Origin of the sequence: Aquimarina callyspongiae (assembly GCF_034322225.1) — a bacterium.
Lineage (GTDB): Bacteria > Bacteroidota > Bacteroidia > Flavobacteriales > Flavobacteriaceae > Aquimarina.
The window spans coordinates 230,687-288,357 of record NZ_JAXLPA010000001.1 but is presented as its reverse complement, the minus strand read 5'-3'; the positions used below and the strand labels follow the sequence as shown (position 1 = coordinate 288,357).

Here is a 57,671-nt window from a genome sequence, read left to right as displayed (position 1 = left end):
GGAGTAATTCAAGTAAAGTTTACACCTGATCAAACCAAAAGACTGGATAAGATGCTTCAAAAAACATCTGTAGAATCCGGAAAACTTAAACCTTTTAAAAAAAATGAATATATCAAAACCGGATTTAGAAAGATTGATGAAAATAACAGGCAATTTGGAGTAAAATCAATGAAAAGAGTGTTTAGGCCAGCAGGCAGATTTGAAGAAAAACATATTGCTTATGGATTGCACCTATGGTATGAGCTCGAATTTGATGAAAACAAAGACCTTGAGCTGGTACTTCGACAATATAAAACATTAGATGAAATTGATATAGTAAGTGCTGTTTATGAAATAAAGCTTCAAGATGATTATGATAATTTGGTTTTGGATGGACTACTATCAAAAGAAATGATAAAAAAGACTGTTTCTACAAATAATAATTTTAATGGAGCTCCTGATGACCCAAATTATCCTGAACAATGGCATTATAATAATACAGGGCAGGAAGAAGGAATTCCTGGAAGCGATATTAAATTAGAGCAAGCTTGGGCTATAGAGAAAGGAGATTCTAGAGTAATTGTCGCTGTAGGAGATGAGAATATTGATGTTTCTCATCCCGATTTAATTGGAAATATGTGGGTCAACCCTGGAGAAATACCAGGTAACGGTATTGACGATGATAATAATGGCTATATCGATGATATTCACGGATATGATTTTATTAACGATACAGGTACAATTGTACCCAAAGTAAGTCATGGTACTCATGTAGCAGGTACTATAGCTGCCGAAACTAACAATGGGATCGGTGTGGCTGGTATTGCAGGAGGAACAGGAAATGACGATGGAGTTCGATTAATGTCTTGTGGGATTATTGGTCCAAAATCTAATGCAGAATATTTTATATATGCTGCAGATAATGGAGCAGTAATCTCCCAAAATAGCTGGGGTACATCTCCTTCGGTATATATTCCTTCTCAATTAGAAGCAATAGATTATTTTATAAATACTGCGGGAGGCACAGGCAAAGCTATGAATGGGGGCGTTGTTGTATTTGCTATGGGTAATGATGATTCAGAAACCATGGATCCACATCCAGAACAAGAAAAAGTACTTGGAGTAGTAGCTACAAATAACAGGGACGAAAGAGCGTCATATTCAAATTATAATGTTAAAGCAAGCCTTTCTGCACCAGGAGGAGAACAGAGAGGCGTTCAAGGAGAACCAGGAGTTATAAGTACTATAAATAATGATAAATATGGAGCTTCTGGAGGAACATCGATGGCTTGTCCACACGTTTCTGGAGTTGCTGCGCTAATTATATCCAAAGCTTATGGAAATATTAGTGAAGATCAGGTACGGGCAATTATAGAAGGAACCACAGATTTTATAGATTACCAAAATCCTGCATATGCCGGTAAATTAGGAACAGGTAGACTCAATGCTTTCCAGGCACTACGAGTTGCAGAAAACATGAATATCCCTATAGCAGTAAGAGCGATTAATACTACTGAGAATACGGCATCAATACATTGGAAATCTCTTACAGCAGCAACTAATTTTGAGATTCGATATAAAAAATCTGAAACAACTTCCTGGAATTCAATAAATGTATCTGGAACTTCTAAAGATTTAACTAGCTTAGAAGATGGACAATGGTACGATATAGAAGTGCGAGCAATCAATTCTTCTGGAACTTCTCCTTATTCTGGTACTACTACATTTATTACCAAACCATCTTTATTGGTAGCTCCCGATATAATTGCCTCTACCATTGCCGAGACTAAAGTAGACCTGCAATGGAACGACGTGAAGGGGGCTTTGAATTATGAAGTGAGGTATAAACCTAAAAGTAGTAGTACATGGTTAACTCGAGCTATCAATATAGGCACGACCGCACAACTGGTAGATTTATTTCCTAATACAGAATATGAACTTCAAGCCAGATCAATTAATCAAGAAGTAATTTCATCATATTCATCATTGATATCATTGCATACGACTTTTACTCCTTGTGGAGAAATTCAACCGTGGGAACCAAAAGATTATGGAGGTAGTGGCACTAAGGTTTCTTATGAAGGATATATTTATAGTAATAGCTGGTTTGCTCAAAGCTATCATGTACCTGGGAAAAATTCAGTTTGGAGAAAAGAAGGTCCGTGTGATTCTGACACGAATCAATTGCCTACAGTTTCTATAACACAACCAACAAATGGGCAGGTATTTAACCAAGAAGTGTTAACAGCCATCATTTTATCGGCCGATGCCACAGATACCGATGGTACAATAACTTCTGTTCAATTTAAGGCAAATGATGTTTCATTATCAGAAGGCAATAATATCAATTGGTTACCTACTGCTTTTGGAACACATACAATTTCTGTAACTGTAACAGATGATAAAGGAGGGACAGCTACAGATCAGGTAACAATTACTGTCAATGAGATTACAGATAATCAATTACCCACAGTATCCATAACGGAACCCGCCGATGGACAGGTATTTAACCAAGAAGTGTTAACAGCCATCATTTTATCGGCTGATGCCACAGATACAGATGGTATAATAGCTTCGGTTCAATTTAAGGTAAATGATATTTCATTATCAGAAGGCAATAATATCAATTGGTTGCCTCCTGCTTTTGGATCATATACAATTTCTGTAATTGTAACAGATGATAAAGGAGGGACAGCTACAGATCAGGTAACGATTACTATCAATGAGATCACGGATAATCAATTACCAACGGTTTCTATAACCCAACCCGCCGATGGACAGGTGTTTAATCAAGAGGTATTAACAACCATCATTTTATCAGCTGATGCCTCAGATTCTGATGGAACGATAACTTCTATTCAATTTAAAGTAAATGACGATTTATTATCAGAAGGCAATAATATTAACTGGTTGCCTCCTGTTTTTGGATTACATGCAATCTCGGTAACGGTAACAGATGATAAAGGAGGAACGGCTACAGATGAGGTAACTATTATGATAGAAGAAGTTATTAATGGGGGTTGCAATGATATTGCGCCTTGGGATCCAGCTAGAATTTATCCCTCTCAAGGTGGAGTAAAGGTATCTCATAAAGAATTTGTATATCAAAACAAATGGTGGACACAAAATAATGAGCCTGGTACGGGTGGTCCTTGGGGACCTTGGGAGTTAATAGGTCCTTGCAATTCTAGTCAAACACTAGTATCAAATATTGAAGAATTTAAATCTCTAAATTCTGAAATTCTACAAGTTGTTATGGATCAGAAAACATCTACAATGCAGGTGCTAATAAATAAACAATCCAATGGTAACATAGAACTGTCTTTACATAGTTTGGATGGACAAAGGCAGAGTTTTTTAACCAATAAAAATTTAACCTCAGGAAATCATTGGTTAGTTTCAGATGTGTTATCTATAAAATCAGGAGTATATATTTTAGTAGCAAAAATTGAAAATGAAAAGAGGTTGGTGAGAAAGGTGATGATTATAAAATAGATAATCATGGTTTACAAACTGTGAGCGTTATAAGGTAGCACTCACAGTTTGTATATTTTATTTCAATTAATATATTGTGAAGTAGGTTTTAATTACGCTGATTCTTCTTCTTTAGCAGTTGATTTAGCTTTGGTAGTTGTTTTTGCCTTAGCTTTTGGTTTTGAAGCTAATGATATAGTAGTTTCTTTACGAGGCCTTAATCTGCCATAGGATCCTCTGTAAATTTTACCGCGTCGTGTTTTTTTATCTCCTTTGCCCATAATTTTTAAATTAAATGTGAGTTACTAATTTAGTAATTAGTTAGTTAAGGAGAAAATGTACTGACCCGGAATTAAGTTTTATTTAGATAGCTCTTCTAATCGATCTTTCTCTTCTTTAGATAATTTGTCAATACCTTTTTTGTTGATTTTATCCAAAAGTTTGTTCAATTCCTGTTCTTTTGCAACTTTCTTACTATTGTATTTATCATCTGGATCTAATAATCCTTCAGGTTTTTGTTGAAGCTCTTTTTTGAATTGCAAAAAGTCAGGTTTTATCCACTTAATAAATAGAAAAATAATCAGTATAGCAACAATCAGGGAGATTGAAATATTGCCTATGAATAAGATTAATATCATCATTGTATCATTGTAATTATGAACTTGAGTTCGACTTAAGGAAATTTACGTCAGGTCGAGTGATTTTCTTCATTTCACTTCAAAAAATCACTCAATTTGACGGTTTTTTCAAACTAATCCTTGTAGTTCATACTCTTAATTAGTTATAGTTAAATATATAAATACTAATAACTTTTAGATTAGAATTTTCTAATATTATCTATCGAATACTTTTTATAAAATCATCAATATCATCCACTCCGTTATTGGTAAGATGTTTAATAAATGCAGACCCAATAATTGCTCCTTTAGTTGTTTTTGTTGCTTGTCTAAAGGTTTCGTTGTTACTGATACCAAATCCTACAATTTGAGGATTTTTTAGATTAAGATTAGCAATACGATCAAAATAATGTTGTTGCACATCTCCAAAAGAGCTTTTAGCTCCTGTAGTACTTGCCGAACTTACCATATAGATAAAACCGTTAGATACATCATCTATAAACCGGATGCGTTCATCAGATGTCTGTGGAGTAATCAGGAATACATTGATCAATCCATATTTTTCAAAGGTTTTTTGATAATGTTCGTGATATTCTGCTACGGGTAAATCTGGTATGATTAATCCATCAATACCAATCTCTTGACATTCTGCACAAAATGCTTCTACACCATATTGCATCATTGGATTGAAATATCCCATTATAATAAGTGGAATATTGACAGTTTCACGAATGTCCTTAAGTTGCTCAAATAACAATTTTGTAGTCATTCCATTTTTTAAGGCAACTGTAGAGCTTTCTTGGATGGTAGGTCCATCTGCCAGAGGATCACTAAATGGCAATCCAATCTCTATCATATCTACGCCGCTTTTCTCAAGATCTTGTATGATTTTTTTAGTATCATGTAATGATGGGTATCCAGCGGTAAAATATATAGATAGTAATTTTTTATCTTCCGAAAGTTTTTGATTTATTCTATTCATTGAAAATGACATTTTATCATTTTTGATATTAGTTTATAAATTTTATTGACTCTGTTTTTAACAAAAAAGCAGATTTACTATAGTTCGAAATGATCAATATAAGTGTTAAGATCTTTGTCTCCACGTCCCGAAAGACTAATCACTACAATATCATCAGGTTTAAATTTTTTATCGTTGAAAACAGCCAAGGCATGAGAAGATTCTATGGCAGGGATTATACCTTCTAATTGGGATAACTCTAATCCTGCAGCCATCGCATCATCATCAGTTACTGAGAAAAACTCTCCTCGTCCAGTTTTATATAAATGCGAATGTAAAGGTCCAACTCCTGGATAATCTAGTCCTGCGGATATAGAATAAGGTTCTGTAATTTGTCCATCTGGAGTTTGCATTAATAATGTTTTACATCCGTGGATAATACCTTCTTTTCCTAATTGAGATGTAGCAGCACTCTCGCCACTATTGACTCCTTTTCCAGCTGCTTCTACAGCAATAATTCCTACATCGGGTTCATCTAGAAAATGATAATAAGTACCCGCAGCATTACTACCACCTCCAATACAGGCTACTACATAATCTGGGTTTTCTCTTCCTTCTTTTTCTTTTAATTGCCATTTGATTTCTTCTGAAATAATAGACTGAAACCTTGTTACCATATCCGGATAGGGATGTGGCCCGATAGCAGAGCCAATTATATAATGGGTGTCTATAGGATTATTAATCCAATCTCGAATAGCTTCATTGGTAGCATCTTTTAGGGTTTTGCTTCCGGATTTTGCAGGTATTACTTCTGCACCTAGCATTTTCATACGGGCAACATTAGGAGCTTGTCTTTTGATATCAATCTCACCCATATATACAATACATTGGATACCCATAAGGGCACAAACTGTAGCTGTAGCTACTCCGTGCTGTCCTGCTCCAGTTTCAGCAATAATCCTGTTTTTGCCTAATTTTTTAGCTACCAGAATTTGCCCAATCGTATTATTGACTTTGTGGGCTCCGGTATGATTGAGATCTTCTCGTTTAAGGTATACTCGTGTATTGTGCTTTTCTGAAAGACGCTTTGCAAAGTATAGGGGAGAAGGACGACCCACATAATCTTTTAAAAGTTGATTAAATTCTTCTTTAAAAGAAGGAGTCTGCATAATCTCCAGGTATGTTGTTCGAAGTTCTTCTACATTGGGGTAAAGCATTTCTGGAATATAAGCTCCTCCAAAATCTCCGTAATATCCTTTTTCGTTTACTTGATAACTCATAGTATAGTTTTTAAATTCCGGTCTAGCCAGGAATGACAAGTTTTTTAAATTTTTCTATCTCGGTTATATTTTTTAATCCGGGTTTGATCTCAAATTTGCTATTTACATCGATAGCATAAATTGGTAAATCAGTTTCGAATATATCTTTTAGTTTATCAATTTCGTCAAGCCCTATTCCTCCACTTAATATAAAAGGAGTATTAGATGAATAATTGTTTAGTAAGCTCCAATCAAATGTATATCCGTTTCCTCCTTTTTCTTTTCCTTTAGTATCAAAAAGAAAGTAATCGACAATACCTTCATATGGTTTTAATTTGTCAAAGTCGAATTCTTCTTTTACAGAGAATACTTTCCAGATTTCTATTTGGTTATCATCTCCTGAATTGGGATCCGATGGATAAAGTTCTTTTAACTTTTTGCAGAAATCAGCTGACTCATTTCCGTGTAATTGAATGGCTCTAAAATTGTATTGTTTTACTTTTTCAGAAATAAACTCAAGAGAAGCGTCTACAAATACTCCAACCTTTTTAATGGTTGATGGTATTGATGGGATATGACTTTCAAAGTTTCTAGAGGATTTTTCGTAAAAAATAAATCCTAAATAATCAGGTGATAATGCAGAAACTGCTTCTATATTATCCTGATATTTCATTCCACAAACTTTGAGTTTCATGACTGTAACGTTTTTATGAAATCTATGGCACTTGCACCAGGGTTTTCAGTTTTCATAAAGTTCTCACCTATTAAAAAACCTTTATAATCATATTGTTGCAAGTCCTGTATAGCTTTGATACTACTGATACCGCTTTCTGATACTTTTACAAAATCATCAGGAATGTGTTTGCTTAACTCTTTACTAATATCGGTACTGACTTCAAAAGTTTTAAGGTTGCGATTATTTACTCCTAACATATCTATAGAAGGCATAATGGATTTTTTAAGTTCTTCGAGGTTATGAACTTCTAATAACACGTCCAGAGATAGACTCTTTGCAAATTCTGATAATGATTTGATCTCATCCTGGCTCAATACTGCTGCAATAAGAAGAATAACATCAGCTCCATAAGCTTTGGCTTCTAATAATTGATATTCATCTATGATAAACTCTTTTCTGAGTAAAGGAATTTGTACAGATGCTCTTGCTAATAACAGATCATCGAGAGAACCTCCAAAATATTTACCATCAGTCAATACAGACATACCACAAACTCCAGCATCTTCATATCCTTTTGCTACATCCTGAACACTTACCTTTTGATTAATCACTGCCTTAGACGGAGATCTTCGTTTATGCTCTGCAATAATCCCTGTATTACTATTACGCAAAGCTTCTGCCAAAGAATTATTTTTTCGATCAAATAATACAGATTTTTCTAATTGTTGAATAGGAATTAGATTCTTTTTGAGATCAACTTCAATTCTTTTATCGGCTACTATTTTATCTAGTATATTCATTATTCTAGTTCTGAACTTTTTTCAGAATCTCTTTAATTATGATTTATGTAAAATTTTATTTTCAGATTTCCTTAAGACACTTTACTTAATTCCTGAACTTTCTTTAATGCTGTTAATCCTTTACCTGATAGTAAAGATTCTTTTGCGCGCTCGAACCCTTCTTTAGGTTGTAATCCTTCAACTGTTGCAATTGCCATTCCGGCATTGGCGCAAACTACATTGTTTTGAGCATCAGTTCCTTTTCCGTTAAGGATATTCATAAAAATCTCTGCCGATTCTGAAATAGAATCACCACCTGTGATATCTTCTTGCTTTAATGCAGAAACTCCAAAATCTTGTGGAGTTAGCATTCCTTCTGTTGTATGCGAAATTGTTTTGGTACTTCCGGTAAGCGAGATTTCGTCATAACCATCTAATGCGTGAATAATCGTGAAGTTTTTATCTGTATTTTGATATAAATAGCCATACATTCTTGCAAGCTCAAGGTTAAAAACTCCAACAATTTGATTTTTAGGAAAAGCTGGATTTACCATTGGCCCAAGCATATTGAAAAAAGTTTTAACGCCTAATTCTCTACGTATAGGAGCAACATTTTTCATTGCAGGGTGAAATAAAGGGGCATGAAGCACACAAATTCCTGCCTCATCAATACTTCGTTTTAAAAAGTCTTTGTCATTACTAAATTTAATACCCAAATATTCCATCACATTAGAACTACCACATTTTGAAGATACTCCATAATTACCATGCTTTGTTACTTTGATTCCTGCTCCTGCAGAAACAAAAGAAGAAAGAGTAGAAATGTTGAACGTATCTTTTCCGTCACCACCCGTTCCGCAGAGATCGATAGGATTATATTCGCTAAGATCTATAGCTACACAAAGCTCGAGTAATGCATCTCTAAATCCTTCCAGCTCTTCTATAGTAATACTACGCATCATATATACTGTGAGAAATGATGCGATTTGGCTTTGATTATAATCTCCTTTAGAAATATTGACTAGAACACGTTTTGCCTCCTCTTTAGAGATGGTCTCGTGATTGATTAAACGGTTGAGTAATTTTTTCATTTTAGTATTCTTCTTGCCATTTCCGTTAAAATCGGAAACCTATTATGATTTTACTTGATTGAATTTTAGAGTTTTGCTGATTACCTTAACTATAAATCAGGATTTAATCCAATTCTCTAACATCTTTTTACCATCAGGTGTTAAAACAGATTCTGGATGAAATTGCACTCCGCGTATATCTAATTCTCTATGTCGTAGAGACATAATTTGTCCGTTCTCATCAAAAGAAGTGGCTTCCAGACAGGATGGTAAATCTTTGTCAGCTACCACCCAGGAATGATATCGACCAACATCAAAACTATTATTGAGACCATCAAAAATGGTTTCATCTGTTACTGATAATTTCACTTGAGTAGCAACACCGTGGTAAACTTCGTCCAGATTGATAAGGTTTCCTCCAAAAACTTCGCCTATAGCCTGTTGTCCCAGGCATACTCCCAAAATACTTTTGGTATCGGCATAAGTTTTTATAATATCCTTGAGCAATCCTGCTTCTTCGGGAACTCCTGGTCCAGGAGAAAGTAATATTTTATCAAATGGAGCTACTTCTTCCAGTGTTAATTGATCATTACGCTTTACAGTAACTTCACAGCCTAAATCTTCAAGATAATGAACCAGATTATATACGAACGAATCGTAGTTGTCTATTACTAATATTTTTTTCATTGTATTCAGTAAGAGTTTTTTAGCTCTTTATATTTCTTCAGCTAGTTTTAGCGCTTTGGTTAGCGCTCCTAACTTGTTATACACTTCTTGTAATTCGTTTTCTTCATTAGATTCATTAACTAATCCAGCTCCGGCTTGCCAATGTAATTCGTGATTTTTACTTAAAAAAGTTCTAATCATAATGGCATGATTAAAATTGCCAGAAAAATCCATAAAACCGATTGCGCCACCGTAGAAATCACGATTTACAGTTTCATACTTTTCAATAAGTTGCATAGCCATATGTTTTGGTGCACCACTTAAAGTTCCTGCCGGAAAAGTATCTGCTACTACTTGCATTGTAGAAGTGTCTTTATGTTTTTTTCCTGTTACTTTACTTACTAAGTGAATAACATGTGAGTAAAATTGAACTTCTCGATAGGTATCTACCGTTACATTATTTCCGTTACGGCTAAGATCATTCCTGGCAAGATCAACAAGCATTACATGTTCTGCATTTTCTTTTTCATCTGCTGATAATTTTTTGGCAAGTTCTGCATCTTGTTCATCGTTTCCGGTACGTTTAAAAGTTCCTGCAATAGGATGGATTTCGGCGATATCATCTTTAACCACTAGTTGTGCTTCTGGAGAGCTTCCGAATATTTTAAAATCTCCATAGTCAAAGTAGAATAAATACGGTGAAGGATTTACACTACGCAGAGCTCTATATACGTTAAACTCATCTCCTTTAAATTTTTGAGAAAATCTTTTTGATAATACGAGTTGAAAAACATCTCCTCGATGGCAATGTTTTTTTGCCAGGGTTACGTGTTCTTTATATTGCTCATCGTTTAGATTAGAAGTGGTTTCTCCTGTAATGTTAAAGTTATAAGAGGCAAAATTCTTGACTTTTAATAAGGATTCGATTTCATCTATATTACTTTCGGTTTGATAGCAATGTGCAAAGATGCAAGCTTCATTGGTGAAATTACTGATAGCAATAATATTTTGATATACGGTATATTGCATATCAGGAATATTTAATGCTCCTTCTTTTTTAGTAACATCAATATCTTCAAAATAACGCACTGCATCATAAGATATATATCCAAAAAGCCCTGTGTTTATAAACTTGAAATTACTTTTTGATGTTTCAAATTGTTGAGCAAACTGTTCTATAACTTTAGGAATATTAGTATCCTCTGTTATAGGAGTCTCTGTAACACTTTTATCAGGAAAAGATTGATAAATAATTTCATTTTCGATTTTGATATTGGCAATTGGATTACAGCAGATATACGAGAAACTGTTTTCACTTCCTCGATAATCATTATTTTCCAGAAGTAAACTATTAGGAAACCTGTCTCGAATTTTTAAATAAACGCTCACAGGAGTAATAGTGTCTGCCAGGATTTTTTTGAAATGTGTGGTTAATTGGTAACTCATTTTACACTTTAATAATTTAATTTATAACCCCTTTTAATGACCAACAAAAAAAAGGCTTGTCGTGATTTGACAAGCCTTTGATATGTTTACTTAACATAATAATAGGAGCTATCTCACGACACTTTCGTTTCGAGAAGACCACCACCAATTATTTGTTAAGATTAATTTCATTTGTTTCTTTTAATGAGCCAAATATATAAATTAATTATAATTCTGAATAATAAAAAATTACATTTTTAAATTTACGGCTAATTCAAATTCATCGTTGATAGTTTTATCACCTAAATTATCAAAGAAACTACCCGAACCATATTTGATACCATATTTTGTTCTGTCTACATTTAGAGTAGCTTTTGCAGAACCTCTGTTTACTTGAAGATCAAAAGTGATAGGGTTAGTTTTACCTTTGATAGTAAGATCTCCTGTAACTTTATAACCACCTTTGATTTTTTCGGATTTTTTGATAACTAACTTAGCTGTCTTATGGTTAGCAATACCAAAGAAGTCATCTGAACTAAGATGCCCTTCAAGCTTAGTTTTGTATTCTCCCTGAAGATCAGTTACTGCAAGTGAAGTCATATCAACGGTAAATTCTCCTCCGCTTAAATTGTTGTTTTCAAAAGTTAAGAATCCGCTGGAAAAATTAAGCGTTCCTGTATGCGCTCCAGTTACTTTTTTACCAGTCCAGTTAATTGAACTTTCTGAAGCTTTTATTTCTTTTTGCTGTGCATAAGTTGATGCAGTAGCTATTAGTGTTAAAGCTAAGATTAATGATTTAATTCTAATTTTCATGATTTAAAGATTTAATGGTTTTGTAAATGTGATTACGTATTTAACTTCTAAGTTTGTTTAATAGGTCGTTTAATTGTACAAGTTCTTCTTTAGAAAGGTTAGAGGTAATTTCTTTTTCAAAATTATCCATAGTTGGAGCTATTTGTTCCAGAAATGAATTGCCTTCATCTGTTATAGAAATTTCTACTTTTCTACGATTAGTTGGACAGGTTACTCTTTTGACAAGGTTCTTTTTAATGAGTTTGTCTACTAAACGGGTAGTGTTACTCATTTTGGTCACCATTCTTTCTTGAATAGTAGATAGATTCGCTGGTTTTCCTTTTTGTCCTTTAAGAATCCTAAGCACATTAAACTGTTGAATAGAGATATCAAAAACTTTCAATTCTAGATTGATTTTTTCTCTAATCCAGTTTTCTGTATACAATAGATTAATAATCGCCTTTCTTGGGATTGGGATTGTAATTTCTGTTTTTATCGCTTTTTCTATATTCAATTGTCTGTACAATATTTGTATATACAAATGTATAGAGGCTAACGCTTTAAAAAATATAAATTGGTATTAATTCTTTGTTAAAGTTCAGTTCTTAGGTTTTGTTAAATAGTATTATTGCCTCACAAAATGATATAAATTAAAGATTGAGTATTTTTAAAATTTTTTGAAAATATTTAGATAAAACCTAGAAACCTTGTTAATTTTCTTTTGCTTGATTAACGGTTTTGATAAATTAGTCATATGGCGAGATGCATTTTATATATTGGGTTGATAACATTATTCTTGGGTTGCAAAGGAGAGCAACAAGTAACGTTAGATGCTACCGAAGTTTTTAAAAGTAGAGGTGTAGAAATACCCGTGTATGACTTTAACAGCTTTAAACCATTATTATCTATTGATGACGGAAAAACACGAATTATTAACTTTTGGGCGACCTGGTGTAAACCTTGTATAGCAGAATTACCATATTTTGAGTTAATTAATAGTAGATATCCAGACGATAAGGTAGAAGTGATTTTAGTGAGCTTGGATTTACCTAAACAAGTAGAAACCAAATTAATTCCGTTTGTTAAAAAACAGAATATAGAAAGTAAAATTGTTTTGTTGGATGACCCCGATGCAAATTATTGGATACCCAAAGTCGATAAAAATTGGTCAGGATCAATACCAGCAACTATTATTTATAAAGGAGGAACAAGTAAATTTTATGAACGATCGTTTACTTATAATGAACTTGAAAAAGAACTAAAAAAGATGCTGTAAAAGCATATTTTTGAAGAATTTAATACAAACAAACGCTAATACTGAAAATATGAAAACTTTAAAAATTCTGGTAGGGGTCGCCTTTGTGATTGCTATCAGTGCATTTGCAATAAACAAGGTTTCATCACCCGTCGTAAAAGGTGGGTATGCTATCGGAGATGTTGCAACGGATTTTAAGCTTAAGAATATAGATGATTCTATGGTATCTTTAAAAGATTACAAAGAGGCAAAAGGCTTTATTGTAATCTTTACATGTAATCATTGTCCATACTCTGTAGCATATGAAGATAGAATCATTGAGCTTGATAAGAAATTTAAAACTAAAGGATATCCAGTAATTGCAATTAACCCTAATAATCCTAAAGCGTATCCTACCGATAGTTTTGATCATATGAAGGAAAGAGCAAAAGAAAAAGGTTTTACTTTTCCTTATTTGTTTGATGATGGACAAAAAATATATCCACAATATGGAGCAACTAAAACACCACACGTTTACATTCTTGAAAAAACTTCTGATGGTAATAAAGTAAGATATATCGGTGCTATTGATAATAACTATAAAGATGCTTCATCGGCGACAGAAAAATACGTTGAAGATGCTGTAAACGCTTTGCTTAAAGGAGAAAAGGTTCCTGTAGAGACAACGCGAGCTATTGGTTGTAGTATTAAAGCATAACCTTATTTTAATAGATAAAAATCTTCAATAGCATAATATAATTAAAAATTGGACTCTTATATTTGTAAGGAATATAAATAAAAAGAGTCCAATTTTTATACACTATAGTAATAATGGCAGAAGACATCACACAAGAAGAATGGCAAAAAGGTATAGCCAATGACACCAATGCAATCATTTTAGACGTAAGATCTGAAGAAGAAGTAGAAGACGGTTATATTCCTAATATGCTTAATATTGATATTCGTCAAGGGCAAGGTTTTCTTGATGAACTTGAAAAATTAGACAAATCAAAAAGCTACTATGTGTATTGTCGTTCGGGTGCACGAAGTGCTCAAGCTTGTACTTTAATGAATCAAATGGGATTCGAAACTACATACAACCTATTAGGAGGTTTTATGGATTGGGACGGAGAAATAGAAGAATAATTGCCTATGATAAAGAGCAAATCCTTTTTAATAATTACTTTTTTTGCAATACTATGTTTTAGTTGTAAAAAGCAAGTAGTCGCTGATGCTGCTGTGAATCTTATTACTGTAGAAGAAATGGATTCATTATTAGATATGGGAAAAGTGCAACTCATTGATGTAAGAACTCCTGATGAGTATTCAGATGGACATATAGAGGGTGCTCTTAATATCGATTTCCGAAATGAAAATTTTGAAGAACTTATATCTAGAGTAGATAAGTCTAAGCCTGTTGCGGTATATTGTGGTCGTGGTGGTAGAAGTGGTAAATGTTCTGCATATATGCAAAAAGCAGGTTTTACTAAGATTTATGATTTAGATGGTGGTATTACAGAATGGAAATTTAAAGGTAAAAAGGTTGTTAGATAATAATATCTAACAATAACAACACATATTAAAAATGCTTCTCTTTTTCTGAGAAGCATTTTTTTTGAATTGATTTAAGTAATATTCGTTTTAGATTAAATGATATTAATATATCCTATGTTTCTACTTGGATATAAGAAGATTGGTTAATATAAACTTTGTTTTGATAACGTGATTTAAGTTGTTTTAACTTAATTTTCTGTTTTGATAAATGATTTAATAATGATTGATTAATCTAATCTTAAATTTAAAAAAGGGTATGAAAAGATTAGCAAAAAAACATAGCAAAGAAAAAGCATTATTTCTTTTTATGTTCTGTGTCTTCCTTACTATAAATGCTCAAAGCTTTAAAAAGACCTTTTCTCTTGCAGAAAACACAATAGATTTCACTTATCCTACGCAAGAATATAATATAATAATAGATATTAAAGAGATAAGTAATGATTTGCAAATAGCAAAGATTACATTAAAATCAGATGAATCTTTTGTGCCCAAAAATATATCTTTAAAATGGGCTATTCCTTCTACCAACATAGCTGGGTATTGGAGCACAAGAGCTTTTATGAATAAAACAATAACCCCAGACTGGGGACCAGCAAAAGTAAAGTCAATGCTTGCCAGGCATTCTCCTGTTATTTCTCTTTTTGGATATAACGATATAAATCGACAAACATTTGCCGTATCAGAGGCATTGAGTACTGTAACTTCGAGTACAGCGGTAAGAGAAGAGAATGGGATGATTTATAATGAAATTAAACTGTTTACAGAAAAGCATAAAGAAGTTACTCAATATTCGTTTCAATTACGATTAGATACACGTTCAATTAATTATGCAACTGCTCTTAAAGAAGTTAATTCCTGGTGGGAATCTTTTGAAATATATAAACCGGCTCTGGTTCCAGAAGTAGCAAAATTACCTGTGTATTCTACCTGGTATAGTTATCATCAAAATGTGAGCAGCGAATCTATTTTAAAAGAATGCAGACAAGCTAAAGCAATGGGATATGAAACCGTAATTGTAGACGATGGATGGCAAACCTTAGATAGTAATAGAGGGTATGCTTATACTGGTGATTGGAAACCCGAACGTATTCCGGAGTTAAAAGAATTAGTGCAAAAAGTTCATGATTTAGGTATGAAATTCATACTGTGGTATGCGGTTCCTTTTGCAGGCGAAAAATCCAAAGCATATGAACAAATGAAAGGTAAGTTCCTGACGTATTGGAATGGGCAAGGTACTTATGTATTGGATCCAAGATATCCTGAGGTTCGAGAATTTATTATAAACACCTATATAAAAGCTGTAAAAGATTGGGATCTCGATGGATTTAAATTAGATTTTATAGGTAGATTTCGTGCAGAAAAAGATACAGAACTTACTGCAGAAAATGGTAGAGATTATGCATCGGTAAATGAAGCTACAGATAAATTGATGACTGATTTGATGACTTCTCTTAGAGAAGTAAAGCTCGATATCTTGGTAGAATTTAGACAACCTTATACTGGGCCGTTAATGAAAAAATATGGAAATATGTTGCGAGCATCAGATTGCCCAAATGTAGCAGTGATTAACAGGGTAGAAACAACAGATTTAAGATTGATTAGTGGTAAAACAGCAGTACATGCAGATATGTTGATGTGGCATTATGATGAACCTGTTGAAACAGCGGCTCTTCAATTTTTAAATGTACTGTTTTCTGTACCTCAGGTTTCAGTACGATTAGGAGATGTGCCCAAAGAGCATTTCAAAATGATTCAATTTTACACCAATTATTGGTTAGAAAATAGAGATGTGCTTTTAGAAGGACAGTTTTATCCACATAACCCTCAGCAAAATTATCCTTTAATAGAAGGCGAGAATTCTCAAAAAAAGATAACCGCAGTGTATGATGACAGAATTGTAAATTTTGATATGAATACAGGTATCAAACAGGATATAGTAAATGCCAAGCTTACCACAAGAATTGTGATTGATGTAAAAGGAGAAAGTAAAAAATATTCATATACAATTTATGATTGCTTGGGTAATCTGAAAAAAACTAAAGAGATTCAACTTAATAAAGGGGTTACTTCGTTTGAAGTGCCACCATCTGGAATTATCAAGTTTAATAAACTTTAAGAAAATATACGAGAGTAAAATGAATCAATTTTTGAGAATGAACTTGGTTAAAGTAATAAGTTATTGTCTACTAATACTTACAGTATTATCTTGTGTAGATAAAAGGCAAGGTTCTAAAACTGAAGAGAAGAAAGAAAAACCAAATATTTTATGGATTTTTTTAGAAGATACCGCACCACTTTTAAGTAGTTATGGAGAAACGTTAATTCAAACCCCAAATATAGATAGTCTTGCCCAAAAAGGTACGTTATATACAAATGTGTATATGCCAGCACCGGTATGTTCTGCAAGTCGCTCTAGTATTATTACAGGAGTTATGTCTACAACTACAGGAACACATAATCACCATAGTTCCAGAACAAAAGAATCAGCTATTTATTTACCAGATCACTTAAAAACAATACCAGAGTTATTTAAAAATGCGGGATATTTTACATTTAACAATGGTAAAGACGATTATAATTTTGTGTATAACAGGAGAGAGTTATATGATCAGAATTTTTACATGCATCCATTATATGGAAAAAGCGGTGAGCGACTAGATTTAGGAACTTTAAAAAATAAACAACCTTTCTTTGGACAAATACAACTATATGGAGGGAAGGAGATATTTTCTTCAACCTTTAAAGAAAGAGTAAAAACACCAGTAGATAGATCTAAAATTAAACTCCCTCCTTACTTACCAGACCATCCGGTTGTTATTGAAGAGTATGGAAATCATCTTGATGCTATCCAGATAACAGATGAAAAAGTAGGGGATATTATCAAAAAACTAAGAAAGAGTAACTTACTAAAAAATACGATTGTTTTCTTTTTTTCGGATCACGGTATGCGCTTAACCAGAAATAAACAATTTCTATATGATGGTGGTTTACAAGTACCCTTGATTATAGCAGATTTTACTAAAAGTAATGACAAAATCTCATCTGGGATTAAAAATTCTGATTTAATAAGCGGGCTTGATTTGGGAATCAGCTCATTAGTCTTAGCAGATATTCCTGTACCTGATTATATGGAAGGTAAAAATATGTTTAACCCTAAAGATAAACGGGAGTATGTTATCTCTACCAGAGATCGCTGTGATTTTACTATTGATCGTATTCGGTCAGTACGTTCAAAAGAATTTAAGTATATACGTAATTTTATGACCGATAGACCTTATACACAACCCACGTATATGGATGTAGATGGTATCGATTTTGTTAAGGTAATGCATCAATTACATGCTGAAAATAAGTTGGATACAATTCAGGATAGGTTTATGTCTGATGATCGTCCCAAAGAAGAATTTTACAATCTTAGGGAAGATCCATTTGAGCTAAATAATCTGGCAGATGATCCTAAATACGCTCAAGTAATAAAAGAATATGCAAATGTTTTAGACGCCTGGATAAATGAAACAGATGATAAAGGTCAATATCCTGAAGATGAAGAAAACCTAAAATTGATGTTAGGAATTTGGGGTGAGCATGCTATAAACCCAGAGTATGTTCAATTAAGAAAAAAATACCCAGACCTGGCAAGCTCTTTGTTTTATCTAAAAAAAGAACGTTTTAAACAAATAGATTCTACGATTACTGAAGATCCTCTTATTGAGTTAAATGGATCTGTTGAAGATAGCAATGGTCAATAATTTAAACAAAATATAATTTTTAAAAACCAGAAACTACCCATAAAATATAGTAAGCATAATTGTTATGTTCAATTTATGGGTAGTTTCCTGTTTTCGAAAAAAAACAATTATCTTCCTCTTACCAGAGTAAGTTTGTTAGTACTCCTCGAGATAATTTTCATATAATACACTCCATTATTAGCTGTTTTATTCCAAAAGGATAAGAATATATCATTAACCATAAATTTAAAAATTAGATACATCTTAGTTTTTTAAAACAGGTTTATTTTCTTCGATTAAGGTGTTTATTCATTAATATACCTACCTTTTTCACAATAAAACCCCCTTATAAAAAAGTAAATAATTGTTTTATTTGTGTTTTAATGTATTTCAGAGAAAGGTTAATGAAAAATATATATGATGCAATTGTAATAGGTACTGGTGTTTCAGGAGGTTGGGCGGCAAAGGAGCTTTGTGAAAATGGTTTAAAAACCTTGGTTCTGGAAAGAGGTAGAATGGTTGAACATGTCAAAGATTATCCAACAGCAAATATGGATACTTGGGATTTTGAGTTTAGAGGTATACCAAGTATTGAACAAATACAAAAACAACAAATACAACACAGAACAGGTTTTGTTACTAATGAAACCACAAAACATTGGTTTGTAAATGATCTAAATCATCCTTATAATGAAGAAAAGAGATTCGATTGGATTAGAGGATATCATGTAGGAGGACGGTCACTAACTTGGGGGAGACAGGCGTTGCGATTAAGCGACCTTGATTTTGAGGCTAATAAGAAAGAAGGTATTGCAATTGATTGGCCTATACGGTATAAAGATATAGATCCCTGGTATACAAAGGTAGAACAGTTTATAGGAGTGTCTGGAGAAAAATTAGGATTGTCTCATCTCCCGGATGGGTATTTCTCTCCTCCCATGGATTTAAATTGTGTAGAGATAGCATTTAGAAATCAAATACAAAAAACATACGATAATCGATATTTAACGATAGGTAGGTTTGCAAATTTAACTGGTGATAATATTCATGAAGGAAGATCAAGTTGTTTGTATAGAAATAGATGTATGAGAGGATGTCCTGTTGGAGGATATTTTAGTAGTAATTCTTCTACTCTTCCTGCAGCAGAAAGAACAGGAAATATGACATTAAGACCTAACTCTATTGCTTATGAGATCATTTACGATGATCAAATAAAAAAGGCCACAGGAGTAAGGATAATAGATCGGTTGACTAAAGAAAAAATAGAATTCTCTGCAAAAATCATTTTTTGTTGTGCTTCTTCAGTTGCTTCTACCAGTATTTTAATGCAGTCTAAATCAGAAAGATTCCCAAATGGATTGGGAAATGATAGTGGAGAATTAGGGCATAACCTTATGGATCATCATTTTAAAGTTGGTGCCCGAGCCATAGTTAAAGGGTTTGAAAATAAGAATTATAAAGGTATGCGACCTGCGAGTTTTCATATACCTAGATTTAGAAATGTAACTAAAAACGAGCCTACACATAAATTTTTGAGAGGATATTCTTTCCAGGGAAGTGCTAGTAGAACTAACTGGAGACGAGCGATAAAAGAATTAAGTTATGGAGAAGAATTGAAAAAAGAATTATTAAAACCTGGTCATTGGAGAATAGGTATTGTAGGTTTTGGCGAATGTTTACCATATCATGATAATAAGATGAGTTTGAACTATCAAAAAAAAGATGAATGGGGTTTACCTACAGTTACTTTTGACTGTGAGTTTAAAGAGAATGAAAGTTTGATGCGAGAAGACATGCAACAAGAAGCCATTAATATGCTTACCAATGCAGGTTTTGCAGAAGTAAAAGGATTTGATGAGCCTTGCCATCCTGGTATTGCAATACACGAGATGGGAACAGCTCGTATGGGAAGGGATCCAAACTCATCTGTACTAAATGCGTATAATCAAATACATAGTGTGCCTAATGTTTATGTAACAGATGGAGCTTGTATGACTTCTTCTGGTAATCAAAACCCCTCATTAACTTATATGGCATTAACGGCCAGAGCTGCAAATCACGCTGTAGAACAATTAAACAATAATAAGTTTTAACTTAATAATGTATATGGATAGGAGAGAAGCTATAAAAAATATATCAGTATCATTAGGGTATACTATCACAGCCCCTACTATATTGAATGTGCTAAGCTCTTGCAGTGGTAAAGAGAAATCTTTAGATCTTGTTTTTTTAGATGAAACTCAAAAATATATGATAGATCATTTAGTAGATTGCATTCTTCCTATTTCAGAAACTCCAGGAGGGTTAGATGTACAGCTATCTCATTTTATTGATATAATGATCAGAAAAACTAAAACTAAAAAAGAACAAGCTTTATTTGACAAAGGAAGTAGAGCTTTTACAAACTCGTTTCAGAAAATATATAAAAAACCTCCTTTAGAAGGAAGCAGAGAAGAATTTCGCGCATTATTAGATGTGTATTTTAATATATCCAGAGATAAACAAGATGCTATTTTTGAAGAATTGGACCACACCTCTATAATCATTCTCGAAGGTAAAAGTAAAACCGTATTAATTTATAACTTCCTTGTTGAGATAAGAAACTATTGTTTATTAGGATATTATACATCTCAATTAATAGTTGAGAATGTAATGAATCAAGATTCTTTTACAAATGGATACCTTGGATGTGTGAATGAATGAGAGTGCAGTTTTTATGATGACTTTGTAAAAGAAGATGGTAAAGAACTCTATATTAAATATTGTAGATTCAAGAAGGTGTTCTTTTTAGGTCGTACTGTTTCAGCAAATCTTCGATTTCTCTATTTTTCACTTCTTTTTTAAGGTATGCTGGTGGTATACCAAATTCATCTTTAAAACATTTGGTAAAATATTTAGAGTCTTTGTATCCTACCATAAATGCAGCTTCAGAAATGTTATACTGATGTTCTATAATTAATAAAGCGGCTCTTTTAAGTTTTAGAGATCTAAGGAAATCGACTAATGTTTTTCCAGTTATATCCTGACATTTTCTATAAATTACAGAATAGCTCATACCTATCGATTTAGAAAGGCTTTCTAATTTATAATTAGAATTTTCTAATTGTTTGCTTAATTCTTCCACCAGATTTTTCATAAAAATCTCATCTTTTGATTCTATAAAAACCTCACTTGGAGTTGATATAGAATCGGTTCTGTATTTAGAAAGAATATTATCTCTGTTAGTGATCAGGTTATCCACTTTGAGTAAGAGCTCGTGAAAATTAAAAGGCTTTTGAATATACTCAATAGCTCCCGATTTTAATCCTGCAATTTTGGTTTTTGTACTATTTTTGGCAGTAAGAATAATGATAGGGATATGAGAAGTGGATTTCTTTTTTTGGAGAGTTTTACACATTTCTATTCCATTCATAACCGGCATCATAATATCACTAATAATCACATCAGGATTATGTTTTTCTGCCAAGGCAATACCTTGCTTACCGTTTTCTGCAATTAATAAATTATAAGTATTAGATAAAACATCACGTAAAAATATTTGCATTTCGATGTTATCTTCGACAATTAGTAAAGTATATTCATTGTCTTGTGATGATTTTGATTCATTTATAGAAGTAATTACTTTTTCTTGATATACGGCTTGCGATAACTGTTTTGAGGATTCTGAAAATATCTTTTCATCTTTAGAAAAAACATCTTCTCCTGTGCAAAGACTAATAATAAATGAAGTGCCATTTTCCTGAGAAGAGAAGACATCAATCTTCCCGTGATGCAGAGATATTAATTCTTTAGAAAGTGCTAGACCAATACCATGCCCTTTGACATGTTTGCCTAATTCTGATTGATAAAAAAGTTTAAAGATATGATTTAGTTCTTCTTTCGGGATTCCAGGACCCGAATCTATAACCGATATTTTAACGCCTTCGATAATGGAATCATAGTTAACCTTTAAAGTAATACTTCCTTCTCGAGGTGTAAATTTAAATGCGTTTGATAATAAATTATAAATAACATGTTCTATTTTTTCCTGATCATACCATATAATAACCTCTTCTGTAGGGTATTCTTGTATAAAATCTATTTTTTTAAAACGTGCTTGTTCTGCAAACGAGGTAGCTATGTTTTTTAAATCATCTATAAGATCATTTTTTGACGCAAATACTCTTAGCTTTCCTAATTCCTTATTTCTTACCGTCATTAATTCCATTGCAATTCTGGATAAGCGATTTGCATTATTTTTGATCATAGACAAACGTTGTCTCAGCAATTGACTTTTGTTGTTTTCTGCTCTATTTAGCATATCGTCTATGGGACCCAGAATTAATGTTAAAGGCGTTTGTATTTCATGCGACATCTTTGCAAAAAAGTTCATCTTTAATGCATAAAGTTCTTTTTCCTTATTGTTTTGCCATTCTTCTTTTGCTAACTTGTTTTTTAAACGTAACCATGTTATGATACCATAGGTCAATAAAGAAATAAGAACTAGATATAAGGTATATGCAAGAGGACTTTTCCACCATGGTGGTTTAATATTTAATGAAATTGAAACGGGTTCTATATTCCATTCATTTTTTTTTGAACCGGCTTTTACTTCAAATGTATAGCTGCCTGAAGGAATATTGGTATAATTGGCTATACGGTTTTTTTTGGGTACTATCCATTCCTGGTCAAAGCCTTTTAAACGATATGCGTAATGATAATTAGGGTTTAATAAATTACCAACTGCAGAAAACTGAAAAGAGAAAGAAGAATGATTGGCTTTTAGATCTATTTTTTTTACGTTTTCGATACTGCCACTTAGTTGGTTTTTAAGCAACTTTTGCCCAGGTTGATTAAGAATCTCAATAGTATTTATATAAAGTTTGGATGATGTTTCTTTGGGATTTATTTGATCAGGAAAAAATGCATTTACCCCGTCGTTATTCCCAAAATAAAATTTTCCTTCCTTATCCTTGTAAGAGCTTTTTCGAACAAAAATATTGCTTTGTAACCCATCGATTTGATAATAGGACTTTATCGTATTGGCCTTTGTGTTATAATGATGTATTCCGTTATTACTGCCACACCATAAATTCTCAGGATCTTCGATCAATAAAGAAACAATTTTTATATCTTTTAAATTATTATGTGCTGCATGATTTATGAATGTACCGTCTTTTAGGTTATACTTTATTAAGACATTTGAAGTGAGTAAAATCCATAAATTCTCATTATAATCTGCAGTGAGTGAATTAATATTATAGTTAAGAAGATCATTATCTTTTTTTTCATAATAGTTTACTCTGGTAAAATAAGAGTTGTCAAGATTATTGACATCTTCATTAAATTTAAATAAACCACCATCCGTTATACCAACCCATATAGTACCATTTTCATCTTGTGTGATACTAGAGGATATCTTTCCAAAAGCACCATTTGATTGATAATCAAAAAAGGCTAATTGTTCCTGATTGTCAGAAAAAACCTGGATACCACGGTTTGATGTTGCCCAGATTCGGTTTCTTGAATCCTTAAACAAGTAGCGAACATCTGATGGAGGTCTTTTTTCTGGATCGTTTTTTCTAATTTTAGTAAAGACCTCTCTACGGATATCATAAACCCATAAGCCATTGAGATAAGTCGCAATCCATATATTTCCTATACTATCCTCTACAAGACTCTGAATGTACCGTCCTTTAAAAAAATGTTTTTCTTTCTTAGTTAAATCATACTGGATTTTATCATTGTTAGGAAAAATTCTATTCAGCCCCTTTCCGTCCGTACCTATCCATAATGACCCATCAGAAGATTTTAGCATAGATAAAATACGCATTGGGGCATTATTCTCTAATCCATTGTAATATTGGATTTTTGGGTTGTTTTTAGGTAAGATATTTATTAACCCCTGTTTTAATACAATCCATAAATTACCATAAGAATCCTCATTAATATGAGTAATCGTATTATTACTTATAGAAAGATTATTTACCTCTTCGTGCTTATAATTTGATATAGTATTATCCTCAGGGTTTATTTTATAAAGGCCATCTCCATCGGTTCCTGCCCAGATTATTCCAGATCGATCCCGAAAAACCGTAAGGAACATAATATTTTTTGATGTACTCACAGAGTTTTCCGGTTTTATGATTTTTTTTTCATAACCACCGGTAGGTTTATAATTAAATATACCTCCGTGTTCTGTAAAAATCCAAAGAGCTTCTTTATTATCAGTAGTTATCCTGATATTTTGAAAATAATTAATTTCTGGCCAGGTTAATTCTTCTATAGTACCAGTAGATATAGAATAATTATAAATACGCCCGTGAGTGGTACTAACCCATATTTTATCATCGGTAAAAGTAATATCGATGATCTTTTGAGGTAGTTTTTTTAACACAGGAAGCGCAGCGATGCTATCTATCTTAGAGGTTTTATAATCGTATCTGTAAAGGATTCCTTTTGCAGACCCAAACCAAACTTGATCCTTATTTGATTCTATAGAAGAGATTTGCGCTTTTTTTTTGCCGAATGCAAGACTATCTTTATATGAGGTATATATTCCTTCTTGAACTTCTAATTTGGATAACTCACCATGAAATGAAGAAACCCAAAAATTTTCACGAGTATCTTTTTTTAAGAAAAATTGTCTGTCGTTCGAAAAATTATCACCAAATATTTGTTGATGAGGTATAAAAGAAGAGGTATAACCATCATATTTATAAATTCCACTAGGATTAATAATCCATATATACCCTAAAGGACCTTCAGCAATTTTAGAATCACCACTAAAAGTTTGATCAAAATGAATGAAATTTAGATTTTCTTGTCCAAGACAAGATGCAAAAAACAAGAAAAAGGCTATAAGATTTATCAAAAACGAATCTGATAAATAAGTATACTTTTTCTTAGAAACAAATGCTATTTGGGGTATGAACTTCAAGATAGTTGTGTTTAACTTTCTACTTATTTATATTCTAGAGATTTTGAGAGTAGTAAAAGTTTGTTAAAATGATTTTATAAATATACAAAGTTACTTACTAAACTCTCTAATTCCTTAATAATCAATTGTTGTTTGCTCAATTTAAATGGCGCCTCCTTTGACCAGAAAACACTGGTTTTTTATACAAACATCCTAATATAGATATGTTCAATATACTATTAAATGGTATTGTGACACGAATAATCTTTAAGATTTTAACAATTCGTTTGGTTTTTTATACAATGAAATTTTCAAAAAAAAGAACTGTTTAATGGATGGTTTTTCAGGGGATTACTAATTCCAATTTTATTGATGGATGATGTTTTCGTCAATAAAGGGGGAATAGATCATCAATGAGTTGATTTTGCATAAAATTTACACCTTGTTTGATGAAAAACCCCGATCAATTTGAAAAGATATCTTCCATATTTGTTTGTGTTAAAAAAGTCTAAAAAAACATTTTTCTAACACAAATAAATTAAAACATTTATATGAATTCAAGAAGGAACTTTATAAAAAAAACAACTATTGCAGGGGCAGGCATGACATTAACTTCTAATATGACATTTGGGTTAACCACAACCAAAAGTAAGAGAAAAGTTAATGTAGGATTAATAGGAGTTGGCTTAAGAGGAACGAATCACCTTGTTAATTTACTGAAAAGAGATGATGTAAATATAGTTGGGATTTGTGATATAGATCCTTCAAGAATAGCTATTGCTTTAAAGAAAATAGAAGAAGCGAATCATAAAAAACCAAGAATTTTTAATGAGGGAGATTATGATTATAGAAAACTATTGGAACTTGAGGAGATTGAGGCTGTGGTCATATCTACTCCCTGGTTATGGCATACGCGTATGGCAAAAGACACTATGTTGGCAGGTAAGTATACAGGTTTAGAGGTGTCAGCAGCAAATACACTTGAAGAATGTTGGGATTTGGTAAATATACACGAACAGACAGGTTCACATTTGATGATTTTGGAGAATGTGAATTATCGAAGAGATGTATTAGCAGTCCTTAATATGGTAAAACAAAATGTTTTTGGAGAACTGGCACACTTTAGATGTGGATATCAACACGATTTAAGAGCGGTTAAATTTAACAATGGTAAAAAACCTTATGGAGGAGGAGTAGAGTTTGGCGAAAAAGGTATGTCTGAAGCTAAATGGAGAACACAACATTCATTACTTCGTAATGCAGATGTTTATCCAACTCACGGGCTAGGTCCTATAGCTGCAATGGCTGATATTAATAGAGGAAATCGTTTTGTATCTCTTACTTCACATGCCAGTAAACCAATAGGGTTACACCATTATATTGTAAACCATCCACAAGGTGGAAAAAATCATCCTAATGCTGCTTTAAAGTGGAAACAGGGAGATGTAATCACTACTACAATCGAAACTGCTAGAGGAGAAACTATAATCGTAACTCACGACTGTAATTTACCACGACCATATTCATTAGGATTTAGAGTACAAGGAGTACAAGGTATATCAGAGTTTGATTATCATACCAGAAGGATACACGTAGAAGGAACCACAGAAGGACACGGCTGGGAAGATATGAAGAAATGGTTAGAAAAATACGATCACCCTTTATGGAAAAAATATGGAAGTAGCGCCACAGAAGCAGGCCATGGAGGAATAGATTTTTATGTGATGAATGCTTTTATAGAATCTGTAAAAGAAAATATAGCACCTCCAATGGATGCATATGATGCAGCAGCGTGGAGTGCGGTAACACCATTGTCAGAATTATCAATAGAAAATAATGGAGAACCACAAGATTTTCCTGATTTCACTAGAGGGAACTGGATAAAAAGAGAGCCATATGACTGGATTAAAGATACTTATTAATGATTAAAACAGTAAGAAAAGAACTTGTGTTGAAAATATATTCCAAAACGGTTAAATAAGGGGTGCCAGGGATATAACAAATAAAGGGAACTAGGAGGGTAGATTTTGGAAATAAACGAATCAAACCAAACTTTATGAAAAAAGTACTAGGGAAAATAATCTTATTTTGTTTGCTGATGCTCTTTGCAAATGTAAAAGCGCAAGAGAAAAATATTTCAGGAGCAATATCTGATGCAGAAACAGGAGTTCCATTACCCGGAGCAACCATCTTAATAAAAGGAACATCAAAAGGAGTAACCTCAGATTTTGATGGAATCTATACCATTAAAGTTAATGAAAACGATATTCTGATAGTATCTTTTTTGGGGTATACAACTCAAGAAATACCAGTTATTGGACAAACCAATATTGATATCTCATTAGTAGCCGATTCTGAAATAATGGATGAAATATTAGTTGTCGGGTTCGGAACACAAAAAAGATCAAATATCAGTGGTTCCGTAACAACTGTCAAATTAGATGAAATACTAGAAGATAGACCTCTAACCAATGCCGCTCAGGCGCTGCAAGGTGTAGCAGCGGGATTACAGGTGATTACAGCCTCAGGGCAACCAGGAAACAGTCAAACAAGTTTGCGATTACGGGGTTTCGGTTCTATAAATGGAGGAGGTGATCCTTTGGTGCTGGTAGATAATGTAGAAATGGAGATAACGGATATAAATCCTAATGACATTAAAAATGTAACCATATTAAAAGATGCAGCAGCTTCTTCAATTTATGGAGCAAGAGCAGCTTTTGGAGTTATATTAATAACCACTAAAAAACCTGATAGAGAACAAAAAATTAAATTTGATTTCAAAACTTCTTTAAGTATTAGCAGACCTCAGGAATTAACAGAAAAAGCATCTGTATATGAATTTGTTTCTATGTTAGATTTTATTGGAGTCGAAGGTTTTTTTACAAATCAAAGTACAACTACCTGGCTTGATTATTTAGAACAATATAGATTGAACCCTGGCAGTTTTCCGGCAAATGGAAGAATATTAGATGATGATGGGTTTTATTATTCATTAACCGAACAAAATCCAATTGACCAACATCTCAATAATCAAGGAATACTCAGTATTCATGACTTTTCCTTTAGTGGAGGTAGTAAAAAATCTTCTTATAGAGTATCGGTAGGATATAGTGATCAAGATGGAATTATTGTTACTAATAAAGATCGATTTACAAGATATAATATCAATACTTTTTTGGATTCAGATATCACCACAAACCTTAAATCAACTACAAATATATTATATAGAAAAAGTGATCGATCAAACCCAGTAGGTAATTTTTTAACTACAGAGAATGCAGCAGTATATCTACCTACAGGAAACTTTACTCTTGACGATGGTAGAGTATTACCATTTGATTCACCAGATAATTTGGAGCGTTTATTACCACATCCAACCCGAGATGAAGATGTTATTCGAATATTTGAAAGATTAACCTATAACCCCTTTAAAGATGTAACGGTTAATGGAGAGTTTACCTATGAAAAAGGAAATTGGAATACGCAAAGAGTAGACATACAATTAGAAACAGTAAACAGAGCACAGTTCGTTCCTAACAACTCCAATCCTTTAAATACAAGTGTTTCAAAAACATTTCGCGAATTTCAGAACAACGCTTTTAATCTTTATATAAATTATTCAAAAGACTTTAAAGAAACACATACAGTAAATGCTTTGGTAGGGTATAATAGAGAGAGTGGTTTTCAAAATGGTATAAGCGTAAATAGAACGAACCTCTTAAGTACAGATTTACCAGCAATAAATACAGCAATAGGACCATTTGGAGGAGGAGATTTTTATAGGGATTGGGCCGTATTAGGGTATTTTGGAAGACTGCAATACAATTATAAAGAAAAATATTTTTTAGAAGGAAACATAAGACATGATGGATCTTCTAGGTTCCCAAAAAATAGTCGTTACGGTACCTTTCCTTCATTTTCTGCCGCCTGGAACTTAAAAAAAGAGAAATTTATTGAGAATGCAGATTGGATTTCTTTGCTAAAATTAAGAGGATCATGGGGAGAAGTAGGAAACCAAAAAATATTTGAAAGAGGATCAACCAGTGTACAAGAATTTTATCCGGCTATTGCAGGATATGAACCCAGAGAGACGTGGTTATTAAATGATACAGGAGAAAGATATATCACTATTCAACCAGGCCAATTGATTAGCTCAAACCTTACTTGGGAAACTGTACAAACGACCAATCTGGGATTAGACGCAGCCTTCTTAAATAATAGATTAGCAACAACAGTAGAAGTGTATGAAAGAAAAACACTAGATATGTTATTGCCGGGAGCCCAATTACCAGATGTATTAGGAACATCTGCACCAGATCAAAATGCTGCTGATTTAAGAACCAGAGGATGGGAGTTAGAAATCTCCTGGCGAGATAAAATAGGAGATTTTTCTTATGGATTAAATTTTAATGTTTCTAATAACGAAACCGAGATAACCAGATTTGATAATCCTGCAGGATTATTATCTCAGCGATATGTTGGCCAAATAGTAGGAGAAATTTGGGGATATGTTACAGAAGGATATTATACAATAGATGATTTTGTTGATGGTACAATAGACCCTGTTACCTTAACGGGGGTTAATCGACAGTTAAGAGAAGGAGTAGTTGGTTATGAAAGCGGTAATATACCTTATCCGGGAGATATCAAATATGTAGATCTTGATGGAGATGGTATCATTACAGATGGTACTAATACTTTAAATGATTCGGGAGATCAAAAAATTATAGGTAATGATAACAGAAGATATATCTATGGTTTCTACGGAACAGCTGCTTATAAAGGATTTGATATGTCATTTGCCTTATCCGGAGTTGGAAAAAGAGATAGGGTTTTGGGTGGAGATAAGTTCTGGCCTTACCTAAGCCAGTTTGATTATGTATATAAACATCAATTAGATTATTGGACTCCTGATAATCAAGATGCTTTTTATCCCAGAATATATGGTGATAATACAACACGATCAGGAGATAGAGGTAATTATGGGGAGAATAGAAGAACTCAGACAAAATACCTTGCGAATGCTTCTTATTTAAGAATTAATAATATCACAATAGGATATAGCTTACCTCAATCATTATTAGAAAAAAATAAATTGACTAAAGCTCGTATATACCTAAGCGGAGAAAACCTGCATACATTTAAAAGTTTGCCAAAAGGGATTCATCCGGATCAAAATATATCACAATCAGTATATCCCCGAATGAAAAATTTTGCATTCGGAATGCAACTAGCTTTTTAATTAAAAATGTGTAATGATGAAAGATAAGTATAATATAATAATGGTAGTGATATCCATAATGCTGGTAACAGCTTGCGAAGATGATTTTTTGGATAAAACACCTCAGGACGAATTATCAGCAGAAAGTACGTTTAGTAATAATAATGCAATACAAGCATATACTTGGCAATTTTATGAGAGGTTTCGAGCACATAACGAAACGACAAGAATAAACATTGACGAAGATTCGGCAAATGAAACACGACCTGCCAGTGGTTTTGGATTAAATGAAGATGCTGAAGCAGATTTAATTCAACAAGCACCAAATGGCGTAGGAAAAGATTATTTATGGAGTAGAATTATTGTTCCTTCAACAGATGAGGATTGGACAGAATCATATCGTGCTATCAGAAAAATAAACTTATTATTAGATAATGTACCAAAATCAGATTTATCCGATACAGATAAAGAGCATTGGAGAAGTATTGGGTTGTTTTTTAGAGCCTTTGAGTACTTTAGCTTATTAAAAAAATATGGAGCCGTTCCCTGGATTGAATTTGCTTTAACAGAAGAATCAGAAGAGCTATATGCTCCCAGAACTCCAAGAGATCAGGTAGCTACAAATATGCTGAATGATTTATTATGGGCAGAAGAACATATAAAACCAGCAGAAGCTAGTAATAGGAGAAAAGTTATTGATGAACATGCTATTAATGCACTTATATCCAGATTTGGTTTGTTTGAAGGAACTTGGCGTAAGTATCATAATTTAGGTAATTCTGATACCTATTTACAAGTTTGTACCACCGCATCAGAAAAGTTAATGGTAGAATTTGGAAGCTTACATCCTAAATATGACGAACTACATAACAGTGAATCTTTAGAAGGAGTAGCAGGAATTATATTATTTAAAGAATATAATGAGTTAGAAAACTGGTCAAATATGTCTACGACCTTTAGAGCTTCAAACTCTACGTGGGATATCACCAGAAAAGGAGTAGATAAATTTTTATGTAAAGATGGAAGAACGAGGTGGAATAGCCCCCTTTTTGAGGGCGATACCGATATGTTTGCCGAACTTAGAAATAGAGATGATAGACTGTTATTTATGACTCCAGCCCCTTATTTTGTTGTTAGAACAAGTAATACTACCTGGGTCTCAACAGGTAATCCTGGTGATGAAGAATACTTTTCAGTATACGAGACGATAAGTGATAATTTACATAAATCACTACCAGATCTTAACTGGAGAGGTAACGTAGTATCCAGAGTTCCAAACTTTAATCAGAATAGAGTAGCCGGATTTAATAGAACCTTTTCGGGATACAGAGTATGGAGGCATTATAATCAATATAATACTGGTACATCGTCAAGAGATTTTGCCGATGCTCCTATATTTAGAATGGGTGAAATTTTATTGAATTATGCAGAATCTAAATATGAGTTAGGGGAATTTGATCAATCAATAGCAGATATGACGATCAACCAATTAAGAGTACGTGGAGATGTCGCTTCTATGGTTTTAAGTGATATAGATGCAAATTTTGATCCGACAAGAGATGTAACTGTAGATCCTGTTTTATTTGAAATTCGCAGAGAAAGAGCTGTAGAATTAATGGCCGAAGGATTCAGAAGAGAAGATTTAAGAAGATGGAGAAAAATGCACTACGCTTCAGAAGTGAAATTAGGAAGATGGATAACCTCTGCAAGTCAGGATGATAAGGTACCGATCCAAAATGGAGCTTCAGAAGGCTATGTGCAACTGGTTCCAGGAACACCACCTCTGTTTCCGGATCATTATTATTTGTTTCCGTTACCTTCTGATCAGATTGTATTAAACCCTAATCTGGAACAAAATCCAGGATGGTAATAAAAGTTTTGTTGACAGCTAGCATAGAAGAGATGCCTTAGATTATCCCAATATATATATCACAACCCCCTCCGGGCATCTTTCTAGCTAGTTTATATTAAAATGATTGTTAATTTTATTGAGCATTAAAAAAGTTAAAATATGAAATTGATATCCTATGTATCTTATTCTTTGCTAATCTTTAGTATTATAATCTCTTGTAATACAAAAAAAGAACAAAAAGAGCCTGAAAAACCTATAAAGGCGAAGCCTAATATTATTTATATTTTGGCAGATGATCTGGGATACGGAGAAGTTGGAGTCTACGGACAAACAAAAATAGAAACACCTAATATAGATAACCTGGCCAAAGAAGGAATGTTATTTACTCAACACTATTCTGGAGCTCCTGTATGTGCGCCGGCACGTTCTGTTTTATTGACAGGAAAACATATGGGACATTCTTATATAAGAGGAAATGATGAATGGGATTCCAGAGGAGAAAAAGGAGATGTATGGAACTATAAAAAAGTGATTAAAGATTCTACCTTAGAAGGACAAAGGCCATTACCAGTAGAGACAATGACCATTGCAAAAATGCTTAAAAAATCAGGATATAAAACAGGGATGATAGGTAAATGGGGATTAGGAGCACCACATACCACATCGATCCCCACAAATATGGGATTTGACTACTTTTTTGGATATAATTGCCAGCGTCAGGCGCATACTTATAATCCAGTGCATTTATATGAAAATGAGAACAGGTATTATTTAGAAAATGATACGATCCCGCCTCGTACCGCATTAAAAAAAGGAGAAGATCCTTATGCTATAGAAACTTATTCCAGGTATAATCAACCTGTGTATTCTTCTGCAGTTTCTTTTGATAAATTAATGGGTTTTGTAAAAGAAAACCAGGAAGATCCTTTCTTTTTATATTGGGCAAGTCCAATACCTCACCTTCCATTGCAAGCACCTAAGAAATGGGTAGATCATTATGTTGATAAATTTGGAGACGAAGAACCTTATTATTTTGTAGAAGGAGAAAAAAGAGGAAGTTATTTTCCGACTCGTTATCCTCATGCAACATACGCTGCGATGGTTTCTTACCTTGATGAAAATATAGGCAAATTGGTAGACTACTTAAAAAAAGAAGGATTATACGATAATACACTTATTCTTTTTACTTCAGATAATGGCCCTAGTTATACAGGAGGTACAGATTCTCCCTGGTTTAAAAGCGGAGGTCCTTTTGATAGTGAGTATGGGCGAGGCAAGGGATTTTTACATGAAGGAGGGATAAGAGTGCCCATGATTGCCAGTTGGCCTGATAAAATAAAAAAAGGAACCAGAACTGATCATATTTCTGCCTTTTGGGATGTAATGCCGACATTATCAGAAGTCGTAGGTATTGATCCTCCCAAGGATGCAGATGGAATTAGTTTTTATAATACAATAACTAATAAAAGTGAACAAAAGACTCATCCATATCTCTATTGGGAGTATCCAGAGTATGGAGGTCAGGCTGCAGTAAGAATTGGAAAATGGAAAATCATTTGGAAAGACATAAAAAAAGGAAATAAAGAAATAGAATTATATAACCTTGAAGAAGATTTAAAAGAGCGTAATAACATAGCAAAAAATCATCCTGAAATTGTCGAGAAATTATTTCAAATTATAAAAACAGAACATACTCCACCTCAAATAGAAAGATTTAGAATAGACCCTATAGAAGAGATTTTTAATACTAGATAATATGTAGTTAACAGGAGGGCGATTGATTTTTGGAAAGATCTTACTATAGAAACCAGAAATCATTACTACTTGTGATCTTTGTTTGTTTTTTCTGTAAACGTTTTGCAAAAAACGTATTAACCTTTGTTCGCATATATTTTTTATAAAAAACAATCGCGAATTGTGATTATACACCCCTAACACAAACTCAAATAATAAAAATCACTATTATGAAAACTATTAAACTTAACGTTTTTAGATTGATTTTATCTGTAGTGTTATGTACCACTTTTGGTATAGTAAAAGCTCAGGTACTCCCTACCCAAATTAATGTTCAAATTCCAGGCCCTCGTGTAGAGGATGGTATGGTAACTCTTAATCTCACAAAATATAGTGTTCGAGATCCGAATCACTGTCGTTATTATGTGGATGAACAATCATATTCAGCTGGAGAAGCAGGACATCCCAGAGGATCCAATCCAAATAATTTTAGAGAAATAACATTAAATAATACTAATTTCCCTGTACGAACATACCGAGGAAGTATCCTGGAAGAACCAAATAGCCAGGTAATTGCCGTTATCTGGCCTGGTAATACTTCTATGTCAGTTTTTGTGCAAGAAGGAATTCGATATTTATGGCAGGTAGAAGATTTACCTATAAACCTTAATCTTTCCAACGGACAAGCTACTATTAATTTAGGAGCTGGGCAGGTAGCTCATGATTTTTCTAAAATAAACAGAAAATCACAGGATTGGGTTCCCACAATAAATAATGCCCCCTATCCACCACCAGGAAACGGTTCAGGACCAGTAGTAAATGGAGGAAGCCCACACGGTTGGAAAATGATACCATCTGGAGGAGGAATGATGAAAATGCAAGTAGCATACGATGTAGAACCAGAGTGGTTTGCAGAAAGAGCCGATAATAATGATCGAAGAGCATTTGCGATCCTTGAACATGCGACCAATGCATTAGACGTGCAGTTTGCCAGGGATTTGGGAGTTCAATACAGGATGACAGGAGTTGTACGTAGAGCAGATACCGATTTACATCAAGCTCCTGCAGATACAAAAACAACTTGGAGAAGTAATGGTTTAGGAGATAATCCAGGATCTACCGGAGTGAGACCAAATTCGATTCCTTTTCAGCATTTAGTATTTACAGGAGTAAATGAAGGTAATCCAGTTGCTTTTGAATCAAGAAAGCATTTAACAGGAGGTAATTTTACACGAGTTCCTGTGAAAACAGATGATAACTCAGGATTAAACCATGAAGTTTCTCATACTTGGGGCGGTAGACATTTTGTATATCCAAGAGATATTATGTCTGGAGGAGGTTCCTGGTTCGGCCCAACGACTAATCAGGCGCATATATACAATAAAAATAGTGCGAATATTACTGGAGGGTTGCCGATTGCAAGTAATGCTCAGTATGGTTGGAATGTACATCCATATGCAACACCAGATTTGGTAAACATTACTCCTAATACAACGGTCTCAATAGGAGTGTTATTAAATGATTTTGACACTAATGGAGATCCTGTAAAGATTTCAACTTTTGATGCCGTAACTCCTAAGGGAGGAAATGTAACCCTTAATAATGGAGCATTGATTTATACCCCAGCATCTAATTTTAAAGGAAGAGATCAATTTAATTATACAATTTCTGACGGGAGTTTATTCAATACCACCTGGGTTCAGGTAGATGTTAATGATGGAGGATTGTTAATGAGATATGATTTTGAACAAGCAGGTAACATCGTTGAAGATAAAACCACAGCTAACTTAGATGGAGAATCCATTAATTTTGATGGAACCATTACCCAAGGAAAAATAGGAAATGGATGGGTATTCCCAAAACTACCTACCGCAGATAATGATAATGATGATAGTGGTAGAGCTTTTATATCTTTTGGTGATGTTATAGATCCCTTTAGTATTAGTCATACAGTATCTATTTGGTTCAATTTGGATGCATATTCAGTAAATGATGGAGGAGGTAATTGTCATATTATTTCTAATTCTTCAACAGCAATTAATAAATTGATAAGTGGCTATAATATTTTTATGGAGAAAAGCACTAAGCAAATTACCTTCGAAATTGCTGAGCAACTTTCACCTAATGCACCTAGTGATATAGGTGAAGTAAAAACTATAACAGGTCCTTCACTATCAGCTAATCAATGGTACCACATTGCTCTTGTAATAGATAGAGGATCCAATAAAGCAAAAGGATATTTAAACGGAGTAAGTATTGGACAAGTTTCTCTTGAACCAGAAAGTATTATTAAAGGAAAACCAGAAGGAGACAGGTTTACATCGGGAGCACTAGGGATATGTACCTATAAACCTAAAAAGTATACTCCGTTTGTAGGTGTAATGGATGAGTTTAAAGCATTCGGAAAAGCACTTACAGATCAGGAAGTTCTGGACGAATATAATAATACAGGAACAGATCCTGGAGGAGATCTTTTTTCATTAGAAAATGTATTAAGCGGCAATCTTTTGGCTACTGATGGTCAAAACTCAGGTGATAACTTAACAATGGTAAGTCCTACCACTGCAGGTAATACAATAGAATGGAAATCAATCGATCAGGGAGACGGATATTTTTTATTTGAGAATCAGTTCTCTAATATGTCTTTTAGACCTGTTAATTCTCATAACTATACTGCCGTTACTCAACAAAACACCGAAGGGAATTGGATGCGTTGGAGATTTGTTGATGCAGGAAACGGTAATGTATGGATACAAAATAAAAAGACCAATATGTATCTCTATGATGCAGCAGGGGTTTTAAAAGCAAGAACTTTTACAGGTAATGATAAAGCATTATGGAAGATAATTGATGGAGGAACGAATAAAGAAATTCTTATTGAGGATAATGAATCTATAAATAGAATTGTAAAACTATATCCTAACCCTTCAGATAGTAATATTGATATTCAATATAAAAAATTTAAAACAGGAGATGTATTTCGTGTTTTTGATAGTAAGGGAAGAGAAGTTATATCCGGAAACTTAAAAGAAATATTGACATCATTGGATATTTCTGGACTCCAATCAGGAATTTATATAGTGAATATACATACTAAGAACAATGATTATTATATACGATTTATAAAATGAAAAAGAAGATAGATTAAATTAATTTGTTTGATTTAAAAACCGCCATTTTGAGTACTTTGATACTTCATTTTTATGACTAGAAGTTATAGTTACCAATTTCTTATCAACCTCAAAATGGCGAGTTTTTGAATCGTGATTTTATCTTTTCTTAAGATAAAAAGTACTTGAAAAAATATTTAAACAAATCAAAATAAGATTGTTAGAATGCTAAAGAATATAGGGGATATGAAGATTTCTGTAAAAATAATTTTTATACTATTAATTTGTGTGAGCTATAATTCATGCAATTCGATTCAGAAGAATAATGTTCAAAAAGAAGTCAAGCCCAATATTCTATTTATTCTGGTAGATGATTTAGGATGGAGTGATACCAGCTTTATGGGAAATCCGGTATATGAAACTCCTAATCTAGATAAATTGGCAACAGAAGGAGTTCTTTTTAAGGACGCTTATGCTCCTGCGGCAAATTGTGCTCCAAGCAGAGCTTCTATTCTTTCGGGTAAAAATACTCCAGAACATGGTATTTATACTGTAGGTTCGTCAAAACGTGGAAAATCCAAAGACAGGAAGTTGATTCCTATAGAAAACAAAAGAGTTTTGGATGACAGCTTTTTGACTATTGCAGAAGCATTAAAACAAAATGGATATACCAGTGCTTCTATAGGAAAATGGCATTTAGGAAAAGATCCAAGAACTCAAGGATTTGATATTAATATAGGAGGAACGAAGGCTGGCCATCCCAAATCTTATTTTAGTCCCTATAAAAATAAAGCACTTAAAGATGGAAAAAAAGGAGAATACCTAACCGATAGGCTTACGAATGAAGCTATTAGTTTTATAGAAAAGAATAAAGAAAAACCTTTCTTTTTATACTTACCATATTTTACAGTTCATACGCCATTACAAGGAAAAGAAGAGTTGATCTCAAAATACGAAACCAAAATAAATAATGATAAGAGATTTAATAGTAAGTATGGGGCAATGGTAGAGAGTCTGGATAAAAATGTGGGAAGACTGCTTCATACGCTTAAAGAACTTAATATTGATAAAAATACGCTGGTAGTTTTTCTTTCTGATAATGGAGGGTTAGCCTCTATTTCTTCACAATTTCCTTTACGAGCAGGAAAAGGTTCTTATTATGAAGGAGGAATACGTGTACCGTGTATTATTAAATGGCCCAATAAGATCAAAGGAAATAGAAAGACGAATATCCCTATAACTGGAATGGATATTTTTCCAACATTGATAGATGCGGTAAATGATAAAAAGAAATATGATCTCGACGGAATTTCTTTACTGCCATTTTTGAAGAACAATCAAAAAATAGAAGAAAGAGCATTGTTTTGGCATTTTCCTATTTATCTGGAAAAAGTGAATTCTTTAAAAGATCAGGCAAGAGATACCTTATTTAGAACTCGACCAGGGAGTGTGGTGCGAAAAGGAAAATGGAAATTACATCAGTATTTTGAAAATAACGAATTTGAGCTATACAACCTAGAAAACGATATACAAGAACAAACGGATCTTTCAAAACAATATCCCGAAAAAGTAAAGGAATTATTGCAAGACTTAAACATTTTTAGAAAAGATAAAAACGCACCGATACCTGTAGAAATAAATGAAGAATTTATTGGAGAATAATTCAAAAAACTCTGTTTATGTAGTGAATTGATATTAGTCACCCCAAGACAAATGATAAAATGAAGAAAAAAGCATATTTAAAAAATACAGAGTTAAAAAATAAAGATGTTTTTAAAGTGATAGAATTGATCTTACGTTTTACAATTTTCTTGACTTTTTTAGGTCATGGGATTATAGCTTTAGAAAAAAACATGGACTGGTTAATATATATAGAAACAGTTGGTTTCTCAACTAAAACGTCTGAGAAGTTAATGACTCTGATTGGTGTTTTAGATATTGTTGTAGCCAGTTTAATGATTATAAAACCATATAAGATTATTGTATTATGGGCTGTTATATGGACGTTTTCTACAGCTCTAATACGGCCGATATCAGGAGAATCTATATGGGCCTTTGTAGAAAGAGGAACTAATTGGGGCAGTGCTCTAATATTATTTCTGATACTACAAAAAAAGTTTAAAAAATGATTTAATAACAAAAAAATATGAAATGAGCATAAACAAATTTAATCATTAGTATATCAATCGATATGATTAAAATTTTTATGCGAATTCCTGAATGTGCAGAAATTTTTAGTTTCTTCATTTTCAGCAAACTAAAAAATCTTAAACAGATGAAAAGAAATATTCTTTTGAATATCTGCATCAGAATCTTTTTACCAATTACAGTATTGACATTCACAGGGTGTTTACAAAATGGAAAAGAAGAGTATACTTTTAAAAGTGATTTTAATACACCAGAAAAACGTAATTGGATAGGTCCAGAATATTGGTCAAATCCATTGCAGGATTGGCAAATAATAGACGGTAGATTAGAGTGTCTGGCTAGCGGTCCCAATAGAAATGTTCACCTATTAACACAAAAACTAGATACGACCAGAGGTAATTTGAAGATGAAAATTAACCTCAAGCTTTTTAATACAAAAGAATCAAACGCAGATATAAATTGGGTAGGGTTTAATATTGGATCCCAAGGAGAATATAATGATTATCGGGATGATGCCGTTTTTGGAAAAGGATTACCAGTAGGAATTACTACAAACGGAAATTTGTTTATTGGAAAGTTTCCTGAAGAAAATCAAAAAGATGAAGGTATTCAAAAGATGTTACAACAAGGAGTAGATCTCGAATTGAATATATTCCTGATAGAAAGTATATATCAAATAGAAATTGCTGTAGTACATTCTCAAACTAAAGAAGTATTAAAAGCATTATCTCAAAATCAGATAAATAAAGAAAAACTGGTAGGAGATTTAGTTTTAGTGAGTCATTATAATACTAAGAAAAAAGACCCCGATCGTAATCAAAAAAGTGTGTCTTTTAAAAATTGGGAAATATCAGGAAGTAAATTAAAAGAATGTAATACATGTACATTTGGACCTATAGCTTTTAGTCAATATACATTAAGTAGAGGAGTTTTAAAACTTACCGCTCAAATGACGCCTGTTATTATTACTGATCAAAAAGTAAGATTACAGGTCAAAGAGAATGATGCCTGGAAAACTATATCAGAAAGTCCCATAAATAAAGATGCACGTACAGCTACATTTAAAATTGAAAAATGGGATATCAAAAAAGATATTCAGTATAGACTAAGCTATACAATGAATAAAAGTGATGTATCAGAAAAAGAATATTATTGGAGCGGAGTCATAAGAAAAGAACCATTAGATAAAGAAGAGATTGTAATCGCAGGGTTTACAGGTAATGATCATTTAGGATTTCCTAATACAGATATATTCAAACAAATAGATTATCATAACCCAGATGTTTTATTCTTTTCTGGAGATCAGCTCTATGAGTCTAATGGAGGATATGGAGCACAGAGAGCACCTTATGAAAAGGCAACCTTGGATTATTTACGAAAATGGTATTTGTATGGTTGGGCATATAGAGATTTGTTGAAGAACCGACCAACAGTCAGTATTACAGATGATCATGATGTATATCATGGTAATATATGGGGAGAAAGTGGTAAGGCTACTCCAAAAGAATATGGACAAGGTTCCAAAGCTCAAGATGCCGGAGGATATAAAATGCCAGCTCAATGGGTCAAAATGGTAGAAAGAACACAAACAAGTCATCTTCCGGATCCATTTGATAATACACCTGTAGAACAAAGTATTGGTACATATTATACTGATATGGTGTATGGAGGTATCAGCTTCGCAATTCTGGAAGATCGAAAGTTTAAATCTGCTCCAAAAAAACACTTACCCAAAGCAGATATCAAAAATGGTTGGGTGCAAAACAAAGATTTTGATGTTAAAAAACATGGAGATGTTGAAGGAGCAAAACTTCTGGGAGAAAGGCAGTTATTATTTTTAAATGAATGGGCCAAAGATTGGAGCTATCAAGCAGAAATGAAAGTGTTATTATCCCAAACGATTTTTGCAAATGTGGCCACTTTACCTAAAGAAGCTATGTCAGGAGCAGTGATTCCGAGTTTACGAATAATGAACAAAGGAGATTATGCTATAAATGACAGACCAGTAGCCGATTTGGATTCTAATGGATGGCCCCAAACAGGAAGGAATAAAGCAATCAAAGCTATTAGAAAAGGATTTGCATTTCATATAGCAGGAGATCAACATTTAGGTTCTACAATTCAATACGGAGTAGAAGAATGGAATGATAGCGGGTATGCGCTTTGCGTTCCTTCAATAACAAATCATTGGCCCAGAAGATGGTACCCACTGATAGAAGGTGGTAATAGAGATCCTGAAAAACCACGATATACTGGAGAATATGCAGATGGATTTGGAAATAAAATGACAGTACACGCTGTATCTAACCCATTGTATACAGGTAAAAAACCATCAAAACTTTATGATAGAGCTGCTGGATATGGAATAGTCAAATTAAATAAAAAATCAAGATCTATCATAATAGAGTGCTGGCCAAGACATGCAAAGCCTCAGGAAGGAGACAAAATACAATATGATGGATGGCCAATCAAGATTAGTCAAGAAGATAATTACGGCCGCAAACCTCAGGCATTTTTGCCAGAAATAGAAATTAAAGGTTTGAAAAAACCTGTAGTTCAGGTAATTAATGAGGTTTCTAAAGAAATAGAGTATACCATACGTATTGATAAAGGCATTTTTAAACCCAAAATTTTTGATAAAAAAGCTGTTTATAGCGTACGGGTTGGAGAACCAGATACAAATACGTGGCAAACAGTTTCAGGAATAAAACCAGCCGGTGATAAATTGATTTTCAGTTTTGATAATTGATTCATTGTATTTCTGTAAAGAAAAAGAAAGTGCATAATTCATAATTAAATAATAGAAGTCAAGAGTTTAAAAACCAATCATATTTTGAAATCAAGTATTGAAAAAGATACAATAGTATCATTAGCTCCAGGTAGGACTTGCCTCTTTGGAGATCACCAGGATTATTTGGGGTTACCGGTCATTGCCTGTGCAATAAACAGGCATATTAAACTAATAGCGATAGAGAATAACCTTCAAATTTTTAATATTAAAAAACCAGATATTCAGAAAGAAAGAGTAATTGATATCTATGATCAATTGGGTCATATAGAAAATGGAGATCATCTACTCTCAGCACTTAAAGTTTTGAGAAGATATGGTTGTATTCCAAACCAGGGCTATGATATTACGATTTCTGGAGATTTACCTATAAATGCAGGAGTATCCAGCTCGTCTGCAGTGGTTATTGCCTGGGTGCAATTTTTGATAGAAGCTTTTGGGATTAATGGAGAAGTTACACCAGAATACATATCTCGATTGGCACAGGAAGCGGAAGTGTTAGAACATAGAGCACCAGGAGGAAAAATGGATCAATATAGTATAGGATTGGGTAAAGTAATATACCTCGAAACGGGGAATGATTTTTCATACGAACGAATTGATAAGTCATTGAAAAGTTTAATTATAGCAGAATCAGGAATCCCTAAACAGACTACAAAACTTCTTAAGGAAAAGAAAGAAAATGCTTGGTTAGCAATTCATAAAATCAAAGAAAAGAATTCTGATTTTGATATAAAAAAAGCAAAAAAAGAACAATTGAAGGAATATTCAAATCAATTACCTGATAGATTGATTCCTTATTTATTTGCGGCAATTTCTAATCATGATATAACAAAAAAAGCATTAATAGAATTCAAGAAGAAGGCTTTGGACATAGAAAAAATAGGTCGATTAATGAATGAACATCATCAGATATTAAGAGATGTATTGCAAGTATCACTTCCCAAAATAGATAATATGATTAAAGCAGCATTAGATGGAGGTGCTTATGGTGGTAAAATTGTGGGTTCAGGAAAAGGTGGCAGTATTGTAGTACTTGCTCCAGAAGGAAAAGAAGAGGAGGTTATCAATGAAATTATAAAAGCAGGAGCCAAAAACGCTTATCAGGTGACTGTGGATTCTGGAGCAAGAATATTAAAGACTATAAAACAAACGTAAAAAATGCATAACAATCTAATAATTCTGGCAGGAGGAGCATCTTCAAGAATGAAAAAGCCAACTACCACCGATACTCTTAGCAAAGAAGAAATACAACAAGCCAATATTAGGAGCAAAGGGCTTATTGGAGTAGGAGCTAATGGGAGACCACTGATGGACTATTTATTATATAACGCAAAACAAGCAGGATATAAAAATGTATACATAGTGATTAGTGAACAAGGAGGGCTATTTAAAGAGTTTTATGGAAGTAATGATAGCGATAATGACTTTAACGGATTAAATATCTCTTTTGCAATACAATATATTATGCCAGGAAGAGAAAAGCCATCAGGAACTGCTGATGCTTTATTTCAGGCAGTTGAACAATATCCACATCTTAATAAGGAATATTACACAGTATGTAATAGTGATAATTTATACTCTACAGAAGCGCTATACGCGTTAAGAAACACAAATCATCCAAATGCCTTTATTGCCTATGACCGAGATGCGTTTGATTTTCCTTTGGAACGAATTTCTCGTTTTGCCGTAGCTCAGATAGATACACATAATTTTCTGATAGGTATTATAGAAAAACCATCATTAGATGAAGTAGATACCTATAAAGATGTTGAGAGAAAGATAAGAGTGAGTATGAATGCATTTAAGTTTGATGGAGGAATGCTATATCCTTATATAAAGAATTGCCCGTTTCATCCCAAAAGAAATGAAAAAGAATTACCTACAGCACTTTTAAATATGATAAAAAAACATCCTCAAAAGACTATTGGAATACCTCGTTCAGAACACGTTCCGGATTTAACAGCAAAAGAAGATATCTCTGCAGTAAAAGAATATTTAAAAAGACATTATACACAATTAGATTGGGAAGCATAGAAGGATCAATAATTATACAAAAATCAACCCTTTTCAAATCGATAAAAGATAGATGATTATGTAAGATAATGTGGTAATTTATTTTAAAAAATTGAAGGATTTAGTAATGAAAGTAGAAACAATTAATAACAATAAGGAGATAAAATACAAGCTTGCAGGTCAGTTTGAAGAAACGCGATTTGAAAAAATCCACAATGTGGTTTTTAAAGACTCTAATGAGGCTTCTATTATAGTAGCGCAAGAAATTGCAGCTCTGATTAGAGAAAAAGATAGAGAAAAACAGTTTTGTGTATTAGGATTAGCAACAGGTTCATCACCCATTAAAGTATATGAAGAACTGGTTAGGATGCATAAAGAAGAAGGTTTAAGCTTTGCAAATGTAATTACTTTTAACCTGGATGAGTATTACCCTATGGATAAAGAAAACATCCAAAGCTATTACTACTTTATGCACGAACACCTATTTAACCATATTGATATATTACCTGAAAACATCCATATTCCGGATGGTAAAATAGAAGAAGATGAGTTACATCAATATTGTTTGGATTACGAATCAAAGATAGAGAAAGTAGGAGGGTTGGATTTTCAATTATTAGGTATTGGTAGAACAGGGCATATTGGTTTCAACGAACCTGGATCACATTATAATTCCAGAACAAGAATTATAACATTAGATCATATTACAAGAGTTGATGCTGCTTCGTCATTTTTAGGAATAGAGTATGTTCCCAGAAGAGCTATTACGATGGGGATAGCAACCGTGAGTGCTGCAAGAAGGGTTGTATTATTAGGATGGGGAGAACACAAGGCAGAGATTATAAAAAAAACTATAGAAGAAAAATTATCTCCACACGTACCAGCTACCTATTTACAAAATCATCAAAACACAACATTTATATTAGATATTAAAGCAGGGTCAGAATTAACCAGAAATAAAACACCTTGGTTAGTAGGTCCTTGTATTTGGACAAATGAATTGAGAGATAAAGCGATCGTATGGTTGTGTCAGTTAACTCAGAAAACTATTTTAAGCCTGACAGACAAAGATTATAATGACAATGGAATGTCTGGATTATTGGCAGAACAAGGACCAGCCTATGATCTTAATATAAAAATGTTTAATAAACTGCAGCATACCATTACAGGGTGGCCAGGTGGAAAACCCAACGCAGATGATACTCATCGACCAGAACGTGAGGTTCCTGAAAAAAAGAAGGTTATTATTTTTAGTCCTCATCCCGATGATGATGTGATATCGATGGGAGGAACCTTTGATCGTTTAGTAGAACAAGGACATGAAGTGCATGTAGCATATCAAACTTCTGGCAATATAGCAGTATCTGATCAAGAAGCTTTAAAATTTGCAGAAATAGCCAAACGCCTAAATCCAGAATCTGAAGAAACACAAAAAATCATTGATGGGTTATCAAATAAAAAAGAAAGAACTATTGATACTGCAGAAGTAAGACAATTAAAAGGTTGGATAAGAAGAGGAGAATCGTATGCTGCTACACGATATCTTGGATTGCAAGATAATCAAGTACATTTTCTGGATTTACCTTTTTATGAAACTGGCAAAATAAAGAAGAATAAGCTATCAGAGGTAGATATAGATATTATGTGTGAACTGATGGAGAACATAAAACCTCACCAGATATATGCCGCGGGAGATCTTGCAGATCCTCATGGTACCCATAAAGTATGTCTGGATGCAGTTTTTTGTGCATTAGAGCGGTTAAAAAAACAACCGTATATGAAAGATTGCTGGGTATGGTTATATCGAGGAGCTTGGCACGAATGGGATATTCATGAAATAGAGATGGCTGTGCCTATGAGTCCTGATCAGGTATTAAAGAAACGTCAGGCTATTTTTTATCATCAGTCACAAAAAGATGGAGTTATGTTTCAAGGAGATGATTCCAGAGAATTTTGGATGCGTACAGAGGATAGAAATAGAGATACTGCAAAAAAATATGAAGCCTTAGGGCTTGCTAGTTATGCTGCAATGGAAGCTTTTGTAAGGTATTATTTTTAATAGAACCTGTAGTTGATTTAAAACTAAAGAAGAATGTATAGGTGTTGATAATTAGTGGTTTATACTGTGTTATTGAGGGTTTTTACTGATGAGTATCAGCAAACTAACTGTCTAAATTGCATTAAATTATTAACCTAAATATATATTATTATGAGTAATTCGATTACACAAGAAAATGCAATTTCGTTAGAAGAAAAACAAAAACTGTCTGAAGTAGAGGTAACACCAGATCCTACTAGGGATTATATTTCAGAAGCAAAAAATGTATCTAATGCTAGTGTAAAAGAGCGAGCAAATCTTGTTCTTTATCATGCTTTAAGTTCTTCTATTACTAAAAATGAGAAAAGAGTATGCCAAGAGGTGTATAATCACTGTAAAAAAGGAAGTGAAGAATTAAAATTAAAAGGAACATGGACCATTACTCGGGCAATTTATTCAAGAAATGGTTTCCAAATGATTTGTTCAGGAGGGATTTTAGTAAGATCTAATATAAAAACTAGAGGAGGTTTACTAATAACAGCCTCATTCGTAGCTGGTACTCCTCCTGTAGGTGCTCAAGAAACTATCTAAACTTATATTTTAAGATCGAAACAGTTATCAAAGATAATTTGATAACTGTTTTTTTATTTTTAGAAAGAGTTTTATATTGACTTAATATCAAAGTTTATCAAAAAATAAGAATATAAGGCTTTAAAACAAAACCCCTGTGTTTACAGGGGTTTTTTAAGAATTACAGTGGAGTCGGAGGGATTCGAACCCTCGTCCAAACAAGAAATACAACAGCTTTCTACACGTTTAGTTTTTGTTTAATTTTCGTCGATAAGAAAGACCAAAAACCGCCAACCTATCGCTTATTCTCTTAAATTTCGAAACTATATCGAGATTCTATAATTTCTAGGTTTACTTTTACGATACCTCATAATCAATCGCCGCAAACCAAGGCTATTGAGAGGTATCCTGCTTGTTCGCCTTGCGAACCGAGGCATTATCCTACTATAGTTCGGATTATGCAGCTAGGGCGTAGTTATTCTCGCCGTTTAAAAAAGTGAAATATGATATTTACGAGCTGTATCTCAGCGCTCGACGTGCTTACCACTCTATTCATCTCGCTGTCAAAACCAGTCGACCCCGATACTATTTTTGTACTTCAAGACGCAATTTTAAAGTTAATTTGACTTAAAAATGGAGACTTGACATCCAAAATGGTTGGCAAATATAACTATAATTGTCATATCTTTAGCGGCAATTTTAAATCAACAAAATACATACCAAAATCATATGATTAAGTTCGGTGTCATCAGGGAACGTAAAAACCCGCCAGATCGTCGTGTTGTTTTTTCTCCAAGTGGTCTTAAAAAGGCAAAATCTAACTATCCAGAAGCATCTTTTACAGTAGAAAAATCAGATATCAGAATTTTTAAGGATTCTGAGTATCAGGAAGCTGGTGTTGAGGTTTCTGAAGATGTATCCACTTGCGATGTTTTACTAGGTGTAAAAGAAGTACCTATTTCTGCATTGATCCCTAATAAAAAGTACTTTTTCTTTTCTCATACTATTAAAAAACAGCCTTATAACAGAGACCTGTTATTAGCTATTCTTGAAAAGAATATTGAACTTTATGATCATGAAGTGATAGTAGGAAAAAGAGGATTTAGATTAATAGGTTTTGGACGATATGCCGGAATAGTGGGAGCATATAACGGATTTAGGACATTGGGACTTAAAAACGGCATTTTTGAATTACCAAAGGCAGAAACATTGCCTGATCAAAAATCTTTAGAATCAGCGTTATCTAAAGTTACATTACCCAATATTAAAATCGTATTGACAGGAAATGGTAAAGTAGGAGGTGGATCCAGAGAAATTTTGGAAGCAATGAACATCAGACAAGTATCGGTAGAAGAGTATTTGAACGAAACTTTTGATGAACCTGTGTATGTGCAAATTGACGTGTTAGATTATAACAAACGCAAAGACGGTCAAACAATTGATAAGAACGATTTTTATACGAATCCCCAGGAGTATACTGGTGATTTTATGAGATTTGCCAAGGTGAGTGATATGTATATTGCGGGTCACTTTTTTGGAGATGGTGCGCCTTTTATTTATACAAGAGAAGACGTTAAATCAGAAGATTTTAATATTAAGGTGGTAGCAGATATATCATGTGATATCGATGGACCTGTCGCTACTACAATTAGATCTTCTACCATTGCAGATCCAATCTATGGATATGATCCTGTAACAGAATCAGAAATTGATTATCTGGACCCTAAAGCAATTGCAGTAATGGCAGTAGATAATTTGCCTTGTGAATTACCTAGAGATGCAAGTGAAGGTTTTGGAGAAATGTTTTTAGAACACGTGATCCCTTCATTTTTTAATAATGACAAAGATGATATTCTGGAAAAAGCCAGAATGACTCAAAATGGTAAATTAACAGAGAGATTTAGCTATCTACAAGATTATGTTGATGGTAAAGAATAATTTTGAAGATAAAACAAATACTAAAATATGACTACTCAAGAACTTGTAGCGCAGATACACAAAAAGAAATCATTTCTTTGTATAGGATTAGATGTAGATCTTACTAAAATCCCAAAGCATTTGTTAAACGAAGAAGATCCGATTTTTGAGTTTAATAAAGCAATTATTGATGCGACTCATCATCTTACGGTAGCGTATAAACCCAACACTGCCTTTTATGAAGCTTATGGTATCAAAGGATGGAGATCTTTAGAAAAAACAATACAATACCTTAATGCCAATCACCCCGAAATTTTTACCATTGCTGATGCTAAAAGAGGAGATATAGGTAATACCAGTACAATGTACGCCAAAGCTTTTTTTGAAGATCTGGCGTTTGATTCGGTAACCGTTGCTCCTTATATGGGTAAAGATTCTGTAGAACCTTTCTTGGCATTTGATAATAAGCATACAATCCTATTAGCATTGACCTCGAATCAAGGAGCGTTTGATTTTCAGATGCAACCGCTTATGCACAAAACTCCTTTATATCAAGAGGTTTTAGGCGAATCTCTTACATGGAAAAATTCTGAAAATTTAATGTATGTAGTTGGTGCTACCAAAGCAGAGTTTGTTGGAGAGATACGCAAAATCGTTCCAAAGAGTTTTTTATTGGTTCCAGGAGTAGGAGCACAAGGAGGAAACTTACAAGATGTTTGCAAGTATGGATTGAATGACCAGATTGGGTTGTTGATTAATTCTTCGAGAGGAATTATTTATGCATCAGACGGAATGGATTATGCTACGGCAGCAGCAGATAAAGCATCAGAACTTCAAAAAGAAATGAAAATGATATTAGATCAAAGAGCATAAAAAAAGGGAACAAGTTGATTTCTTGTTCCCTTTTTTTTAAGAATAGAATTTAACGTCTATTCGCTTTAAAAACTTGTTTTGCATATCCATAGAGTCCATACGAAATGAAAACTACAAAAAATGCCATGATACCGTAAATAATTACGTTGAGTAGTACTGAATTCATAGCCCCAAAAATTTAAATTAATACTTATTTCCTAATATAAGGAATTTTTGTAGGAATTACAATGTTTAATTGTTTAATTTTTAAGGATTTAAGATTTGTTTAAGGATTGTAAAGGCATTCAATAAATGATGTTTATTAAAAAAGCATGGTATACGAAGATCAATTAAATAGAAGGCTGAAGTTACCAGGAATACCAAAAAGAATAATTTCTTTGGTTCCTTCTCAAACCGAGTTATTAGTAGATCTAGGGTTATCTGATCACATTGTAGGAATTACCAAATTTTGTGTACATCCTGATTCTATTAGACGAGAGAAAAAAAATGTTGGAGGTACCAAAAATGTCCATTATGACAGGATTAGAGAGCTTAGTCCTGAGATAATACTGTGCAATAAAGAAGAGAATACAAAAGAGATTGTAGAAACCTTAGAAAAGGAATATCCTGTACATGTTTCGGATATCTTTACAATAGAAGATTCCCTGGAAATGATTCAGCAATACGGAAAGATATTAGGATGTATTAAAGAATCAGAAATCATAGCTTCACGAATAAAAAGTGAACTAAATTCCTTTCTAGATTTTATTAAAGATAAACCTCAAAAACGAGTAGCTTATTTTATCTGGAGAAAACCATGGATGACAGTAGGTACTAATACCTTTATAGATCACTTATTAAAAATAAATGGTTTTATCAATGTATTTGGAGCTCAAGAACGGTATCCAGAAATATCCGAAGATGAACTTTCAACTATCAAAGATATTGATCTTATACTATTATCTTCAGAACCCTTTCCCTTTGCAGAAAAGCATATCGAAGAAATAAATGATATTAATCCTGATGTAAAAACAATATTGGTTGACGGAGAGTATTTTTCCTGGTATGGCTCACGATTAACCGCGGCATTTAATTATTTTAAAACGCTTCACTAAACAGAAGAGGTTTGAGAAGGTTGATTTTGTAATTTTTGTATTTCGCTTAAAATAAGATCAGCTTCTTCGTGTAATAAATCACTTTTGCCTTTGTCCTTTAATGCAACATCATAGGCAGTTTTCATAAGCTTACAGTAGCGTTCCTGTAATTGCTGTAGTTTTGTTTTGTTTTTTCTTAACCGATTAAACATTTTATCCTTACTTGTATTATAACGGTGTAAAAGTAAAAGTAAAACCTCTAGACATCTCTTAATTTGTAGTTAATCTTAAACTAATAGGATGATAAAAAAAGTGAAGATATTCTTAACGTAGTTTGAAAACCTAAAAAAGATATTGAACCAATCTGACAAGAAGATTCAAAAACACAAAAAAAGGACAGAATTTATATAAACTCTATCCTTTTTAATAGTAAATATAGGTGTTTTTCGAATTTAATACCCGTCGTTTTGTTCTAGGTTAGGGTTTATAACAACTTCTCTGAGAGGTATAGGAAATACTAATCGGTCATCATCAAATTCAATAGATCCAATCGATAACTCTAATCTTTTAAAATCATGAAGTTTGTGACCTTCAAAGGATAATTCTCTTAACCTTTCTAGTACAATGTCTACAAAAGTTAAATTACCTAATACAGCTGCATTAGAACGAGTCCTGACTATATTAATATCGTTAATAGGAGTAGCACCTACAGTTGTTCCTAAAACAAAATTAGATTCTGCTCGTATCAGGTACATTTCTGGTAGTCTAATAAAAGGAATATTTGCGTTGCCCGTGATCCATTTATAAGTTGCCAAGCCAGAACCACTTGCTGGATCTGTATAAAAGAAACCAGCTCTTCTGTCATTAATATCATCAAATATTCCAAAAAAAGCATCTTCAATAGAAATATCAGGGTTCCCAGGTCTACCACCATATCGATCTGTTGCCCAGAAGGTATTCATGCTATTGTTCCCATCAGAATCAGTCACTTGCCAGGCAAAAATATCTTCTGTAGAATTATCACTATTATTATAAGCATTACTAAGGTTTTGAGTAATAGAGTATCTTCCTGATTGTATTACTTCATTAGACAGATCTCGGGCTCTTTCATAATTACCTATTTGCAATTGTACTCGTGCTAATAAAGCTTTGGCCGCATTGGAGGAAGCAAAAATACCATTGTTTTCGGGTAAAAGAAGGATTGCATCTTCTAAGTCGCCTATAATAAAATCGTAAACCTCATTAATGGTATTTCTTGACGGAAAAGTAACATCTTCTAAGGTGGTAACTGACATTTTAATGATTGGAACTCCAGGTTCTTCTCCATGAATGCCATCGTTATTGTGTTTTGAAAAGAAACGTACCAGATCAAAGTAAGTAACTGCTCTTAAAAATTTAGCTTCTCCTTCTATTATGTTTCTAAAGCCTATGTTTTCATAAACCTGTAAATTGTCTAGTACAATATTAGCTTGATTACTGATGTCATATCCGTTTAACCAAAAATTGGCAACAAATGTATTATCCGTATCAATTTGTTTATTATTAAACTCTCCCAAGCTAGAAAATGTACCATTCCATTTTAATTCTTCATTATTTACTAATAACTCAGACATGGTATATATCTGTCCGCCATAACTAGCCGCTTGGCCTGCTTGGGCATAAGTACCAGTAAGAATATTGGTTACTTTTTCTGGAGTATTATATGCATCATCTGTAGTGAATGCTTGATCAGGGTCGATGTCAAGTTTGTTTTCGCAACTGATTGTTAGTATAGAAAGTACTAACAGTATGAATGAGTATATATAAGTTTTCATGTTTTTTACTTAAGATTTTTGATAATTAGGTTTTAAAAATCAAATAATTAAAATTCTATGTTAAGTCCTATGGTGTATGTTTTGGCAGGAGGTGCAGAATAAAAAGAAATCCCTGTTCTTACTCCAGAATTTCCGTTAAAATCTGCAGTAGATTCGGGGTCGTATCCCTCATAATCGGTAATAGTAAATAGGTTGACACCACTAAAGTAAAACCTAACCTTTTCTAGATAGAATTTTTTAGAAAAAGCAGGATCGATAGTATACCCCAAAGTGATATTCCTTAATCGTATAAAATCAGATTCTTCTAGGTAACGAGTAGAATTTGCTTGTCCGTTTTCTTGATTAAGTCTTGCTTGAGGAACATTGGTGATATCTCCAGGATTTTGCCACCGATCTAATTGATTAATAGTTTGGTTGTCTAAAAATTTACCATTTCCAGAAGTGAATTCACCTGCCTGATCAAAAATAGAAGCTCCAAATTCTCCTTGAAAAGTAAATTGAAAATCTAAGTTTTTTATTTTTAAAGTATTGGTAAATCCTATCTGGTAATCAGGAAAAGGATCACCTGTAATGATTTTGGAAGCTTTTACGGTACTGTTAGTAATGGTTCTGTTTAATGATCCATCTGCATTTATTGAATTTGTATAAAATAATGCATCTCCGTTGGTAGGATCAACTCCTGCATATTCATATAGGTAGAAAGAAGAAATTGATTCTCCTTTTCTTATGATATTAACTCCATCTACGATATCTCCGCTTGGTAAATCTGTAACCTCGTTTTTGTTTTGAGTAAATAAAGCAGTTGTATTCCAGGTAAATGATGGTTTAGAGATTATTCGTGCATTTAGGGTAACCTCAAAACCTTTATTAACGATCTCTCCGATATTTTGAACTACAGAGGTAAACCCTGATGTACCAGGTAATGGTTGATTAAATAATAGATCATTAGTCGTTTTTTGATAATAATCGAACTCTCCCGAAATAAAGTTTCCAAAAATACTGAAATCTGCACCTAGATCATATTGTGTGGTTTTTTCCCAACGTAATTCGGCATCACCCAGTTGAATTGGTGATACCCCAAGTCTTTCGTCATAGGTAGTTACACCATAAAGGTCTTTACTTGCAAAATCTCCGATTTCTGCATTTCCGGTAATACCCCAACTACCTCTGATTTTTAGTTTGTTAAGAAAATTAGAGTTGTCAAGGAATCGCTCGTTTGTTACAACCCAAGCTGCTGATGCTGCGGGAAACCATCCAAACTGCGAGTTTTCTCCAAATCGCGAAGAACCATCACGTCTAATACTTAAGTTAAATAAATATTTATCGGCAATGTTAAAGCGTGATCTGGCAAAATAAGATAAGAAGTTATATTTAGTTTTGTTAGAACCTCCATTTGTAATTAATACAGCATTATCCAGAGTTTGTAAATCATCTGAAGGAAAACCTTGACCAATTGTAAATTGACTTTTACGATTGGTTTCTTCAAAACTTCCACCAAGTGTGGCAGAAAAATTTACAGCTTCACCAAAATCTCGTTTATAACTTAAATAATTGGTTAAAATATATCTTTCTGTAATAGCATTGGTAACAGTACCAACTCCTCCTGAAGAAGCAAATTCTGTTAAACTTCCCGAAAATCGTTCTGCATTTTGATTATTAGAATCATACCCTATTTCAGATTTCCATTTTAGATAATCGTTGATGTAAAAATTACCATAAATATTAGCTGTCGTTCTCCAAATATCAGTTACAAATCTTCCGGTTTGTTCTTGACCTAAAAAGTTTTGAAATAAAGTAGAGTTACCATCTACATTTGCAGTTCCGTCTTCTAATAAAGCTGGAGTTAATGGTGATTGACCAATGGATTGTAGAGGTGATATAAAAGCATTATCATTTGATAATCGATCTATAGTTACTTTAGAAATATTAATATTAACACCTACTGTAGATTCTTCTGTGACATCAGCATCAACTTTTGCTCTTAGTGTATATCGATCTAGCTCATTACCTAATATGATGCCTTCAGTTTTATTATACGAAGTAGAGATAAAGTATTTGATATTTTCGCTTCCACCGGTTGCTGATAAATCTATATCCTGAGTTAACCCTTCAACTAATGCAATGTCTTGCCAATCAGTATCTACCTCGTTATTTCTCCAATCTCTACCTAAGGATAATTGATCAAATCGAGTTTCGATTTCGCTTAAAGAAATACCACTATTTAGAGCAGCTTCGGTATAAAACTCTACATATTGTCTTGCATTCAATAATTCTCTTTTATTCGTTGCGGTACTCCATCCTGAGGCTGTGTTTAATTTTACCTGGGTTTTTCCTGCTTTTCCTTTTTTGGTTGTGATAATGATGACACCATTTGTACCTCGTGCTCCATATATTGCTGCTGCAGAAGCATCTTTAAGAAAATCAATGGAGGCAATATCGCTAGGATTTAATCCGATCAAAGGATTTATTGGAGAGTTGTTTATAGATTCGTCATCATTTATTAAAGGAACGCCATCCAAAACATATAAAGGTTCTTGAGAAGCACCAACGGTGGCAATACCTCGAATTCTAACCTTAATTCCAGATTCTACTCTACCCGATAACTGAGTTACTTGCACACCAGTAATTTTACTGGTAATTACTGATTGAACGCTAGGTGTGGTAAAATCTTCTATATCGTTGGCTTTTATAGTAGCGATACTTGTGGTAACTTCTTTTTTAGATGAGCTACCATATCCAATAAGCACTACCTGATCTAAGCTTTCAACGTCATTTTGAAGAGTAATATTGATTACATCAGAGGTTCCAACGATTACTTCTTTAGTTATAAAACCTATATACGAGAAGATTAGGGTGTCTCCAGTATTGGCAAGAACAGAGTATTTACCGTCAAAATCGGTCTGTACTCCATTATCGGTGTTTTTTACCAGAATATTAGTTCCAGGTAACGGAATTCCGGATGGGTCAAAAACCTGGCCTGTAATGTTTTTTTCTTGGGCATTAATAAATCCTACGCACAGTAGAATTGCCGCAACAATGTTGAGTTTGATTAAGTTTTTCACTTGAGGGCTTTTTAATTTTTTATTAATTCGGGCGCAAAACTAGTGCAATCCCATATTAAAAAACACTCTTACAGATATACGAACCTCTTAAAGTAAGGGGTGTAGATTGAAGATTTTTAAAATGTGTCAAGGAGAACGTTGTCGTATTATTAATAAAAAAAAGTCAAGACTATTATATTGCCATAAAAGGTTTTAAATAGATGCCTTTTTGTTAAAAATAAAACAAATCGTCAAAACCGTAGTTTACATCGATAAACTACACAAAATGTGCTATTATTCTTTCTTTTTTTAGTGATTATCTATCCTGAAGTGCAAAAACTTTTCTTAATAAATCTGTAGTTCTAGAGCTTAGTTTTGTTCTTATTTCACCTTCTTCAACAGCGATCATAGTATATACTCCTTTTAATGCCTCTCCAGTAACATAATCAGTTAAATCAGGATTAACATTTTGGGTAAAAGGAATGTTATTGTATTTGGTTATGATATTGTTCCAGATTTGATCTGCTCCTACTTTGGTTAAAGATTTATCGATTACAGGACTGAATTTTCCGTAAAGAGCTGTACTTGTTGTCCTTTGTAAGTATTGTGTAGCAGCATCTTTGTTGCCCAATAAGATTTGTTTTGCATCAGCAAAGGTAATCTGCTTTACAGCATTCACAAAAATGGGAGTTGCTTCTTGAACAGCATCTTCTGCAGCTCGGTTTAAAACTTTTAAGCCTTCATCAGCAAGATTTCCTAATCCGATATCTCTAAGACCTTTATCTACCTTTCTTAGTTCTTCGGGGAGTAAAATTTTTACCAATTCATTTCTATAGAAACCATCTTTTTGGGTAAGTTTAGCAACTTGTTTGTCAATTCCCTTATCCAAAGCTTGTCTTAAACCATTGGCAATATCTGTATTACTAAGTCCAAAGCCTCCTCCTTGTTGAGGTAGATTGTTTACTACTTGTTGTAGCTCAGCACAACTTGATAAAACAAAAACGGCTAATACGATATAGATTTTTTTCATGATTTCTTGCTAGATTTGATGATCTGAGTTATTAAAATTCCTTTTGCTAATAAAACAATAAAAATAAATTGATGAAGTCAAATTTAGTTTTTTTAATAGTATCTATTTTAATTATTTCCTGTAAAAAACCACAAGAATCGTTAAAAGACCAATCTAATCTACCAACTGAAAATAATCAATACATTACTGTATTAGGAATAGCCCAAGATGGAGGATTTCCACATATCAATAATACCGACGAGTTTACAGACGTTAAAAAAAATGTTGTTGATAAAGAGTTGGTAGTAGCTTTAGGAGTAGTGGATCAAAAGGAAAAGAAGAAATTTCTTTTTGAAGCAACACCTGATATGCCTGAGCAGTTAGCGAACCTTGATAGAGAGCATTTACACAGTAATACAATTATTGATGGTATTTTAATAACCCACGCACATATTGGTCATTATACTGGATTGATGCATTTGGGTCGTGAAGCTATGGGAGCAAAAGGAATTCCGGTATATGCTATGCCAAAAATGAAATCTTTTTTAGAAAAAAATGGTCCTTGGTCTCAATTAGTTGCTTTAAACAATATCCAGATTAAACCTTTACAGGATGAGGTAACAATAGCATTAACCAAAACAATAAAAATTACACCGTTTATAGTACCACATAGAGATGAATATTCAGAAACGGTTGGTTATACTATTAAAGGGGTTCAAAAAACAGCTTTGTTTATTCCTGATATTAATAAATGGTCTTTATGGGAAAAAAGTATTGTGGATGAAGTAAAAAAAGTAGACTACGCTTTTGTTGATGCTACTTTCTTTGAAAATGGTGAGATCCCTAGGCCAATGTCAGAAGTTCCGCATCCTTTTATTGAAGAAACCATAAAACTTTTTGAAAATGAATCAGAAGCAATAAAATCCAAAATCATATTCATTCATTTTAATCACTCTAACCCTGCAATGAATAAAAAATACAAAGGAAGAATAGCTTTAGAAAAAGAAGGATACAGGTTCGCAAATACAGGAGATATTTTTCCTTTATGAAAAGATTACAGTTTTATTATTATACACTAATACTTTTCTTTCTATATGGTGCTTAATAGCCCTTGAGAGTACGATTTTTTCAAGATCACGTCCTTTTAGAATAAAATCCTGCACATTATGTATGTGTGATACACGCACAATTTCTTGTTCGATAATAGGTCCTTCATCAAGATCAGAGGTTACATAATGGCTGGTGGCTCCAATAATCTTAACCCCTCTTTTATAAGCAGAATGGTATGGTTTAGCTCCTGGAAAGGCAGGTAGAAATGAGTGATGTATGTTTATGATCTTATTTGGAAATTGATT

Annotated in this window: 42 protein-coding genes and 1 other RNA gene (2 of these 43 running past the window's edge); 25 read left to right on the top strand and 18 right to left on the bottom strand. The window is 33.2% G+C overall.

Annotated features, from left to right (window positions below; genetic code table 11):
* On the top strand, nucleotides 1-3,474 hold the 3' portion of the coding sequence (locus U0D62_RS01180; protein ID WP_322193363.1) for a S8 family serine peptidase. The gene continues 102 nt to the left of window position 1, outside the view; only the last 3,474 of its 3,576 coding nucleotides appear in the window; its start codon lies off the left edge, out of view; its stop codon occupies nucleotides 3,472-3,474.
* Between the two features lie 92 nt (nucleotides 3,475-3,566).
* Here U0D62_RS01180 and U0D62_RS01175 read toward each other — a convergent pair whose 3' ends face one another.
* From U0D62_RS01175 to U0D62_RS01125, 11 genes are all read right to left on the bottom strand, one after another.
* Nucleotides 3,567-3,734 (bottom strand): 30S ribosomal protein THX, encoded by a 168-nt coding sequence (locus tag U0D62_RS01175; RefSeq protein ID WP_322193362.1) that lies wholly within the window; start codon nucleotides 3,732-3,734, stop codon nucleotides 3,567-3,569.
* 78 nt (nucleotides 3,735-3,812) lie between these two features.
* Nucleotides 3,813-3,995 carry a DUF6576 domain-containing protein gene (locus tag U0D62_RS01170; RefSeq protein WP_322193361.1) on the bottom strand — a complete coding sequence of 61 codons (183 nt, stop codon included), beginning with the start codon at nucleotides 3,993-3,995 and terminating at the stop codon, nucleotides 3,813-3,815.
* Between the two features lie 295 nt (nucleotides 3,996-4,290).
* On the bottom strand, nucleotides 4,291-5,052 hold the full coding sequence (trpA, locus tag U0D62_RS01165) for a tryptophan synthase subunit alpha (RefSeq protein ID WP_322193359.1): 762 nt from the start codon (nucleotides 5,050-5,052) through the stop codon (nucleotides 4,291-4,293).
* Between the two features lie 77 nt (nucleotides 5,053-5,129).
* A complete protein-coding gene (trpB, locus tag U0D62_RS01160; RefSeq protein ID WP_322193358.1) occupies nucleotides 5,130-6,311 on the bottom strand; it encodes a tryptophan synthase subunit beta in 1,182 nt (393 codons plus the stop codon).
* 22 nt (nucleotides 6,312-6,333) lie between these two features.
* Entirely contained in the window at nucleotides 6,334-6,984 is a 651-nt protein-coding gene (locus U0D62_RS01155; protein WP_322193357.1) for a phosphoribosylanthranilate isomerase, read from the bottom strand.
* Nucleotides 6,981-7,766, bottom strand: coding sequence for an indole-3-glycerol phosphate synthase TrpC (gene trpC, locus U0D62_RS01150; RefSeq protein ID WP_322193356.1), 786 nt, complete (start codon nucleotides 7,764-7,766; stop codon nucleotides 6,981-6,983). Before trpC ends, U0D62_RS01155 begins: the two co-directional genes overlap by 4 nt.
* A 71-nt stretch (nucleotides 7,767-7,837) precedes the next feature.
* Entirely contained in the window at nucleotides 7,838-8,836 is a 999-nt protein-coding gene (gene trpD / locus U0D62_RS01145) for an anthranilate phosphoribosyltransferase (protein WP_322193355.1), read from the bottom strand.
* A gap of 96 nt (nucleotides 8,837-8,932) precedes the next feature.
* Nucleotides 8,933-9,502, bottom strand: coding sequence for an anthranilate synthase component II (locus U0D62_RS01140; RefSeq protein WP_322193354.1), 570 nt, complete (start codon nucleotides 9,500-9,502; stop codon nucleotides 8,933-8,935).
* 27 nt (nucleotides 9,503-9,529) lie between these two features.
* Nucleotides 9,530-10,927, bottom strand: coding sequence for an anthranilate synthase component I family protein (locus U0D62_RS01135; RefSeq protein WP_322193353.1), 1,398 nt, complete (start codon nucleotides 10,925-10,927; stop codon nucleotides 9,530-9,532).
* A 228-nt stretch (nucleotides 10,928-11,155) separates the two neighbouring features.
* Nucleotides 11,156-11,719 (bottom strand): YceI family protein, encoded by a 564-nt coding sequence (locus U0D62_RS01130; RefSeq protein WP_322193352.1) that lies wholly within the window; start codon nucleotides 11,717-11,719, stop codon nucleotides 11,156-11,158.
* 40 nt (nucleotides 11,720-11,759) lie between these two features.
* Nucleotides 11,760-12,212, bottom strand: coding sequence for a MarR family winged helix-turn-helix transcriptional regulator (locus U0D62_RS01125; RefSeq protein WP_322193351.1), 453 nt, complete (start codon nucleotides 12,210-12,212; stop codon nucleotides 11,760-11,762).
* Nucleotides 12,213-12,452: 240 nt separating this feature from the next.
* Between U0D62_RS01125 and U0D62_RS01120 the strand changes: the two genes are divergently transcribed.
* The 8 genes from U0D62_RS01120 (at nucleotide 12,453) to U0D62_RS01085 (ending at nucleotide 20,917) form a co-directional block, all read left to right on the top strand.
* The gene (locus U0D62_RS01120; RefSeq protein WP_322193350.1) at nucleotides 12,453-12,974 is read left to right on the top strand and encodes a TlpA disulfide reductase family protein; all 522 of its coding nucleotides are present in this window, start codon (nucleotides 12,453-12,455) and stop codon (nucleotides 12,972-12,974) included.
* 49 nt (nucleotides 12,975-13,023) lie between these two features.
* Complete coding sequence (locus U0D62_RS01115; protein ID WP_322193349.1) at nucleotides 13,024-13,650, top strand: thioredoxin family protein; 627 nt, start codon at nucleotides 13,024-13,026, stop codon at nucleotides 13,648-13,650.
* Nucleotides 13,651-13,763: 113 nt separating this feature from the next.
* Nucleotides 13,764-14,078, top strand: coding sequence for a rhodanese-like domain-containing protein (locus U0D62_RS01110; protein WP_322193347.1), 315 nt, complete (start codon nucleotides 13,764-13,766; stop codon nucleotides 14,076-14,078).
* Nucleotides 14,079-14,084: 6 nt separating this feature from the next.
* Nucleotides 14,085-14,486, top strand: a complete 402-nt coding sequence (locus U0D62_RS01105) for a rhodanese-like domain-containing protein (RefSeq protein ID WP_322193346.1) — start codon at nucleotides 14,085-14,087, stop codon at nucleotides 14,484-14,486.
* A gap of 256 nt (nucleotides 14,487-14,742) precedes the next feature.
* Nucleotides 14,743-16,602, top strand: coding sequence for a glycoside hydrolase family 36 protein (locus U0D62_RS01100; protein WP_322193345.1), 1,860 nt, complete (start codon nucleotides 14,743-14,745; stop codon nucleotides 16,600-16,602).
* Nucleotides 16,603-16,621: 19 nt separating this feature from the next.
* The gene (locus tag U0D62_RS01095) at nucleotides 16,622-18,235 is read left to right on the top strand and encodes a sulfatase family protein (RefSeq protein WP_322193342.1); all 1,614 of its coding nucleotides are present in this window, start codon (nucleotides 16,622-16,624) and stop codon (nucleotides 18,233-18,235) included.
* Between the two features lie 383 nt (nucleotides 18,236-18,618).
* Nucleotides 18,619-20,307: a GMC family oxidoreductase gene (locus U0D62_RS01090; protein ID WP_322193341.1), complete on the top strand. Its 1,689-nt coding sequence runs from the start codon at nucleotides 18,619-18,621 to the stop codon at nucleotides 20,305-20,307.
* Between the two features lie 13 nt (nucleotides 20,308-20,320).
* Nucleotides 20,321-20,917: a gluconate 2-dehydrogenase subunit 3 family protein gene (locus U0D62_RS01085; RefSeq protein WP_322193337.1), complete on the top strand. Its 597-nt coding sequence runs from the start codon at nucleotides 20,321-20,323 to the stop codon at nucleotides 20,915-20,917.
* 67 nt (nucleotides 20,918-20,984) lie between these two features.
* On the opposite strand, the gene U0D62_RS01080 is transcribed toward U0D62_RS01085, so the two are convergent.
* Entirely contained in the window at nucleotides 20,985-25,133 is a 4,149-nt protein-coding gene (locus U0D62_RS01080) for a hybrid sensor histidine kinase/response regulator transcription factor (protein ID WP_322193336.1), read from the bottom strand.
* Nucleotides 25,134-25,663: 530 nt separating this feature from the next.
* Here U0D62_RS01080 and U0D62_RS01075 point away from each other — a divergent pair.
* From U0D62_RS01075 to U0D62_RS01020, 12 genes are all read left to right on the top strand, one after another.
* Entirely contained in the window at nucleotides 25,664-27,034 is a 1,371-nt protein-coding gene (locus tag U0D62_RS01075) for a Gfo/Idh/MocA family protein (protein ID WP_322193335.1), read from the top strand.
* Nucleotides 27,035-27,168: 134 nt separating this feature from the next.
* On the top strand, nucleotides 27,169-30,354 hold the full coding sequence (locus tag U0D62_RS01070) for a SusC/RagA family TonB-linked outer membrane protein (protein ID WP_322193334.1): 3,186 nt from the start codon (nucleotides 27,169-27,171) through the stop codon (nucleotides 30,352-30,354).
* A gap of 16 nt (nucleotides 30,355-30,370) precedes the next feature.
* Nucleotides 30,371-32,203 (top strand): RagB/SusD family nutrient uptake outer membrane protein, encoded by a 1,833-nt coding sequence (locus U0D62_RS01065; protein ID WP_322193332.1) that lies wholly within the window; start codon nucleotides 30,371-30,373, stop codon nucleotides 32,201-32,203.
* A 141-nt stretch (nucleotides 32,204-32,344) separates the two neighbouring features.
* A complete protein-coding gene (locus tag U0D62_RS01060; RefSeq protein ID WP_322193331.1) occupies nucleotides 32,345-33,940 on the top strand; it encodes an arylsulfatase in 1,596 nt (531 codons plus the stop codon).
* Between the two features lie 209 nt (nucleotides 33,941-34,149).
* Nucleotides 34,150-37,050 carry an Ig-like domain-containing protein gene (locus tag U0D62_RS01055; protein WP_322193330.1) on the top strand — a complete coding sequence of 967 codons (2,901 nt, stop codon included), beginning with the start codon at nucleotides 34,150-34,152 and terminating at the stop codon, nucleotides 37,048-37,050.
* 204 nt (nucleotides 37,051-37,254) lie between these two features.
* Nucleotides 37,255-38,691, top strand: coding sequence for a sulfatase (locus U0D62_RS01050; RefSeq protein ID WP_322193329.1), 1,437 nt, complete (start codon nucleotides 37,255-37,257; stop codon nucleotides 38,689-38,691).
* Between the two features lie 59 nt (nucleotides 38,692-38,750).
* Nucleotides 38,751-39,158: a hypothetical protein gene (locus U0D62_RS01045; RefSeq protein ID WP_322193328.1), complete on the top strand. Its 408-nt coding sequence runs from the start codon at nucleotides 38,751-38,753 to the stop codon at nucleotides 39,156-39,158.
* A 146-nt stretch (nucleotides 39,159-39,304) separates the two neighbouring features.
* Nucleotides 39,305-41,926 (top strand): alkaline phosphatase D family protein, encoded by a 2,622-nt coding sequence (locus U0D62_RS01040; RefSeq protein WP_322193326.1) that lies wholly within the window; start codon nucleotides 39,305-39,307, stop codon nucleotides 41,924-41,926.
* An 84-nt stretch (nucleotides 41,927-42,010) separates the two neighbouring features.
* A complete protein-coding gene (locus tag U0D62_RS01035) occupies nucleotides 42,011-43,123 on the top strand; it encodes a mevalonate kinase family protein (RefSeq protein WP_322193325.1) in 1,113 nt (370 codons plus the stop codon).
* A 3-nt stretch (nucleotides 43,124-43,126) separates the two neighbouring features.
* Nucleotides 43,127-44,002, top strand: coding sequence for a sugar phosphate nucleotidyltransferase (locus U0D62_RS01030; RefSeq protein WP_322193324.1), 876 nt, complete (start codon nucleotides 43,127-43,129; stop codon nucleotides 44,000-44,002).
* Between the two features lie 106 nt (nucleotides 44,003-44,108).
* A complete protein-coding gene (gene nagB, locus U0D62_RS01025) occupies nucleotides 44,109-46,040 on the top strand; it encodes a glucosamine-6-phosphate deaminase (RefSeq protein WP_322193323.1) in 1,932 nt (643 codons plus the stop codon).
* A 150-nt stretch (nucleotides 46,041-46,190) separates the two neighbouring features.
* Nucleotides 46,191-46,610 carry a hypothetical protein gene (locus U0D62_RS01020; protein ID WP_322193322.1) on the top strand — a complete coding sequence of 140 codons (420 nt, stop codon included), beginning with the start codon at nucleotides 46,191-46,193 and terminating at the stop codon, nucleotides 46,608-46,610.
* 163 nt (nucleotides 46,611-46,773) lie between these two features.
* On the opposite strand, the gene ssrA is transcribed toward U0D62_RS01020, so the two are convergent.
* Nucleotides 46,774-47,170: a transfer-messenger RNA gene (gene ssrA, locus U0D62_RS01015) on the bottom strand.
* Nucleotides 47,171-47,321: 151 nt separating this feature from the next.
* On the opposite strand from ssrA, the gene U0D62_RS01010 reads away from it, so the two are divergent.
* The 3 genes from U0D62_RS01010 to U0D62_RS01000 all read left to right on the top strand — a co-directional run bounded on the left by U0D62_RS01010 (nucleotide 47,322) and on the right by U0D62_RS01000 (nucleotide 50,473).
* Nucleotides 47,322-48,527 carry an NAD(P)-dependent oxidoreductase gene (locus U0D62_RS01010; RefSeq protein WP_322194839.1) on the top strand — a complete coding sequence of 402 codons (1,206 nt, stop codon included), beginning with the start codon at nucleotides 47,322-47,324 and terminating at the stop codon, nucleotides 48,525-48,527.
* A 27-nt stretch (nucleotides 48,528-48,554) separates the two neighbouring features.
* Complete coding sequence (pyrF, locus tag U0D62_RS01005) at nucleotides 48,555-49,379, top strand: orotidine-5'-phosphate decarboxylase (protein WP_322193321.1); 825 nt, start codon at nucleotides 48,555-48,557, stop codon at nucleotides 49,377-49,379.
* 311 nt (nucleotides 49,380-49,690) lie between these two features.
* Nucleotides 49,691-50,473 (top strand): helical backbone metal receptor, encoded by a 783-nt coding sequence (locus U0D62_RS01000; RefSeq protein WP_322193320.1) that lies wholly within the window; start codon nucleotides 49,691-49,693, stop codon nucleotides 50,471-50,473.
* Here the strand turns inward: U0D62_RS01000 and U0D62_RS00995 are convergent.
* The 4 genes from U0D62_RS00995 to U0D62_RS00980 all read right to left on the bottom strand — a co-directional run bounded on the left by U0D62_RS00995 (nucleotide 50,470) and on the right by U0D62_RS00980 (nucleotide 56,337).
* Entirely contained in the window at nucleotides 50,470-50,664 is a 195-nt protein-coding gene (locus U0D62_RS00995) for a Lacal_2735 family protein (protein WP_322193319.1), read from the bottom strand. The genes U0D62_RS01000 and U0D62_RS00995 overlap by 4 nt on opposite strands.
* 240 nt (nucleotides 50,665-50,904) lie before the next feature.
* On the bottom strand, nucleotides 50,905-52,266 hold the full coding sequence (locus tag U0D62_RS00990; RefSeq protein ID WP_322193318.1) for a RagB/SusD family nutrient uptake outer membrane protein: 1,362 nt from the start codon (nucleotides 52,264-52,266) through the stop codon (nucleotides 50,905-50,907).
* A 47-nt stretch (nucleotides 52,267-52,313) separates the two neighbouring features.
* Nucleotides 52,314-55,328, bottom strand: coding sequence for a SusC/RagA family TonB-linked outer membrane protein (locus U0D62_RS00985; protein ID WP_322193317.1), 3,015 nt, complete (start codon nucleotides 55,326-55,328; stop codon nucleotides 52,314-52,316).
* Nucleotides 55,329-55,623: 295 nt separating this feature from the next.
* Nucleotides 55,624-56,337 carry a DUF4197 domain-containing protein gene (locus U0D62_RS00980; RefSeq protein ID WP_322193316.1) on the bottom strand — a complete coding sequence of 238 codons (714 nt, stop codon included), beginning with the start codon at nucleotides 56,335-56,337 and terminating at the stop codon, nucleotides 55,624-55,626.
* 71 nt (nucleotides 56,338-56,408) lie between these two features.
* On the opposite strand from U0D62_RS00980, the gene U0D62_RS00975 reads away from it, so the two are divergent.
* Complete coding sequence (locus U0D62_RS00975) at nucleotides 56,409-57,365, top strand: MBL fold metallo-hydrolase (protein ID WP_322193315.1); 957 nt, start codon at nucleotides 56,409-56,411, stop codon at nucleotides 57,363-57,365.
* Here U0D62_RS00975 and purU read toward each other — a convergent pair.
* Nucleotides 57,360-57,671, bottom strand: partial view of a formyltetrahydrofolate deformylase gene (gene purU / locus U0D62_RS00970; protein ID WP_322193314.1) — the final stretch only. 543 nt of this gene lie beyond the right edge of the window; 312 of the gene's 855 nt are visible here — the last part of the coding sequence; the start codon falls outside the window, past its right edge; its stop codon occupies nucleotides 57,360-57,362. The two genes, U0D62_RS00975 and purU, sit on opposite strands and share 6 nt — an antisense overlap.

Bases quoted from the DNA above. Each gene is read 5' to 3' on its own strand.
- U0D62_RS01175 (WP_322193362.1), bottom strand. From the start codon at position 3,734: ATGGGCAAAGGAGATAAAAAAACACGACGCGGTAAAATTTACAGAGGA.
- trpA (WP_322193359.1), bottom strand. From the start codon at position 5,052: ATGAATAGAATAAATCAAAAACTTTCGGAAGATAAAAAATTACTATCT.
- trpB (WP_322193358.1), bottom strand. From the start codon at position 6,311: ATGAGTTATCAAGTAAACGAAAAAGGATATTACGGAGATTTTGGAGGA.
- U0D62_RS01155 (WP_322193357.1), bottom strand. From the start codon at position 6,984: ATGAAACTCAAAGTTTGTGGAATGAAATATCAGGATAATATAGAAGCA.
- trpC (WP_322193356.1), bottom strand. From the start codon at position 7,766: ATGAATATACTAGATAAAATAGTAGCCGATAAAAGAATTGAAGTTGAT.
- trpD (WP_322193355.1), bottom strand. From the start codon at position 8,836: ATGAAAAAATTACTCAACCGTTTAATCAATCACGAGACCATCTCTAAA.
- U0D62_RS01140 (WP_322193354.1), bottom strand. From the start codon at position 9,502: ATGAAAAAAATATTAGTAATAGACAACTACGATTCGTTCGTATATAAT.
- U0D62_RS01135 (WP_322193353.1), bottom strand. From the start codon at position 10,927: ATGAGTTACCAATTAACCACACATTTCAAAAAAATCCTGGCAGACACT.
- U0D62_RS01130 (WP_322193352.1), bottom strand. From the start codon at position 11,719: ATGAAAATTAGAATTAAATCATTAATCTTAGCTTTAACACTAATAGCT.
- U0D62_RS01120 (WP_322193350.1), top strand. From the start codon at position 12,453: ATGGCGAGATGCATTTTATATATTGGGTTGATAACATTATTCTTGGGT.
- U0D62_RS01115 (WP_322193349.1), top strand. From the start codon at position 13,024: ATGAAAACTTTAAAAATTCTGGTAGGGGTCGCCTTTGTGATTGCTATC.
- U0D62_RS01110 (WP_322193347.1), top strand. From the start codon at position 13,764: ATGGCAGAAGACATCACACAAGAAGAATGGCAAAAAGGTATAGCCAAT.
- U0D62_RS01105 (WP_322193346.1), top strand. From the start codon at position 14,085: ATGATAAAGAGCAAATCCTTTTTAATAATTACTTTTTTTGCAATACTA.
- U0D62_RS01100 (WP_322193345.1), top strand. From the start codon at position 14,743: ATGAAAAGATTAGCAAAAAAACATAGCAAAGAAAAAGCATTATTTCTT.
- U0D62_RS01095 (WP_322193342.1), top strand. From the start codon at position 16,622: ATGAATCAATTTTTGAGAATGAACTTGGTTAAAGTAATAAGTTATTGT.
- U0D62_RS01090 (WP_322193341.1), top strand. From the start codon at position 18,619: ATGAAAAATATATATGATGCAATTGTAATAGGTACTGGTGTTTCAGGA.
- U0D62_RS01085 (WP_322193337.1), top strand. From the start codon at position 20,321: ATGGATAGGAGAGAAGCTATAAAAAATATATCAGTATCATTAGGGTAT.
- U0D62_RS01075 (WP_322193335.1), top strand. From the start codon at position 25,664: ATGAATTCAAGAAGGAACTTTATAAAAAAAACAACTATTGCAGGGGCA.
- U0D62_RS01070 (WP_322193334.1), top strand. From the start codon at position 27,169: ATGAAAAAAGTACTAGGGAAAATAATCTTATTTTGTTTGCTGATGCTC.
- U0D62_RS01065 (WP_322193332.1), top strand. From the start codon at position 30,371: ATGAAAGATAAGTATAATATAATAATGGTAGTGATATCCATAATGCTG.
- U0D62_RS01060 (WP_322193331.1), top strand. From the start codon at position 32,345: ATGAAATTGATATCCTATGTATCTTATTCTTTGCTAATCTTTAGTATT.
- U0D62_RS01055 (WP_322193330.1), top strand. From the start codon at position 34,150: ATGAAAACTATTAAACTTAACGTTTTTAGATTGATTTTATCTGTAGTG.
- U0D62_RS01050 (WP_322193329.1), top strand. From the start codon at position 37,255: ATGCTAAAGAATATAGGGGATATGAAGATTTCTGTAAAAATAATTTTT.
- U0D62_RS01045 (WP_322193328.1), top strand. From the start codon at position 38,751: ATGAAGAAAAAAGCATATTTAAAAAATACAGAGTTAAAAAATAAAGAT.
- U0D62_RS01040 (WP_322193326.1), top strand. From the start codon at position 39,305: ATGAAAAGAAATATTCTTTTGAATATCTGCATCAGAATCTTTTTACCA.
- U0D62_RS01030 (WP_322193324.1), top strand. From the start codon at position 43,127: ATGCATAACAATCTAATAATTCTGGCAGGAGGAGCATCTTCAAGAATG.
- nagB (WP_322193323.1), top strand. From the start codon at position 44,109: ATGAAAGTAGAAACAATTAATAACAATAAGGAGATAAAATACAAGCTT.
- U0D62_RS01020 (WP_322193322.1), top strand. From the start codon at position 46,191: ATGAGTAATTCGATTACACAAGAAAATGCAATTTCGTTAGAAGAAAAA.
- pyrF (WP_322193321.1), top strand. From the start codon at position 48,555: ATGACTACTCAAGAACTTGTAGCGCAGATACACAAAAAGAAATCATTT.
- U0D62_RS01000 (WP_322193320.1), top strand. From the start codon at position 49,691: ATGGTATACGAAGATCAATTAAATAGAAGGCTGAAGTTACCAGGAATA.
- U0D62_RS00995 (WP_322193319.1), bottom strand. From the start codon at position 50,664: ATGTTTAATCGGTTAAGAAAAAACAAAACAAAACTACAGCAATTACAG.
- U0D62_RS00990 (WP_322193318.1), bottom strand. From the start codon at position 52,266: ATGAAAACTTATATATACTCATTCATACTGTTAGTACTTTCTATACTA.
- U0D62_RS00980 (WP_322193316.1), bottom strand. From the start codon at position 56,337: ATGAAAAAAATCTATATCGTATTAGCCGTTTTTGTTTTATCAAGTTGT.
- U0D62_RS00975 (WP_322193315.1), top strand. From the start codon at position 56,409: ATGAAGTCAAATTTAGTTTTTTTAATAGTATCTATTTTAATTATTTCC.